Source organism: Thermocoleostomius sinensis A174, from assembly GCF_026802175.1.
Taxonomy (GTDB): Bacteria; Cyanobacteriota; Cyanobacteriia; order Elainellales; family Elainellaceae; genus Thermocoleostomius; species Thermocoleostomius sinensis.
On sequence record NZ_CP113797.1, the window covers coordinates 403,014 to 460,273 of the forward strand.

54 protein-coding genes, 2 pseudogenes and 2 riboswitches (1 of these 58 only partly in view) are annotated in these 57,260 nt (G+C 47.5%); of the genes and pseudogenes, 29 read left to right on the forward strand and 27 right to left on the reverse strand.

Features of this window, described 5'->3' with window-relative positions:
• Positions 1-1,216 carry the 5' portion of a lytic transglycosylase domain-containing protein gene (locus tag OXH18_RS01650; RefSeq protein WP_268610688.1) on the reverse strand. Its footprint begins 1,058 nt before the window's first position, so 1,216 of the gene's 2,274 nt are visible here — the first part of the coding sequence; the start codon lies at positions 1,214-1,216; its stop codon lies beyond the left edge, outside the window.
• Between the two features lie 251 nt (positions 1,217-1,467).
• Here OXH18_RS01650 and OXH18_RS01655 point away from each other — a divergent pair, with 251 nt between their 5' ends.
• Positions 1,468-2,940, forward strand: coding sequence for a leucyl aminopeptidase (locus tag OXH18_RS01655; RefSeq protein WP_268610689.1), 1,473 nt, complete (start codon positions 1,468-1,470; stop codon positions 2,938-2,940).
• Between the two features lie 96 nt (positions 2,941-3,036).
• On the opposite strand, the gene OXH18_RS01660 is transcribed toward OXH18_RS01655, so the two are convergent.
• On the reverse strand, positions 3,037-5,514 hold the full coding sequence (locus OXH18_RS01660; protein ID WP_268610690.1) for an ATP-dependent Clp protease ATP-binding subunit: 2,478 nt from the start codon (positions 5,512-5,514) through the stop codon (positions 3,037-3,039).
• A 329-nt stretch (positions 5,515-5,843) separates the two neighbouring features.
• The gene (gene rimI / locus OXH18_RS01665) at positions 5,844-6,440 is read right to left on the reverse strand and encodes a ribosomal protein S18-alanine N-acetyltransferase (RefSeq protein WP_268610691.1); all 597 of its coding nucleotides are present in this window, start codon (positions 6,438-6,440) and stop codon (positions 5,844-5,846) included.
• A gap of 214 nt (positions 6,441-6,654) precedes the next feature.
• On the opposite strand from rimI, the gene lysA reads away from it, so the two are divergent.
• From lysA to OXH18_RS01680, 3 genes are all read left to right on the forward strand, one after another.
• Positions 6,655-8,058 (forward strand): diaminopimelate decarboxylase, encoded by a 1,404-nt coding sequence (gene lysA / locus OXH18_RS01670; protein WP_268610692.1) that lies wholly within the window; start codon positions 6,655-6,657, stop codon positions 8,056-8,058.
• A 261-nt stretch (positions 8,059-8,319) separates the two neighbouring features.
• Positions 8,320-9,243 carry a diadenylate cyclase CdaA gene (cdaA, locus tag OXH18_RS01675; protein WP_268610693.1) on the forward strand — a complete coding sequence of 308 codons (924 nt, stop codon included), beginning with the start codon at positions 8,320-8,322 and terminating at the stop codon, positions 9,241-9,243.
• Entirely contained in the window at positions 9,240-9,995 is a 756-nt protein-coding gene (locus OXH18_RS01680) for an isoprenyl transferase (protein WP_268610694.1), read from the forward strand. The genes cdaA and OXH18_RS01680 overlap by 4 nt, the downstream gene beginning before the upstream one ends.
• An 88-nt stretch (positions 9,996-10,083) precedes the next feature.
• Here OXH18_RS01680 and nrtS read toward each other — a convergent pair whose 3' ends face one another.
• The 5 genes from nrtS to OXH18_RS01705 all read right to left on the reverse strand — a co-directional run bounded on the left by nrtS (position 10,084) and on the right by OXH18_RS01705 (position 14,271).
• The gene (gene nrtS / locus OXH18_RS01685) at positions 10,084-10,368 is read right to left on the reverse strand and encodes a nitrate/nitrite transporter NrtS (protein WP_268610695.1); all 285 of its coding nucleotides are present in this window, start codon (positions 10,366-10,368) and stop codon (positions 10,084-10,086) included.
• 8 nt (positions 10,369-10,376) lie between these two features.
• Positions 10,377-10,628: a hypothetical protein gene (locus OXH18_RS01690; protein WP_268610696.1), complete on the reverse strand. Its 252-nt coding sequence runs from the start codon at positions 10,626-10,628 to the stop codon at positions 10,377-10,379.
• Between the two features lie 76 nt (positions 10,629-10,704).
• A complete protein-coding gene (locus OXH18_RS01695) occupies positions 10,705-11,259 on the reverse strand; it encodes a hypothetical protein (RefSeq protein ID WP_268610697.1) in 555 nt (184 codons plus the stop codon).
• 43 nt (positions 11,260-11,302) lie between these two features.
• The gene (locus OXH18_RS01700; protein WP_268610698.1) at positions 11,303-12,385 is read right to left on the reverse strand and encodes a glycosyl transferase; all 1,083 of its coding nucleotides are present in this window, start codon (positions 12,383-12,385) and stop codon (positions 11,303-11,305) included.
• Between the two features lie 95 nt (positions 12,386-12,480).
• Entirely contained in the window at positions 12,481-14,271 is a 1,791-nt protein-coding gene (locus tag OXH18_RS01705; RefSeq protein ID WP_268610699.1) for a serine/threonine protein kinase, read from the reverse strand.
• Between the two features lie 453 nt (positions 14,272-14,724).
• Between OXH18_RS01705 and OXH18_RS01710 the strand changes: the two genes are divergently transcribed.
• Positions 14,725-15,969 (forward strand): hypothetical protein, encoded by a 1,245-nt coding sequence (locus OXH18_RS01710; protein ID WP_268610700.1) that lies wholly within the window; start codon positions 14,725-14,727, stop codon positions 15,967-15,969.
• Positions 15,970-16,088: 119 nt separating this feature from the next.
• On the opposite strand, the gene OXH18_RS01715 is transcribed toward OXH18_RS01710, so the two are convergent.
• From OXH18_RS01715 to OXH18_RS01725, 3 genes are all read right to left on the reverse strand, one after another.
• Positions 16,089-17,807, reverse strand: a complete 1,719-nt coding sequence (locus OXH18_RS01715; RefSeq protein WP_268610701.1) for a CocE/NonD family hydrolase — start codon at positions 17,805-17,807, stop codon at positions 16,089-16,091.
• 58 nt (positions 17,808-17,865) lie between these two features.
• Positions 17,866-18,090, reverse strand: coding sequence for a hypothetical protein (locus OXH18_RS01720; protein WP_268610702.1), 225 nt, complete (start codon positions 18,088-18,090; stop codon positions 17,866-17,868).
• A 127-nt stretch (positions 18,091-18,217) separates the two neighbouring features.
• Positions 18,218-19,012 (reverse strand): YdcF family protein, encoded by a 795-nt coding sequence (locus OXH18_RS01725; protein WP_268610703.1) that lies wholly within the window; start codon positions 19,010-19,012, stop codon positions 18,218-18,220.
• 186 nt (positions 19,013-19,198) lie between these two features.
• Between OXH18_RS01725 and OXH18_RS01730 the strand changes: the two genes are divergently transcribed.
• The gene (locus OXH18_RS01730; protein WP_268610704.1) at positions 19,199-19,603 is read left to right on the forward strand and encodes a hypothetical protein; all 405 of its coding nucleotides are present in this window, start codon (positions 19,199-19,201) and stop codon (positions 19,601-19,603) included.
• A 42-nt stretch (positions 19,604-19,645) separates the two neighbouring features.
• Here OXH18_RS01730 and OXH18_RS01735 read toward each other — a convergent pair whose 3' ends face one another.
• Positions 19,646-20,374 carry a carbonic anhydrase gene (locus OXH18_RS01735; protein WP_268610705.1) on the reverse strand — a complete coding sequence of 243 codons (729 nt, stop codon included), beginning with the start codon at positions 20,372-20,374 and terminating at the stop codon, positions 19,646-19,648.
• 328 nt (positions 20,375-20,702) lie between these two features.
• Between OXH18_RS01735 and OXH18_RS01740 the strand changes: the two genes are divergently transcribed.
• From OXH18_RS01740 to OXH18_RS01755, 4 genes are all read left to right on the forward strand, one after another.
• Complete coding sequence (locus OXH18_RS01740) at positions 20,703-21,155, forward strand: GNAT family N-acetyltransferase (RefSeq protein ID WP_268610706.1); 453 nt, start codon at positions 20,703-20,705, stop codon at positions 21,153-21,155.
• 102 nt (positions 21,156-21,257) lie between these two features.
• The gene (locus OXH18_RS01745) at positions 21,258-21,845 is read left to right on the forward strand and encodes a GNAT family N-acetyltransferase (protein ID WP_268610707.1); all 588 of its coding nucleotides are present in this window, start codon (positions 21,258-21,260) and stop codon (positions 21,843-21,845) included.
• Positions 21,846-21,964: 119 nt separating this feature from the next.
• The gene (locus OXH18_RS01750) at positions 21,965-22,885 is read left to right on the forward strand and encodes a carbohydrate ABC transporter permease (RefSeq protein WP_268610708.1); all 921 of its coding nucleotides are present in this window, start codon (positions 21,965-21,967) and stop codon (positions 22,883-22,885) included.
• Positions 22,886-22,965: 80 nt separating this feature from the next.
• Positions 22,966-23,814, forward strand: a complete 849-nt coding sequence (locus OXH18_RS01755; RefSeq protein WP_268610709.1) for a carbohydrate ABC transporter permease — start codon at positions 22,966-22,968, stop codon at positions 23,812-23,814.
• Positions 23,815-23,843: 29 nt separating this feature from the next.
• Here the strand turns inward: OXH18_RS01755 and OXH18_RS01760 are convergent, their stop codons facing one another.
• The 8 genes and pseudogenes from OXH18_RS01760 to OXH18_RS01795 all read right to left on the reverse strand — a co-directional run bounded on the left by OXH18_RS01760 (position 23,844) and on the right by OXH18_RS01795 (position 31,519).
• Positions 23,844-25,160, reverse strand: coding sequence for a TAXI family TRAP transporter solute-binding subunit (locus OXH18_RS01760; RefSeq protein ID WP_268610710.1), 1,317 nt, complete (start codon positions 25,158-25,160; stop codon positions 23,844-23,846).
• Positions 25,161-25,423: 263 nt separating this feature from the next.
• Positions 25,424-26,527 carry a saccharopine dehydrogenase family protein gene (locus OXH18_RS01765; RefSeq protein ID WP_268610711.1) on the reverse strand — a complete coding sequence of 368 codons (1,104 nt, stop codon included), beginning with the start codon at positions 26,525-26,527 and terminating at the stop codon, positions 25,424-25,426.
• Positions 26,528-26,585: 58 nt separating this feature from the next.
• Positions 26,586-28,286, reverse strand: a complete 1,701-nt coding sequence (gene crtO / locus OXH18_RS01770; RefSeq protein WP_268610712.1) for a beta-carotene ketolase CrtO — start codon at positions 28,284-28,286, stop codon at positions 26,586-26,588.
• Between the two features lie 222 nt (positions 28,287-28,508).
• A pseudogene (locus OXH18_RS01775) lies at positions 28,509-28,904 on the reverse strand (response regulator); the annotation flags it as partial.
• Positions 28,905-29,011: 107 nt separating this feature from the next.
• A complete protein-coding gene (locus OXH18_RS25240) occupies positions 29,012-29,401 on the reverse strand; it encodes a photosystem I reaction center subunit IV (RefSeq protein WP_315874624.1) in 390 nt (129 codons plus the stop codon).
• Between the two features lie 195 nt (positions 29,402-29,596).
• Positions 29,597-30,334, reverse strand: a complete 738-nt coding sequence (locus OXH18_RS01785; protein WP_268610714.1) for a DUF3891 family protein — start codon at positions 30,332-30,334, stop codon at positions 29,597-29,599.
• A 148-nt stretch (positions 30,335-30,482) separates the two neighbouring features.
• Complete coding sequence (locus OXH18_RS01790) at positions 30,483-31,064, reverse strand: thioredoxin family protein (protein WP_268610715.1); 582 nt, start codon at positions 31,062-31,064, stop codon at positions 30,483-30,485.
• A 29-nt stretch (positions 31,065-31,093) separates the two neighbouring features.
• The gene (locus OXH18_RS01795; protein WP_268610716.1) at positions 31,094-31,519 is read right to left on the reverse strand and encodes a hypothetical protein; all 426 of its coding nucleotides are present in this window, start codon (positions 31,517-31,519) and stop codon (positions 31,094-31,096) included.
• A 32-nt stretch (positions 31,520-31,551) separates the two neighbouring features.
• A riboswitch (Glutamine riboswitch) is annotated at positions 31,552-31,644 on the reverse strand.
• Between the two features lie 278 nt (positions 31,645-31,922).
• Positions 31,923-32,103, forward strand: a riboswitch (guanidine-I (ykkC/yxkD leader).
• 131 nt (positions 32,104-32,234) lie between these two features.
• Between OXH18_RS01795 and speB the strand changes: the two genes are divergently transcribed.
• From speB to OXH18_RS01815, 4 genes are all read left to right on the forward strand, one after another.
• Entirely contained in the window at positions 32,235-33,440 is a 1,206-nt protein-coding gene (gene speB / locus OXH18_RS01800; RefSeq protein WP_268610717.1) for an agmatinase, read from the forward strand.
• A 68-nt stretch (positions 33,441-33,508) separates the two neighbouring features.
• A complete protein-coding gene (gene hypA / locus OXH18_RS01805) occupies positions 33,509-33,880 on the forward strand; it encodes a hydrogenase maturation nickel metallochaperone HypA (protein WP_268610718.1) in 372 nt (123 codons plus the stop codon).
• A 40-nt stretch (positions 33,881-33,920) separates the two neighbouring features.
• The gene (hypB, locus tag OXH18_RS01810; RefSeq protein WP_268610719.1) at positions 33,921-34,640 is read left to right on the forward strand and encodes a hydrogenase nickel incorporation protein HypB; all 720 of its coding nucleotides are present in this window, start codon (positions 33,921-33,923) and stop codon (positions 34,638-34,640) included.
• Positions 34,641-34,937: 297 nt separating this feature from the next.
• Positions 34,938-36,428: a sodium:solute symporter family protein gene (locus tag OXH18_RS01815; protein ID WP_268610720.1), complete on the forward strand. Its 1,491-nt coding sequence runs from the start codon at positions 34,938-34,940 to the stop codon at positions 36,426-36,428.
• A gap of 145 nt (positions 36,429-36,573) precedes the next feature.
• Here the strand turns inward: OXH18_RS01815 and purM are convergent, their stop codons facing one another.
• Together purM and OXH18_RS01825 are read right to left on the reverse strand one after the other, a co-directional pair.
• The gene (gene purM, locus OXH18_RS01820) at positions 36,574-37,602 is read right to left on the reverse strand and encodes a phosphoribosylformylglycinamidine cyclo-ligase (protein ID WP_268610721.1); all 1,029 of its coding nucleotides are present in this window, start codon (positions 37,600-37,602) and stop codon (positions 36,574-36,576) included.
• Positions 37,603-37,812: 210 nt separating this feature from the next.
• Positions 37,813-38,496, reverse strand: coding sequence for a hypothetical protein (locus OXH18_RS01825; RefSeq protein WP_268610722.1), 684 nt, complete (start codon positions 38,494-38,496; stop codon positions 37,813-37,815).
• Between the two features lie 550 nt (positions 38,497-39,046).
• On the opposite strand from OXH18_RS01825, the gene OXH18_RS01830 reads away from it, so the two are divergent.
• Positions 39,047-41,863, forward strand: coding sequence for a M16 family metallopeptidase (locus OXH18_RS01830; protein WP_268610723.1), 2,817 nt, complete (start codon positions 39,047-39,049; stop codon positions 41,861-41,863).
• Between the two features lie 200 nt (positions 41,864-42,063).
• Here OXH18_RS01830 and OXH18_RS01835 read toward each other — a convergent pair whose 3' ends face one another.
• The 4 genes and pseudogenes from OXH18_RS01835 to OXH18_RS01850 all read right to left on the reverse strand — a co-directional run bounded on the left by OXH18_RS01835 (position 42,064) and on the right by OXH18_RS01850 (position 44,075).
• Positions 42,064-42,264, reverse strand: coding sequence for a hypothetical protein (locus OXH18_RS01835; RefSeq protein WP_268610724.1), 201 nt, complete (start codon positions 42,262-42,264; stop codon positions 42,064-42,066).
• A 183-nt stretch (positions 42,265-42,447) separates the two neighbouring features.
• Positions 42,448-42,654: a hypothetical protein gene (locus OXH18_RS01840; RefSeq protein WP_268613266.1), complete on the reverse strand. Its 207-nt coding sequence runs from the start codon at positions 42,652-42,654 to the stop codon at positions 42,448-42,450.
• Positions 42,605-43,570 (reverse strand): annotated as a pseudogene (locus tag OXH18_RS01845) (integron integrase). Before OXH18_RS01845 ends, OXH18_RS01840 begins: the two are co-directional and overlap by 50 nt.
• A gap of 316 nt (positions 43,571-43,886) precedes the next feature.
• Positions 43,887-44,075 carry a hypothetical protein gene (locus OXH18_RS01850; protein WP_268610725.1) on the reverse strand — a complete coding sequence of 63 codons (189 nt, stop codon included), beginning with the start codon at positions 44,073-44,075 and terminating at the stop codon, positions 43,887-43,889.
• A 170-nt stretch (positions 44,076-44,245) separates the two neighbouring features.
• On the opposite strand from OXH18_RS01850, the gene OXH18_RS01855 reads away from it, so the two are divergent.
• From OXH18_RS01855 to OXH18_RS25245, 14 genes are all read left to right on the forward strand, one after another.
• Entirely contained in the window at positions 44,246-45,712 is a 1,467-nt protein-coding gene (locus OXH18_RS01855; protein WP_268610726.1) for a pentapeptide repeat-containing protein, read from the forward strand.
• Between the two features lie 172 nt (positions 45,713-45,884).
• Entirely contained in the window at positions 45,885-46,721 is an 837-nt protein-coding gene (locus OXH18_RS01860; RefSeq protein ID WP_268610727.1) for an abortive infection family protein, read from the forward strand.
• 216 nt (positions 46,722-46,937) lie between these two features.
• The gene (locus OXH18_RS01865) at positions 46,938-47,318 is read left to right on the forward strand and encodes a hypothetical protein (RefSeq protein WP_268610728.1); all 381 of its coding nucleotides are present in this window, start codon (positions 46,938-46,940) and stop codon (positions 47,316-47,318) included.
• Between the two features lie 237 nt (positions 47,319-47,555).
• Entirely contained in the window at positions 47,556-50,276 is a 2,721-nt protein-coding gene (locus tag OXH18_RS01870) for a hypothetical protein (RefSeq protein WP_268610729.1), read from the forward strand.
• A gap of 215 nt (positions 50,277-50,491) precedes the next feature.
• A complete protein-coding gene (locus OXH18_RS01875; RefSeq protein ID WP_268610730.1) occupies positions 50,492-51,184 on the forward strand; it encodes a class I SAM-dependent methyltransferase in 693 nt (230 codons plus the stop codon).
• Between the two features lie 174 nt (positions 51,185-51,358).
• Complete coding sequence (locus OXH18_RS01880; RefSeq protein ID WP_268610731.1) at positions 51,359-52,150, forward strand: HNH endonuclease; 792 nt, start codon at positions 51,359-51,361, stop codon at positions 52,148-52,150.
• A gap of 155 nt (positions 52,151-52,305) precedes the next feature.
• A complete protein-coding gene (locus OXH18_RS01885; RefSeq protein ID WP_268610732.1) occupies positions 52,306-52,884 on the forward strand; it encodes a hypothetical protein in 579 nt (192 codons plus the stop codon).
• A 7-nt stretch (positions 52,885-52,891) separates the two neighbouring features.
• Complete coding sequence (locus tag OXH18_RS01890) at positions 52,892-53,170, forward strand: BrnT family toxin (RefSeq protein WP_223047990.1); 279 nt, start codon at positions 52,892-52,894, stop codon at positions 53,168-53,170.
• Positions 53,151-53,393 (forward strand): hypothetical protein, encoded by a 243-nt coding sequence (locus tag OXH18_RS01895; protein ID WP_223047989.1) that lies wholly within the window; start codon positions 53,151-53,153, stop codon positions 53,391-53,393. Before OXH18_RS01890 ends, OXH18_RS01895 begins: the two co-directional genes overlap by 20 nt.
• Before the next feature lie 135 nt (positions 53,394-53,528).
• A complete protein-coding gene (locus OXH18_RS01900) occupies positions 53,529-54,350 on the forward strand; it encodes a class I SAM-dependent methyltransferase (RefSeq protein WP_268610733.1) in 822 nt (273 codons plus the stop codon).
• 13 nt (positions 54,351-54,363) lie between these two features.
• Positions 54,364-54,753: a (2Fe-2S) ferredoxin domain-containing protein gene (locus OXH18_RS01905; protein WP_268610734.1), complete on the forward strand. Its 390-nt coding sequence runs from the start codon at positions 54,364-54,366 to the stop codon at positions 54,751-54,753.
• Positions 54,754-54,924: 171 nt separating this feature from the next.
• The gene (locus OXH18_RS01910; protein WP_268610735.1) at positions 54,925-55,239 is read left to right on the forward strand and encodes a nucleotidyltransferase family protein; all 315 of its coding nucleotides are present in this window, start codon (positions 54,925-54,927) and stop codon (positions 55,237-55,239) included.
• Positions 55,220-55,447, forward strand: a complete 228-nt coding sequence (locus OXH18_RS01915) for a HepT-like ribonuclease domain-containing protein (protein ID WP_268610736.1) — start codon at positions 55,220-55,222, stop codon at positions 55,445-55,447. Before OXH18_RS01910 ends, OXH18_RS01915 begins: the two co-directional genes overlap by 20 nt.
• Positions 55,440-55,565 (forward strand): HepT-like ribonuclease domain-containing protein, encoded by a 126-nt coding sequence (locus OXH18_RS25245; RefSeq protein ID WP_315874651.1) that lies wholly within the window; start codon positions 55,440-55,442, stop codon positions 55,563-55,565. Before OXH18_RS01915 ends, OXH18_RS25245 begins: the two co-directional genes overlap by 8 nt.
• A 253-nt stretch (positions 55,566-55,818) precedes the next feature.
• On the opposite strand, the gene OXH18_RS01920 is transcribed toward OXH18_RS25245, so the two are convergent.
• A complete protein-coding gene (locus tag OXH18_RS01920; protein ID WP_268608000.1) occupies positions 55,819-57,075 on the reverse strand; it encodes an IS110 family RNA-guided transposase in 1,257 nt (418 codons plus the stop codon).
• Positions 57,076-57,260 lie beyond the last annotated feature (185 nt).

The window sequence follows — 57,260 nt, forward strand, 5'->3', positions numbered from 1 at the left end:
CTCCTTTCTTAAAATTCGCTTCTGCTTGTTGCCAGCGCAAGTCAGCCGCAAATTCTGAGCCACTGTGCTCTTTGAGAACTTGTTGTTGAATCTGGAGGGCTGTTTGCGGACTGTTTGCGGCTTGGAGAATGTTAGCTTTTGCCATCAAGGCTTCAGCGGTTCGATCGGGAAAGGTATTAATCACTTGATCGAGATAGGCAATGGCTTTGTCTGGTTTCTCTTCCAATTCGGCGAGTTTCAGCAGCGCTAAGCCTGTTTCTTTTTCCGAGGGAAACGCCTGCACTAAGGCTTGATATCGGGTTGTGGCAACGGTTCCACGGGCATCGAGTTGGGCCCCTCTAGCGGCGCGATAGAGGTTAATGGCAGAGGGAGGCGCTTTGGCATAGGCTTCGGCAGCACTGCCATATCGCTGAATTTCCCAGTAGGCAAACCCAATCGCTTCCCAATCGTCAGGGGTAAGTTGTCCTCCGTAATCAGTTCGAAGCCGATCGAGCACCGAGCCAATATCTGGCAGATAAACCCCGTGACGGGCGAGGAGCCGCATCAGATCTAGTTGTTTAGGATTCTGCTGCAATCGATTCACTGCAATTTCAACCGAGCGCGGATGAGACGGATGATCCGCAATCATCCGATCCCAATAAGCAGAATTGGTTTTACCTAAATGAAATAATGCTTCAGCCGCTTTAGGATGATTCGGATACTGCTTTACCAAGGCTTGCCAAGTCGCCTGTGCTTTAGCCGCGTCCCCAGTGGCGGCTTGTGCTTGGGCCCGCTTTGCCAGAATATGCGGAGCTAACACGTCATACTCGTGCTCTAATCCATCCAACCACGGTAATGCTTGTCCCCCTCGATCTTGCTCAATTAAGTCAACAGCCCGTAAGTAGCGAGCACGGGCCCGATCGAGCGATGAAGTTCCCTGATTGGCTAGTTCTTCCAGTTGAATGGCGCGATCGGTCGGTGAAACAGATGCTAATGCCAGGGTGGAGGTGGAAGGACGAGAATCCTCCAGGTCTGCCCCTGAGTTGATTAACTGAGCGCCAAACCATTGGTCTAGAAATGGTAGTTTGGCCGGGCCAACTAAGAAAACAGCCGAGGTGATTCCTCCTAGGGCCAAGCCTCCTAATCCGGCCCCCCACAAAAACCACCGTTTTTTGGAAACAGTTTGTGGGTTTGAGGACGATAGTGGCTTTGGTTGAGTTTGTTCCTGCTCCAGCATTCGTTTGTCAAGCTCACTCAGGTTGGATCGTTAGGATATTTACGTCTTTAAGACTTTAGTAAATCTAGCAAAGGTTTTAAGTTTTGTTGGTCACTTTGAATGAAGGATTCATGATTAGTTGACCACACTAAATTTTGACCACGCTAAATTTACAATCAATTTCACCAATCGAATTCTCGCGGGTGACTATCACAACAATGAAAAATTTGAGCAATACTTAAAGACATAATGATTTCAACCTGTGTTACTTTATGGAGCTTCGTGGGATAGATACCTCCCCCCTTCAGTGGTCTGGGGATTGTCTGGTGGTCGGTTTGTTTGAAGAGGCGATTGAATTATCGGGAGCGCTAGCAGAATTAGATCAATTTGTCTCGGGTACGCTGTCAGAACTGATTGCAGAATTTGAATTTAAAGGCAAAGAGGGCAGCAGTGCTGTGACGCGGGTTGGGTCTAATCATCCCATTCGTAAAATTGCTGTAGTGGGGTTGGGCAAGTCTGCTGCTCCGAAACTCGAAAGTTGGCGTCGGGCTGCTGCTGCTGCCGCCCGGTTGGGGAAGAAGGAAAAGTGCAAAACGCTGGGAATTAGCTTGCCGATTTGGAATGAAGATGCGGGAGTAACGACCCAAGCGATCGTGGAAGGAGTGGAACTTGCCCTGTATCAAGATACTCGCTTTAAGTCGGATACTGAGGAAAAGGGGCTGAAGCTGGAGCGCATTGATCTACTGGGATTGAGTGAACAGGATGCTGCTATTACGCGGGCGCGGCAAGTTTGCCTAGGAGTGAGTTTGGCGCGGGAATTGGTCGCGGCTCCGGCTAATATTGTCACTCCGATCACGATGGCCGAAACCGCAGAAGCGATTGCGCGGGAATACGGTTTAGATATTAAGATTCTGGAGCGCGAAGACTGCGAAAAGCTGGGTATGGGTGCATTTTTGGGCGTGGCTCAAGCGTCGGATTTGCCGCCCAAGTTCATTCATCTGATTTATCGTCCAGAAGGAGTGCCGCGTAAGAAAGTGGCGATCGTCGGCAAGGGTCTCACATTTGATAGCGGTGGGCTGAATATCAAAGGGGCCGGCAGCGGCATCGAGATGATGAAGACGGATATGGGTGGTGCAGCCGCCACGTTAGGAGCAGCGAAAGCGATTGCCCAAATTAAGCCAGATGTGGAGGTACATTTCATCAGTGCCGTTACGGAAAATATGATCAGTGGTCATGCCATGCATCCTGGTGATATTCTCACTGCTTCCAATGGCAAAACGATTGAGGTTAACAACACCGATGCTGAGGGGCGTTTAACCTTGGCAGATGCACTGGTCTACACCGACAAGCTAGGAGTCGATGCGATCGTTGATCTGGCTACCTTAACCGGAGCTTGTGTGATCGCACTGGGGGATGATATTGCCGGATTTTGGACGGAGGATGATACGCTGGCTAGTCAACTGACTCAGGCGTCGGAGCGATCGGGTGAAAAGTTGTGGCAGATGCCGTTCGAAGAGAAATATTTCGATGGTTTGAAGTCGGTTGTGGCCGACATGAAGAACACAGGGCCCCGCCCTGGTGGAGCCATTACCGCTGCTCTGTTTTTAAAGCAATTTGTGAAAGACACACCTTGGGCCCATATTGACATTGCCGGTCCCGTATGGACAGACAAAGAGAACGGCTACAACAACCCTGGAGCCACAGGGTTTCCGGTGCGAATGTTGGTCGATTGGGTCTTAAGCTAGCAAATCTCACCAAAACAAAGAAGGGTGGGCAATGCCCACCCTTTTACATCAGTGCCAATTTGGATCAGTGTAACTGTCGGTAAATACCGGACTGAATTAAAACTGATCCGCCGTTTGTGGAATCAATTCCCGCTTTTGCTCAGAGCGAATTTGCACCTTGCCATCGTCATCCACATCAACGATCGCCACATCACCGTTCTTCACCCGACCTGAGAGAATTTCTTCTGCCAGCGAGTCTTCCAACAACCGCATAATGGCTCGACGTAGCGGGCGTGCCCCATAGGTTGGGTTGTAGCCCTCTTCCACCAATCGATCCTTGAACCGTTCGGTGACTTCCAGGGTGATGCCTTGCTCCTCTAGGCGAGCAAAGATTTCCCGCAACAGGATATCGGAAATTCGCTTAATTTCGTCTTTGACCAACTGACGGAAGACAATGATCTCGTCCACCCGGTTAAGGAACTCTGGACGGAAGTATTGCTTCAGTTCCTCATTCACCAGCGATCGAATTCGATTGTACTGCGCATCAGCTGCATTTTCAGTGGCAAACTCGAAGCCCAGACCGCCGCCGCCTTTCTCAATCACCTTAGAACCAATGTTCGAGGTCATGATCAGCAGCGTATTCTTGAAGTCTACGGTGCGCCCCTTGGCATCGGTCAAGCGACCATCCTCCAGGATTTGCAGCAGCATATTAAAGACATCGGGGTGAGCTTTCTCAATCTCGTCGAACAAGACCACCGTATAAGGACGACGACGCACCGCTTCGGTTAACTGACCGCCTTCGTTATAGCCGACATAGCCCGGAGGAGAACCAATCAACTTGGAAACCGTATGGCGCTCCATAAATTCCGACATATCCAGGCGAATCATGGCTTCTTCTGAGCCGAAGAAGTAGGCAGCCAGAGACTTGGCCAATTCGGTTTTACCAACCCCCGTTGGTCCGGAGAAGATGAAGCTAGCGATCGGTCGGTTCGGGTTCTTCAATCCAACCCGGGCACGACGGATAGCGCGAGAAATTGCCTTAACAGCTTCTTCTTGGCCCACCATGCGCTGATGCAGCGTGTCTTCCATGTGCAACAGTTTCTCCGATTCAGATTCGGTGAGCTTGTTAACTGGAATGCCTGTCCAAGAGGCCACAATTTGAGCAATGTCTTCCTCAGAAACCACAGGCTGATCATCAGTATCTGATGTTTCCGATTTGCGATTCTTAGTAATCGCTTGAATTTCCGCTTTGATTTCCATTTCTCGATCGCGTAGCTCTCCGGCTCGATCGAAGTCCTGATTGCGAACCGCATCATCCTTGTCCTTGCGAACCTGACGCAGTTCCTTATCCAACTCCTTAGCAGCAGGCGGCAATTGAGAGTTAATCAAGCGCACCCGCGATCCAGCCTCATCGATCAGGTCAATGGCCTTATCTGGCAAATAGCGATCGGAAATATAGCGATCCGACAGCTTAGCTGCCGCTTCTAGGGCTTCATCCGAAATCTTCAGGCGGTGGTGCTGCTCATATCGGTCGCGCAGGCCATGTAGAATTTCGATCGTTTCGGTTACTGTGGGTTCGCCCACCATCACTGGCTGGAAGCGGCGTTCTAGGGCTGCATCGCGCTCGATGTGCTTGCGGTACTCATCCAATGTGGTTGCCCCAATACACTGCAACTCACCCCGCGCTAAGGCTGGCTTAAGAATGTTGGCCGCATCGATCGCCCCTTCAGCGGCTCCAGCCCCAATCAGGGTATGCACCTCATCGATCACCAAAATCACGTTTCCAGCTTGCCGGATTTCATCCATGATTTTCTTGAGTCGTTCTTCAAACTCGCCGCGATATTTGGTTCCGGCAACCAACAGACCAATATCCAGCGTAACGACTCGTTTGTCTTCCAAAATATCGGGCACATCACCGTTCGAGATGCGCTGAGCCAAGCCCTCGGCGATCGCGGTTTTACCCACACCGGGTTCACCAATCAGGACAGGGTTATTCTTAGTACGACGACCAAGGATTTGAATGACTCGTTCGATTTCTTTTTGGCGACCAACGACAGGATCGAGCTTTCCTTCAGCCGCCATCTGAGTCAGATTAGAGCCGAATTCATCCAGCGTTGGGGTTTTGGTGCGGCCTTGGCTGCCGCCCGTTGACACCTCGGCTGTCTCTCCTAGCATCCGAATGACTTGAGTCCGAACTTTGGAAAGATCTACACCCAAATTTTCCAAAACTCGGGCAGCAACCCCTTCACCTTCACGGATGAGACCTAATAGCAGGTGCTCTGTACCGATATAGTTGTGACCAAGCTGACGAGCTTCTTCTAGAGAAAGCTCTAGAACTCGCTTGGCGCGAGGAGTAAAGGGAATTTCAACCGCTACAAAACCAGACCCTCGACCAATGATTTTTTCAACCTCAATCCGAGCATCTTTAAGATTGACGCCCATGGATTTGAGAACTTTAGCGGCGACACCGGTCCCTTCCCCAATCAGACCCAAGAGGATCTGCTCCGTGCCTACGAAATTATGTCCCAGGCGACGAGCTTCTTCCTGGGCTAGCATGATCACCTTTATGGCTTTTTCTGTGAAGCGTTCAAACATGGCGTTCCTTTATCACCTGGTGCGTGCCGGTACGCTGATTTTAGCATAGGAGAATCCTCAAGCTGTTATGGACGAACAGCAAGTCAAAGGTAGGGATCACCGAAGCTCTTCGCGCGATTTTCCCTAAATTGATTGAGCCGCGTGCGAGGAGAAAACCTGGTGGGAACAGGATTTGGCGTGCATTGATGCTTGCTCAGATGAGACCGGCTCAATAGACGCCAGACCGACACCGGCGAAGGGTGTTTCCGAGGAGGTAGAAAAATTGCTCCCGAAGGGAGATTTTCATAAAAAGACGGTTACAAGTCAAGAGATAGGTCAAAAAACCATGCTTAGGAGTTTGTCATATGGCGATCGCGCCCAACCTGCCAATTGCATTGCTGCAAGCGATCGATTGCTACTCGTCGCCATTGCTGTAGGGTTTTAGAAAAGTCTGGATGCTGCAACCCACCCCGCCACAAAATCAGGGCATCTTCCCCATTGTCTTGATAATAACGCTTGCGCCGTCCTGCTGTCTCAAAGCCAAATTGTTGATAGAGGGCGATGGCCGCTTGATTAGATACTCGCACCTCCAGCGTTGCCCATCTTAATTCTCGTCGCCACGCCGAAGACAGTAGTTCAGTTAAAAGCAACTGTCCTAGCCCTTGTCGCCGATAATCTGGATGGATCAACAGCAGCGTAATATGAGCTTCATCCGCGATCGCCCAGAGACAGCCAAGTCCAAGCAGGAAGTTGGGAATTAGCGCTCCCTCATCTATTTCCTGTTCCCTATTTCCCATTCCTTGAAGAATCAACAAATCGCTGTTGGGGCTTTCCAATTCTCGACGATAACCGTCCAACGTCCATAAACCACCCAAGCAACGGCGATCGAGTTCAACCGCAGCAGACAACCGCTCAGCCGTCAGGGGTTCAATTTCAAGCCTATTCACACCGTTCGCTCACACACTCAATGCACTCATCGAAGCTACACCATCGATGGACTCGATCGATTCATTCGAAAACGTTCAACCTGAGTACAGCCCTCAATTGTACACTGGTTAAATGAATCGTTTATTGAACAAACCTCTGAAGCAGTTTACGCTTACAGGCTAAGGAACGCTGAATTTTTCAGGATAGTTTGACTTTCAAGGATATAGTGTACGAATGATAGTAACCTCTGCGACAGAGGCGGTCACTTCTGGCCGCCAATATTTGCCGACATCTTCACTAGGCTCCGCTGGCTCACCGAATCAATCTCTCCTGCCACTCACGGCGACGGTTAATAAGAACGATCATCTGGAGGTAGGAGGATGTGACGTGCCCAGTTTGGTACGCCGATTTGGCTCACCTCTCTATATCCTAGACGAGGAAACCCTGCGTAGGGCCTGCCGACAGTATCATCAAGCTTTTCAGCGCTACTATCCGGGTGAGTCGCTGGTGATTTATGCCTCCAAAGCGTGGAACTGTTTGGCAGTGTGTGCGATCGTTGCCAGCGAAGGACTGGGAATTGACGTGGTTTCAGGGGGAGAACTCTACACTGCTTTGCGCGCAGGAATGAATCCTGAAGTCATCTATTTTCATGGCAACAACAAATCGATAGACGAGCTACAGTTTGCGGTGGAAGTCGGTTGCACGATCGTCGTAGACAATTGGCTAGAGCTAGAAACGTTGGCAAGGATGCAGGATGCTCTTCAACCCCCAACCCGGATTCTGCTGCGCCTTACCCCTGGCATTGAATGCCACACGCATGACTATATTCGCACTGGACACCTAGACAGCAAGTTTGGCTTTGATCCCGATCAGCTTGAAGATGTATTTGCTTTTGTCAGCCAGCAACCTGCTCTAGAGTGTGTAGGACTTCATGCCCACATTGGCTCGCAAATTTTTGAACTGCAACCCCATCAAGACTTAACAATGGTGATGATGCAGTGGATGAGCAAGGCGGCCACGTATAATCTACCCGTGCGCGAATTAGATATTGGTGGTGGTTTGGGCATTCGCTATACCGAGCAGGATGATCCACCCAGTATTGACGAGTGGGTCCGGGTGATTTGTGAAGGGGTGGTGGCTGCTTGCGAAACCCTTCAGATGCCATTACCAAAACTGATTGCTGAGCCGGGACGATCGCTGATTGGCTCTGCTTGTGTCACTGCATACACCGTTGGCAGTCAAAAAGTAATCCCAAATCTGCGAACCTACGTTACTGTAGATGGCGGCATGTCTGATAATCCTCGCCCTATTACCTATCAGTCAATCTACCGAGCGGTTATTGCCAATCGCATGTCGGCAGAAATGACAGAAATGGTGGCAGTAGCCGGAAAACACTGTGAGTCAGGTGATATTGTCATCAAAGAAGCGCGGCTGCCTCAAACAAAATCGGGTGACACGTTGGTTGTTATGGGCACTGGTGCCTATAACTACAGCATGGCGTCCAACTATAATCGCTTGCCTCGTCCGGCAGCCGTTCTAGTGAATGCGGGTGAAGCCGACGTGATCCTGAAGCGGGAAAGTTATCAAGACTTAATTCAACATGACTGCCTACCAGAAAAACTTGTAGAGAAAGGATGAAGAATTAAGCCAGAGGGATGAAGAAGACAGCTTGCAGTGGAAGATAGATGATGAAGGGGTTCTAGGCTAGAAGAGTTTTGAGTATTGAGTGTTGAAGTTTGAACTATCTTTTTTGACCAGCAAGCTTCACGATTAAAAATGCAAGACTTTATCGATCCTTTACCTCGAATTAGTTTGGTGTTCGATAACGCTCACATAAGTCATCGGACCTCCCGGTTAAGTTTTCATCCTTCTGATATCACTTAAGCCAGAGTCGAGCAGATGGGATCTCTGTTGGAGCAATTGCTGAAAGATCTGGGTTGGACTTGGTCCTTGCCATTGCTCCGTGCGATCGATGTGGGGTTAGTCCTGCTACTCACCTACATGCTATTGGTCATTATCGGTGAGCGGCACACTCTCTGGATGGTCAGAGGGTTAATTATCCTGATGTTGTCCTCGGTCTTAAGTAGTATTTTAGGGCTAACGTTGCTGACCTTTGTTTTAGAGAAACTTGTGATTGGTTCGGCTGTGGCGATGGCCTTTATTCTTCAAGCCGAATTTCGCCGTTTGCTAGAACAACTGGGACGCGGAGAAGTGCTTCAACTTTTTCAACCTAGCCGCCGAGCAACGCCCAAACCCGATAGTGTGATTGACGAGATTGTGGACGCAGTTAAAGAACTTTCTCAAAACCGAACGGGCGCATTATTAATCTTAGAAACCGATCGCCCGGTGGATGAGCGAGATTTTTCGGTTCCTGGCGTTCGGCTAAATGCCGAAGTTTCCAAAGAGCTACTGCAAACGATCTTTCAGACCTCTACCCTGCTTCACGACGGAGCCGTTTTTATCCGTGGCTCACGGGTGATATCAGCCGGAGTGATTTTGCCAATTTCCGATCGCACGGCTTCGCGACAGTTGGGAACGCGCCACCGAGCCGCGATGGGAATTACCGAGCGAGTCGAAAATTGCGTATGCGTAGTTGTATCTGAGGAAACCGGATCAATTTCGCTGGCAGAAGGGGGCAATCTAAATCGACCCCTAACAAGCAGTAAACTGAGGGAACTATTGCGGGAACGTTTTTCCCCTTCGGTTGATCCAGAACGGGTGGCTCCTTTGCGCAGTCTTGGTCGCAAGTTGAGTGCCCGCATGATCTTGCTGTTTCCACGTCTTGTTCGTTCTAAATCATCGGCTTCTCGGGAGAAAAAATGACTGTCAACCCAACCATCCAACGAGAGTTACCTGCTGACTTGGTCCGCGATCGCCTACCCCGGCATGTAGCGGTCATTATGGACGGTAATGGTCGCTGGGCCAAACGGCAGGGCTTACCTCGGATTATGGGGCATCGGCGCGGCGTGGATACGTTGAAAGATATGCTGCGCTGTTGCAAAGATTGGGGAATTTCAGCCCTAACTGCCTATGCCTTTTCTACGGAAAACTGGGGACGACCGTTAGAAGAAGTTGATTTTCTGATGACACTGTTTGAACGCGTCCTGCGTCAAGAACTGCGAGAAATGATGGCCGAGGAGGTACAGATTCACTTTGTGGGTAATTTAGATGCACTGCCCAAATCGCTGCGAGAAGAAATTCAGCGATCGATGGCAGAAACCCGCAACAATACGGGCATTCGGTTTACCGTAGCAACCAATTACGGCGGTCGCCAGGAAATTATTCAAGCTTGCCGAGAAATTGCCACCAAGGTGCAGCAAGGGCATTTGCAACCGGAACAAATTGATGAAGCTCTATTCGAGCGCCATCTGTATACGGCTGGGCATGCCGACCCGGATTTGCTTATCCGCACCAGTGGCGAAATGCGCATCAGTAACTTTCTGCTGTGGCAAGTGGCCTATGCAGAACTGTATGTCACTAATACCCTTTGGCCCGATTTCGATCGTAACGAGTTTCACCGAGCCTTGAGTGCCTATCAACAGCGCGATCGGCGGTTTGGCAAGGTTAAGGTCTGAGCAGGTTTTGGGTCATCCTATCGGCTCAACCCAATGAAAGGAATGACCGCATCGTAGCGGTTGAAATGAGGACATCTGTGCCAAGCACCTACTGCTGCGATCGAGCAGTGAATTGGCCGTGAATGCTGACGGCATATGGCACCAAGTAGGTTAAGCACGCAGAAATCCAACGCTCTTTGGTCATTTTCCCTTTAACCAATGCCATTCCATGATTGATGGTGAATAACAAAGACCCGATAACCAAGGACACCCGAACGGCAGTCTTTGCCAACTTCGGATCGCTCAGGCTTGCCAGATAGCCCCTCATCTGCTTCATTCCCTTGTCCCAACCGCATACATCTTGAAAGTTATACAGTCCAGAGGTAGATGTCATAAAACCTGCTACAGCCTCTCAAGGTCATGCTTAGCCACTCGGTCTCGTGCTTCAACTTGATCTGTAGCTTGGTTTGTCTCCTCAGGTTCTTGAGTATCTACCTCACCCTCTGCTTCTAACCAAGGAGAATCGTAATGATTCCAAGGCAGAATTGGGTTATTCGGCAAGTTGCGAGTCAGAACTGTAATGTTCTTCATGTCGGGCTTAGGCAGCTTCACACGCTCGGCAGAACTTGCAAAATATGCGCTTCTAGGACTCATAGGTTAGACCTAATCGACAATTGGGACTGGTTCGAGGTTGGGTTTGAGATGTTTAAGACTCAAGCTAGCCCCATGACTAAAGTATACTCTTCTGTCCCAAAACCGCAAACAGCATCACTGAAAGGACATGGCTCAAGGTAATAATGACCAATCCCCAAACGACGTAGGTGGCGATCGATAAGGCTTGCGTAATGTCGTCGAGGCGCTGTTTGTTGGCTTTATACACCTCGACAAAGTTAGTCAGCATCTGAAGGCGATACTCATCCGGTGACATGGATAAATAGTGCTCCAACGATTCTGGGTCTTCTAAATTGGGTGTTACAAGAGGCTGGCGCGGCAAGACGGCATAGATCAATACGCTGAAGCTAAGAAAAAAGCCCACAATTTCTAAGACGCTGAATGGGCTAATGGTAAACAGCAGCCGCGAGATGGACAGTACCGTGAGCAGAGCCGTGTTGGTTACAAACAGAATATTTAATTGTGTTAACGACAGTTGTCGAAACTGCTGCTGTTGATCGAGCACGGATTTAGCATCTTGCAGAGCTAGGTTGACAGTGACGATAAAATTATCCTGTTTTGGTTCAGGCGCAGTGGTGGCAGAGAGGTTAGGCTGGTCGGCGTGGGCAACCATTGATGCATGAGATTTAGAGTTTTACAGGAATTTTGAGGCTGAGCTAATCGGTGTGCAAGTAGTCAACGATCGCCTTGGCAATAACATCGTTTCCATCTGTTTTAAGTTTCTCAGACCGGCGCGGCGGCCGGGGAGGTTCCTGAAGAAATTGCCAATCCCCTTGGAAGAATTCTGTGGGCGACAGAATGCGGTGATGATGATAGTCCTGAATGCCCGCAATTAAAACGGGAGCTTCGGCAAAGTCATCGCGGGTGATGGAGACAATCGGCACACCCAACCGGCAGGCTTCGGCAAAGGTGCTATACCCCGGCTTAGACACGACCTGACTACACAGAGGCATAAAATCTACGGGGCGAAAGTCAGGCTGATGAATTTTGAGCAGATTCGGTAGATCAGGTGCTTGGCGGTCAAACGTGATGAACTGCCAGTCAGGATAGCGTTGCAGATTGTGGTACGGGATCTGCTCAAGCCCTAATCCACCGAAGGTTAACAAGACGGTGCGCTCGATCGGCGTGGTGATGTGGAACTGAGTCCGGAGGTCTGCCTCAGCATAGTGAGGCGAGCCGCCGGTAAAGCCCACATCGGTCACTGTTGGGAAAGCACTCATCGGTTCATGCAACGGTAAGCGAAACAGGTGGCTACATTGGCTGAAGCGATCGGCAATCCAATCGGCCATCTCCACAAATTCGCCGCCCCAGGGTCGGTAGACAAAATCCCAGCCAAAATTGCTGACCATCCAACAGGGAATCCCGGCCGCTTGGGCAATGGCAGCGGCGATCGGCGGAATATCAGCCATCACCAGCCGGACACGATTTTGGCGGATAAAGTTCACTTCTGCGGCTATAGTACGTCCCTCTTGGGCCCGAATCTGCTTCAGTTTCTCTAAGGTGGCCACCTTATCCATCGTAATGCTGTCTCGCTGCACCACCCCAATATCTAACGGTTGCGGTCGGTGGATAAAATCTTCGCGCAGGTAAGACTCTAGTAGCCAGCGCGGAGCCGTTGTTGTCAGAATCAACAGCACCTCTGGACACAGCCGTTTCACGGCTGCCAAAAGCGCAGCCGTGCGAGTAGCGTGACCGAATCCGTGGTTTGTGACAGCCGCATAGAGAATGGGTTGAGGCATGGTTTTGGGAAGTTGGGGGTCGGGAGTCGGGAGTCAGGGGTCGGGATAGAAGTTGGCTCATCCACTGATTCGTTCTCTCATCCTTGCTCCGTTTCTCATCGGCGCTCCCAAATTCCTACATAAATTCGATCGCCTGCTTGTTCGATGACGCCTTGAAAATTGGAGGTTTCGATCGGATGAGAGGGGGCTTGACCTCGACGCACCGCTTCTAATCCTTGTTCAATGTCGCGAGTGAGGCCTGCTTGCAACATGCCGTTGAGGGCAGTACGCATCACGTTGAAATCCATGTAGGGCACAAAGTAGGCTTCGGTTTGGCGCAGTCGATCGGTCTGCTGATCGTAGATATAGACCAAATCGACTTGATCGGGAAAGATGTAGATAGAAGTACGTAAGCCGCTGCCGTCCTCTCGCACTTCTGCGGGATCGCCCAATCGGTTTACTACAGTTTGTTCGCTGACCCCCGGTGGAAATCCGGGCACGCTGCGAATGGTGGCGCTGGTAGACGAAGGACGGTTGGGTCTGGTAGGTGGCTCCACTCGTTCTGGTGCTGCGGGTTCCTCGGTGGGTACTTCCTCGGGTTCCTGGGTGCGATCGGCATTGTCAACATCAGGTGGCAAGGCAGATGCTTCCGGTTGGGCAGGAGTAGGGACGGTTGGTTCCTCGGAGGGAAGAATTTCTGGCTCGATCGAAATGGTTGGCGCGTCGGTCACGTCTACGGGGGCCGTAGCGTTAGGCGGAGTTGCCGTTTGGGTAGAGTGATAAAGTACGGTTCCCACAGCCGCAATCGCCATACTCGCCAAGGAAGCCAACCCCAGCAGAAGCCATCCGTTACCTCGCGAGCGTGGAGTTGGAGAAGCAACCATCGGCGCAGGTGTGGCGATCGTTCTAGGTGAAGCGTTTGGGAGAGGTGGGCTGACGGCTAAGGTGGCAGCGGTAGACGGCGCAGGTGCGCGTGTCGCTGGGGTTGCTTTGGTTGCTGGCGGCGTTCGACGCGGAGACTGAGGACTGATGGCAACGGTCGCAGCAGAGGACAAACCAGAACCAGTCACACTGTTGGTTGCTTGGGTCGATATGCTAGGCGACGGTAGCAGTGCCATCCATTCTCGAACGCTTGCAGGGCGCTGCTCTATTTCCATTGCCATACCGCGTAAGATCGCTTGGTTTAAGGCGGGACTAATGTGGGGATTGACCATCCGTGGTTCTGGCATGGTTTGCCGATCGCGCAGGATTGAAGCTACCGGAACCCGTGCGGTTACCAAGGCATACAGAGTCGCAGCCAAGGCATAAACATCGGTGGCGGGCGATCGTTTAGCCTTCAACATGTACTGCTCAACAGGGGCATACCCCACTGTTACTAAATTAGTGTGCGCCTCGGTTTTACCAGGTACAAATTTGCGGGCGATGCCAAAGTCAATCAACACCACCTGATCGGTTTGGTCGCGCAGAATAATATTCTCTGGCTTGATATCTCGATGCAGTAAGCCCTTTTGGTGAACAAGATCCAGCGCCGAGCCAATTTGCCGGATGTAGTGAACGGCCAACGCTTCGGACAAAGGATGATCGGGAAAAACCACTTGCTCTAGCGATTGACCGGGAATGTAGTCCATTACCAGATAGGGAACTCCATCTTTCACAAAGAAATCGCGCATTCGCACAATATGAGGATGCTCACAGAGTTTTAGCCGCTTGGCTTCATCCCGAAATTTCTCAACCAGTTCAGGGAACTGCGGATCGTTTTGAAAATCTGGGTTGAGTGTTTTAACGACGTAGGTTTCTTGCAAGAAGTGATGCGTGGCTTTAAAGGTGACGCCAAATCCACCCCGACCAAGCATTTCAGTTAAGGTGTACTGTCCGCCCTGCAATGACTTGCCAATCAGCGTGTCCATGTTTCCCTCGATAGTACCCTCGATGTAACGTTCGATGCCGACGAGTTCCGTTCACTCACTTTAGCTCAAGCCCTAGATTGGCAGGGGGCGGCAGTGGACAGATGTTTTTAAGGCCAACGCTGCCCTCAATTTAGAGCAATCGAGTTTACGTTAAATTACGTTACAAAGATTATGTCGCTATAAGGCGGTTTCATCACCTTGAAGCGGTAGTTAGAGCGCTATTTCACGAAAGTTCTTCTATTTTCGTAGGTGTTTGTTTATACTGAACCCAAGGTGACAGTCAGCTCGCGTAACATTCCTTAGAGGACGCGATCGGCAATGAGCATTATCCGCTACATTGCTTAAACGACGAAACGGTTTATGTTGGATTACAACAGTTAAGTACTTCAGAATTGCCGTCCTATGGCTGATTCCCCCTTGCCACCTGAATCTGAACCAGCTGAACTCCTTGCAATGAGGGCTTCGCGTACTGGTACAAATTCTCAGTCTTATGCCGTTGCTTGGTGGGGATTGTGGATTGTACCAACCTTGATCTTCTCGGCAGGTGCTGGGCTTTGGGCTGTGAAAGATTTGTTAGAATTACCCAGCTTTCCCCAATGTCGATCGATTTCACAGGTTGATAGTACGGCGTCGGCGCGATTATATTGCGCTGAACAGTTTGCTAACCAACAAAAAGTGCCAGATCTACGGCGGGCAATTCTGTTAGCAAACAGCATTGCCGAACAAGATCCGCTCTGGGTGGAAAGCCGTCGTGCGATCGAGCGTTGGTCGCGATCAATTTTGGAAACCGGCGAGGCAGAGTTTCAGGCAGGTCAACTAGAAACCGCGCTGAAAACGGCCCAATCCATTCCAATGAGCGTGCATACCTATGCAATCGCCGAGGAACGGATGGAACGCTGGCGATCGGTGTGGGAGCGAGCCAAAGCAATTTATGATCAAGCCGAGGACGAAATTGATCAGCGCCAATGGTCAGCAGCAATGAACACCGCCAGGGGCTTGTTGACGATTGGCAATCGGCACTGGAGCACAACGAAATATCAAACCTTGTTGCGATCGCTACAGGCATCCAAAGAATCACAATCCTTTCAAGCAGCCGCTCAAGCTCGATCGTCTCAACGCCAGAGTAGTGCTCGTAACTCTGAATCCTTTGAAGATTATTTTGCACGACGCGATCGAGAACGCAGCGCCGAAGATGCCGCCTACTTGGATGAGGCATATCAGCTTGCCGGTGCCGGAAGCCTGTCAGGACTGAGAAGCGCAATCGATGAAGCATCTCGCATTTTGTATGGCAGTTCTCAGTATGCGGAGGCGCAGCAAGCCATTGAAGGGTGGAGGAATCAAATTGAAATCATTGAAGATGCCCCCTATCTTGACCGTGCCAGAGCGCTAGCCAACCAAGGCGATTTGACCTCGCTAGAGGCGGCGATCGATGAGGTTAGAAATATTGGCTGGGGGCGGGCCCTGTATGATGAAGCCTATGCCGAAATGCAGCAGTGGCGGGAAACGGCACATCAGCTTCGGGTACAAGCCCAAGCAGAGCAACTCGAAACCCTAACGGCTCCTACGACTGAAACCAATTCGTCACAGCCAAATTTATTACAGCCAACTTCGCTTCAGCCTCATCCAGTCCCTGTTGTGCAAACAATAGAGACGGTTGGAACAACAGAAACCAGCCAACCAGGGAATCTGCTTAATTGACCATCATTTGACCATCATTTGATTCATCAATTTTTCAACCTGCAATACTACGTCAACCAATCAATCGTTCAATGTTGAATCAGTTCAATGTTAACTGTCCTCGATTTGAGGAGCGTTACCTAGGGGATCACAGGCAATTGCAGCTGTGACGCTCGATCGCCATCGCTGTAGATTGTCACCGTGATGACCCTCGCATCCATTAAACGTCCCTGGCCCGATCGATCGCCTGTTCCTGCATTGACAGCATAGGCGGGGAAACAAGCACCACTGAGACTGAGGCGGATCGCGCTGCCCTGAGGAATACAGATGCAGGTGGGTTGTAGCGTGAGAAGGTGAGGAGTGAGGGGTTGAGGGGCGGGCATCGGAGATTGGGAAGGGGATTGGGAAGCAGCGGCAGGCATCTCAACTTTGCCCACTGGTTGGTGAATGTACAGATAGCCTTGACTGAAGTTGAACACGCTACCATCAGGTTTTACTTCTGATAGAATCGCACAGACATCAAACGACGCTGTATCTGCTGTGCAGTATAGTTCGATCGTCGTCGCACCCGCCAAGTGCAAATCTGTTTCCAAAGGAGCGGAAGTGTAAGTCACCACATCACTGCGGCAATCTATGTTCGATCGATCGAATGACCCGGCTGGAAAAGCTGCATGACCACCGAGAGCCGGAACTGGACGCCACGGATCATGGACGAAGGTGTCAGGGGTTGAAGGCTGCGGGTGAGGGGGTGGGGATTGAGTTAATGTGCCAGCGCGATCATCTAAGGAAGCGAGTCCAGTGGTTTGCAAAAAATAGAATGTTTCAGGATGGTCCGGTGGGAAGCGATCGAACTGCCGCCACTGGTTAGTGCCCATTTCGAATAAGCAAACCGGGGCTTCGTTCAGCAGGCCTGTATCTATCCCTTTAAGGACCTGATCGAACCAGCGCAGTTGCAGCCGATCGATTGGGCTATTGGCCTCCGGGCCATAGTCGATCGCGCCTACTCTGCGTCCCCAAGGCAAATGCGCCCACGGACCTACAACGAGATGCTGTGGGAACTGACTCCGGGATGCCATATGGTTGTATAGCTTTAACGTACCGCGCAGATAGGTATCAAACCAGCCACCAATGTGTAGCATTGGCAGATCGGTGTTGTGAAGAAGCAAGCTAGGAGAAAGGTGACGCCAATACGGATCGGAGGCATCTGCGCGATCGAGCCAAGTGTGATAGTGCGAATCGGGAGCCAATCGTCGCAAAATTCCCGATCGAGCACAAACCGGATCTGACAGCGATGGATTGCGCGACGCCGCATACAAAGTGTGATACGTTTCAACGTTGTTTTGTCGGCGGGCTGTTTCTGCGGCAAGTTGAATCGCCCAACTGAGGTTCATCTGATAGCAAAACGCTCCTCCTTCATAGGCCCAGTCTTGATAAAGGTCATAGGCCGTCATAGCAGGACAGATCGTTTTTAGGGCAGGGGGTTGCGCTGCGGCTGCATAAAGTTGCGTCATGCCCTGATAGGAGAACCCATACATGCCAACTTGCCCGTTGCTTTGCGGCAAATTAGCAGCCCAGGCAATTGTATCTTCGCCATCTTCTCTTTCATGGGCAAACAAATCGAATATTCCTTCTGATGTGCCTCGTCCTCGGACATCTTGAATCACCACAATATATCCATGGGCTGCATACCAGCTTGGGTGAGCATACACCACCGTCGAGGCAATCGATCGTCCATAGGGTTGCCGCATCAGCAGTACCGGAAACTCAGCATCACTGTCGGGATAATAAACATCGGCATCAAGACGCACTCGATCGCGGGTATACAGGCAGCTTGTTTGTTTGGAGCGGACAGAAAACATAGGAGGTGAAGCTATCTATAGCGGGTGATTTGTCTAAATTCTCCTCCATCGCGTTGCCTTAGTGAGAGCGACAGAACCAACCCAACACATTGATATCTCCCCGCATAGCTTCTAATTCCTGTTGGTGCTGTTCTGCCATCTGGTAATACCACTGACAGTATGCTTCCAGAGCTTCTCGTTGTTCTACCTCGCGGTGAAAATCATGAGTCGCTTGATACACCTGAAAAATTTCCTCAACGTCTGGTTGGGGAATCGGAATAATCTGTTGTAAAAAATCAGCCATTGCTGTCAATAAAGGGGCGGGTCTAAAATAACCCGTTCTTAAGAACGGTTTTCGCCGTCTGCTGTTATCGTGATCATAGCAATCGTAGCTCCTGCGATCGCACCCTCTTTTGCTATCTTCAAATAAATCACAGCCAACCGCGTAAACGATAAACACCGATACCAATATACTCTTTCAGCGCTCGTGTAAAATGATACAAATTTCCAGCCTCTGGAAGCAAGTTTAACAGCTTGCCTTCGAGGGTCTTGAGCGAATCCTGCAATTCACTCTCCCCTACCAAGAAGTCAGTAGGAGCGGGAATCGCATCGATGCCCTGCTTTTGAAAAATAGCAAGCGATCGGGGCATATGCATAGCAGAGGTTACGAGCAGCACCCGGTTGAAGTTGCGTTGCTGCAAGATCTGTTTAACATTCACTGCATTTTCGTAAGTATTCAGTGACGTTGGATCTTGCAAAATGGCTGAACTGGGAACTCCCAAAGCTTGGGCAATCGCCGCCATGTCGGCCGACTCGGAGGCGCTGTTGTGTCCCTCCCAATCAATTCGACCACCGCTAAGGATCAAAAATGGAGCCTTTCCCTGCTGATACAATCGGGCACCGTGGACAATTCGATCGCTCTCTTCCATTAAGTCAATCCAAGGGCGTGGTTCCTTTTGGGGGCGGGTGGCTCCACCTAGCACAACAATGGCATCAACCGTCGGCAGATCTGCCGTGGGTATATGCTGAGATTCTAACGAGTACAACAGTCGTCCTGCGACTTGTCCGTTACTGGGAATCAAGATCACGAGCAGCGCCAACAGAATGAATATCGCTGAGAGGCGGGGGCGCTTCCAAAGTGTAAATAGTGCTCCAATTAGCAACAAACACGCTAAGCCAATTGGATAAACGAATAGGGGAAGAAGTTTTGAGAGAAAAAGAAACATTGTGAGAGGAGGAAATGGAAAATTAGAAATTGACAAGCCTAAGAAGTAAACACTATTTTTAGTAATTAATTAAACTTGACAACCATAAGACCAAAGCTTAGAAGACTATGAAAAATCTTGTAGACTAAGAATCTGTAGGTTAACGTTAATTTTTTATAGAACCAACCAAGGAACAAACCAGAAACAATGCCTTCCATTTCAGAGAAACATTCCAACTCACTATTGCTATGTTTATTTAACCTCTTGGCAGACTTTGATGGTCAAATTTCTCCAGCAGCCATTCCAATTTTAGCCGAGCTAAGAACTCGTTCCGATGCATTGCCTCCTCTCTATGCCGATGTGTTGGGTTTACCCTTCAGTGCAACCTGTGCTGAGTTGGTCGATCGCATTGAATCGCTAACGCAAGAACAGATTGCGATCGCGAGTTATGCCTTTCAAATTTTCCGTTCCTATGAGCAACTGTTGAAGGTCAAGAGCGGAACAATGGCATCCGAACAAAAAGCAGCGTATGAATCGCAGCTAGAACGGGTACGGTTGGTGATTGTCCGTACCCGCGCTGCTTTGGTTGAAGCCCTGCACCAAAATTCGTGATCACCATTCATGCTTCGATCGCCCTTATATCCAGATAAAGCATCACTTGGTATTCATTCCACCTAACAGTGCTTGTAACCATAGCCATCGTCCCCGGCTATCTTTTTCTAGCAATGGATCGGGAACGGGAAATGAGCGCTGTTCTAAAGGAATAAACAACCCAACGCTGGCATTATAGGCAAACACCACCCCCGATGCCAGTTCATAAACCCATGCATGGAGATTTAGTGTACCAGCGTGAAGTTTCGATCGAATAACGGGATAGGTCTTTAAATTCTCTACTTGGGTTAACACATTTTGCTTAACGGCAATCTTTAAAAGTTCTTCAGGTGCATACTCTTGATCGCTGTAATTATCTACAATTAACCGCCGAGTCGCTTCAGCATGGTGCTTGAGCCAGTCATAGACCAACGGCATCTCTTCGGCTAGGTTGCCAATTTGCAACAGCCCTTTCATTGCGCCGCAATGAGAGTGACCACAAATAATAATGTCTTTAATACCCAAAGCTTGAACCGCATATTCAATCGCCGCCCCCTCGGCGTTGTTCGTTGAATTATAAGTTGGAATAATATTTCCTACATTACGCACTACAAATAAGTCTCCCGGTTGAGCTTGGGTGATCAAAAACGGATCAATGCGAGAGTCAGAACAAGTAATGAACAAAACTTCTGGAGATTGTCCATGGGAAAGCTGTTGAAATAGTTCGCGGTACGTTTTGAAGTGGTGGTTATGAAATTCATTGAGTCCATTGATAATTCCTGCCATTGACATATTTTCAGTCCTCTCTGCATCTGAAATAGGGATTGGAGCCACAACGGAAACAATCGTGAACGATCGTGACTTGAAGCGATAGCGGGTTTAAGTGGCAGTCTGCACCCTTGAGTAATCTTGAGCGAATCAACAAACCAAACCGTCTAGCAACAGCTTAGTGTAGCCAATTTCAACCAACCTGTAAGGACTCAAATCACTCTGGTCCTTTAATTTAAAGCCTAGACTCAAATTCAATTCATTGGCAGCAGGTAGATGGTATTGAAGGTCACGTGCCTCGCCGTTGGCTGTCTCTTGGTACAGTTAGAAAGTTTGATGCAGGGCAGCAAGGATGATCACGATTCAAGTAGAACCACAGGCAACCAAGGATGACGCGGTGACAGTGATGGAGATTGTTCGATCGTTTAATCAGCAATTTTTTGCACCGACTCAGTGGCGATCGGTGACAGTGCTGGCTAGAGACGAAACAGGTGCGATCGTCGGGGGCGCATTGGGTGACATTGGCTGTGGTTGGCTTTACCTTAGCGTATTAGGGGTTCGCGAAGATTGGCGGCGGCAGGGAATAGGTACAGCGTTACTGCAAGCAGTCGAACAAGAAGCACAAACCCAAGGCAGCATTGGAGTATATCTGGAAACGATCGAGTTTCAAGCACCCGAATTCTATCAACGCAATGGCTATAGCATCTATGCCGTGCAGGAAAATTATCCTGCTGGGTTTAAGCGATACTACTTGCAAAAGCTGTTTACACCGTTGTCACGAACATTGCACCCAATCAGCACCTGAGCCAGCCAAGAATCCTCGGACAAAAACTGTGTGATTCGGTACAGGTTGAGATTCGCATCCTGCTTATGGTGGGAAGAAAGTAACGAATTTAACGACACGATAATGAATCACCTTGTATCAACAAATCGATCGATGCCATCCATTCCCGATTTAACCACCGCTGCCCCTCTAAAAAATGGTGCAATTAACGTAATTGTTCGTCCAGCCACTCATGACGACCTTTCCGCCATTCTAGAAATCTATAATGAAGCTGTGCTGAATACAACGGCGTCTTACGAGTATCGCCCCAGCACCTTGGAATCGCGAGCCGCCTGGTTTGATGCCCATTTACAGAATCGATTGCCTGTGTTCGTGGCTCAACTGGAGAATGGTCAGATTGTAGGATGGAGTGCCTTAAATTCCTTTCGTTCGGCTGAAGGCTATCACTGTACGGCCGAAAACTCGATCTATGTGGCAGCCGATAAACGAGGGCAAGGAATCGGGAAACTGTTGTTAGCTCCGTTGATTACAGCAGGCCAACAGTTGGGCTTGCATAGCCTAATTGCGGGCATTGATGCCGCCAATGTTGCCAGCATTCGCCTCCATGCCGCGTTTGGGTTTGAGCAAGTTGGATACTTGAAGCAGGTGGCCCGTAAGTTCGATCGTTGGCTGGATTTGGTGTTGATGCAGCGGTTACTCTCGCAAGATTGATGGTTAAAGGAGGGGATCTCTATCTTTGTGGAGGTGACAACTTGAAAGTCGGCAGGCTTCAACAGTATAAATAAAGCGCTTCCACTAAAGTGCTGGTTCAATTTGACCACGCATCCCCTATGCTGTCTCGAAAGGCATTGCCTCGAACAACCCAACAGCATCCGCGATCGACCCTCAACGAAACAGCGACAGGGTATCTGTTCATTGCTCCAACGTTGCTAGTGCTGGGGATCTTTACCGTGCTGCCAATTTTTCTAGCCATTTTTCTGTCGCTGCATCGAGTGCAGTTACTCGGTGAGATTAACTACGAATTTGTTGGACTGCGCAACTTTGCTCGATTAGCTGAAGATGGGCGGGTGTGGATTGCTTTGAAAAATACAGCCGAATATGTGGCGATCGTGGTTCCTACCCAAACCATTTTGGCACTGCTGTTAGCTGTCACGTTAAATGCAGGTATTAAGGGGCAGCGCTGGTGGCGAATTATCTATTTCTTGCCGACCGTCACGTCTTCGGCTGTGTTGACGCTAATTTTCATGTGGATCTATAACACGAATGGATTGCTGAATTATGGGCTGAACTGGATTGGGTTGCCGACCTATAACTGGTTGGGTGATCCAGCCGTGGCTTTGAAGGGCATCATGCTGATGAATATTTGGTCAACAGCCCCGTTTTATATGGTGATTTATTTAGCGGCGCTGCAAGATTTGCCTCTGTCTCTCTATGAAGCGGCGGCCATTGATGGAGCTAACGCTTGGCAACGGTTTTTCTCAATCACATTACCGCTGCTGAAACCCGTCACGTTTTTTGTCGTCGCAATGGGAATTATTGGCACGTTTCAACTTTTCGATCAGGCTTATATTTTCTCGAATGGATCGGGCGGCCCCAACAACGCCACACTGACAGTCGTGCTATTGATTTATCAATATGTGTTCCGCGATTTGCAGATGGGATATGCGGCGGCGATCGCCTTTCTGTTAGCGATGGTAATTATTGTGCTCACGTTGATTCAACGCCAAATGTTCGGCAAAGAGGAACGGTAAAACCGATAAAAAAGAAGAATGCCGTAGGAGTAGACTGGCGTGTTTGCTCCAAAAGGATGAAAGTTGAAGGGTAAAGGAATATGCGTCAGCGCCTCGACATGGAAAAACGATCGGTTTGGCTACAAGGGCTGCTTTATACGGTGCTAGTACTGTATGCAGTGATTACGCTGATTCCGTTTTTGTGGGCGCTGTCGGCCTCGTTTAAGCCGCTGGCAGAGATCATCAGCGGTAGCATGAATTTGATTCCGCGCCAGTTTACCTTCGAGAACTATCGCCAAATTTTTACACAAGAGCCGCTATTTCTGCGTTGGTTATTCAACAGCGTTGTAATTGCGCTGAGTGTAACGCTGCTGAATTTAATCTTTAACTCGATGGCGGGGTATGCATTGGCGCGGTTGCGGTTTCGCGGCAGACAGTTCTGGTTTTTCCTGATTTTGGCGGTTCTGGCAGTACCGTCGCAAGTCACGCTAATTCCTACCTTTTTAATTCTCAAATCCTTGGGTTGGCTCAATTCTTATCAAGGCATGATTGTGCCCGCGATGATCAACGCTACGTTTATTTTCATGATGCGGCAATTTTTCCTGAACTTTCCCCGCGAGTTGGAAGAAGCCGCTGCTCTAGACGGTCTCGATCGCTTCAAAACCTTTTTGTATATTGTTTTGCCCTTAGCCAAACCCGCCTTGGCGGCTCAAGCAATTTTTGTGTTTATGGGAAGCTGGAATAATTTTCTACTACCTGTGGTAATTTTATTTGATCCAGAAATGTTTACGTTACCTTTGGGGTTAAATACATTCAAAGGTCAATACATTAGTTACTGGAATTACATCATGGCAGCATCAATGGTGTTCACGTTACCAGTACTACTACTATACGCATTCTTTAACCGCTATTTTATCCAAGGCGTAACCTTTACAGGCGGCAAAGGATGAGAAACGAGAATAGTTAAGAGGGAGAAGAATTAGTTAGACGACAAATCTGGAGACACGGGTGGTTGCGATCGAGCATTCATTAAGAGCATTTCGCGATGGCGCAGGGTGGTAATAGCCGTTTCCCAGGGGAAAGTAAATGATTGAAAGGATTCTGGTGAAATCCGATCTTTGTCTAAATCCACGACCACTTGCCGCAAGATTTCAAACAACTGATACCGAATAGTTTCTAATTCGGTTAAATCATTCGCTGTTTGAATTTGCTCCATAAGCGCCACAATTTCTAAGTTGTAGCGATCGGCTCGATTCTTTTGTCTGCCATCTAACCACAGTCGTAATTGCCATAATCCAGAAGCAGCTAAGACCCCTACTGAAAACAGTAGACCGATCGGTTCGGCATACTCTACCCAAAAGACCGGGCGATCTTGCTCGTAATAAGCCTTGGCTCCTGGATGTAGCGGCAAGCCCAAATTTTCTCCAGCCTCTGGCAAACGAATGGTGGCTGTGCGGGGATGTAATACCACTAATTCATTGCGAAACTCGAACAGCGTTTGCGTAATTGCGCGAGTGAGTTTTGGGTCTAGCTCGGCATGACTGATTAGCACTGCCCGCACGCTGACAACTGGCAAATCCTCGGCTGGAATGGGAACGGCTCCATCATAGGTGCCTTTAGGAATTTGCGTAGCTTCCAAATAGGGCAACGACAGCCGCAGTGCTTCGACCTGATCGATCGGCACAAGCTGCGATTGACTGGTGCGCAATAATTCTGCCAAGGCTGGATTACCCAAAGCCATCACCCGCGAGAGGGCATCTACTTCACCTTGACGCAGGGCTGCGTATGCCGCATCGGGCGACATTGGCAGGGCGGTAAAATCGGCAGCAGTAAGGTAGTAGTGTTGGCTGAGGGCCCAAAACAGTTTGTAAGAACCGCTCCCTTCGGGCATTAGGGCGACTCGTTTACCGCGCAAATCGCCAAAGGATCGAATATTAGCGTCCGATCGGGCAATTAAATGAAACACTTCTGGAAACAGAAAAGCCAACGCTCTAGCAGAAGGTTGGGGCGGCGTATCACTTTGAATGATAGCCAGTTGGGCTTGTCCCTGTTGCAATAACTCGATATTTTGCTGAGAGCCTTCTGTTTCTAACACATTAATGGCAATGTCGGGGTGGTGTTGTGCTACAACGGTTGCCAGCGCTTGCCCGAACGCATAGTACTCACCTTGTGCTCCTCCGGTTGCAATCACAAGTCGGTACACTTGATGTTGCTCGCGCCACCATTGCACAGCTAGTCCGGTTGCTGCCACAATGCTAAGCAATACAACTGGAAACACAAAGCGAGCGCGTACCATAATGTGTTCGTTCCCCAGAGATGTTAGAGAAGCGGTCAGAGAGGAGAATTTCAGAGAGAAAGGTATCAGAGAATATGCTCAGAATCTCTCATGTAGTTAAGTCGTTAAGTCAAGGAACCCTCTAGTCATTTTACGCGCCATAGCAAGGGCAATCTAGACCACATCTAGACTGCCCGAACCAGAGACCAGATAGATGACGCGGCTACGATTGGCTGCCATTTGTTGCAATCGCAATCGGCTTGCATATGTATTAGCTGGTTTGGCTAGAGCCAGTGCTGCTGAATCGTCACTCCTCGACTTTGCATCGCCTGCTCGAACAAATGAGTTGGCAAGGCTTCTTCAACAGCCCAAACGCCGGGTTTTTGCACCTGCCCAGACAATACCAGTTCTGCCAAGCTACCGGTTCCACATCCTGCTGCGACAGCCGTACTATCGTGCACCAAGATAGATTGATAGCGGGCAGATTGTCCGTCTTTTTCACCGCTTACCTCGGCTTGCATGGCCACTCCAATACCACTGAAACGATCGGTAATAGCTGTCATCGAATGTCCCACCCTTGACAAGGCTTCCACAAACCCAGGATGGCGAACTAAGGGAGCAGGAAACCAGTTAGCCACTAATGCCGTCAAGTGATTATAAAAATCTGGTGCAGAGCCAAACTTGACAATCACGTTTTGAGCAGAAAAAGCTTCGGTAAGGGTAAAGGCTTCTGGCATATCGAACCAGTACACTCCGGTGCGACCGAAGGGAGGCGGAAAGTCAATCAGTTCTCGACCAGTGTAGGGTTTTACTTGTTTCCACTGATCATCCAACCACACCTCAAATGGATGCTGAAGCCCTAAAAACGTTGTGCGCATCACTGTCACCCCAGCTCCACCTGAACCCGCAACCACATAGCTGAGGTGAATGGTTTCCACCGAGTCAAGTTGCTCCACGGCTTGCCGCACCATGCTGTTGGAAATACCTGGAAAAACTCCAGAATTAACGATCGCCGTTACATTGGCGGCTTGGGCTGCTTCTCGCAACTTCAACACCGTGCGAGTAAACGAGCGATCGTCACTGACATCAATGTAGTTCACCCCTTGGTCAATACAACACCGTAACACCTGATCGTCGCGGTAGCGAAAGGGCCCAGCACAGTGAATCACCAGATTGGCGTTGGCAACAGCTTGGTTTAGGCTTGCCTGATCGCTCAAATTTAACGCTAAAAACTCGACTTGGTCTCCCAATTGTTCTTGCCAAGGGGTTTTTGCCGAGGCAGCGCGTCCTGTAATCGTGATGTTTGCCGATGTGTGAGCCAGCAGATCGGCAGCAACACTCCTACCAATTCGGCCTCGCCCTCCCAAAATCAAAACGCGATCGATCATGATGTTTCATTTCCCACCACAGGGCCGTTTCTACACAAGAATACTAGCTACTCCACAACTAAGATTTGCCCAACTTAAGCGCCGATTCCAATGTAGATTTGAGGGAATCGCCTGCATCCTTCAGGGTTTGTGCCAGCGGTTGCTGCGATCGTAAAAATACTCGGGCACAGTTCCGTCCTGGCATTCCTGAAATAGAGCCGCCTGGATGAGTACCGGCCCCAGTGAGATAGAGTCCTTCGATCGGCGTTTCATAGTTGGCTAGTTCAGGCAACGGCCGGAAAAAGAGCATCTGCTCTAGGCTCATGTCGATGTGGTAGTAGTTACCATTGTAGGCTCCAAGCCGTTCACCAAGCTCGGCTGGGCTTTCAACTCGTCGAGCAATGATAGAGTTTTTCACATTAGGGGCATACTCTGCCAACTTATCAATGAGGCGATCGGCTACTTTATTTTTCAATTCATCTGTCCAACCTGTGCCGTTCTGCCCGGTTCCCTCTAGCCCATCAATTCGATAGGGTGCAAAGAACTCAATCCATAGTGTGTGTTTACCTTCAGGAGCCATTGACGGATCTAACATTGTGGGAACCACCACGTACATCGATGGATCAGCATCGGGAATTCGACCGACCGATGGGTCGTGATGAGACATTTCCACCTGCTTCACTGAATCTGCAATTAAGACAGACCCGATCAAATACTCATCTTGATGATTATATCGTTCAAATCGTGGTGCTTCCGACAATGCACAATCCACTTTCAAAATGGTTTCGTTGTTGTTGATGATGCGGCGATCGAGCCGTTCGCGTAATGCCGGATCAGCACTGTCTGCATCAGCAGGCTCTACCATTTGCAAAAATAACCGGCGTGCATCAATGTTGGAGATAACACCACGCTTGGCCCGGTATTCAGTGCCACCTTTGACGCGCACACCCACCGCTTTGCCATTGTCAATCAGCACTTTCTCGACCGCCTGATCGCAAAGCACCGTTCCACCTAAACGCGCGACGAGTTTCAGCAAGGCTTGGGTCAGTGCCCCGGTTCCACCGCGCGGGCGCGCCATACCAGGATTGTGACGCATGGCCATCATAATTGCCCCGATCGCCAAATTCTTCTGGCTTGGCGGCTCACCTAGCTCTGACGCCAAACGAGCCAAGGGAGCTTTCAAGAATTCGGAGTCAAACTGCTCATTTAAGGTGTCTTCGGCACTGCTGAACATCGTGCGAATCAAGTCCAGCGTTTTGTTAGATAGTCCTACCACAGAGAACAAATCTCTGACTTTGGGCAGGTCGTAGTTGCCAATAATATCAACGATGGATTTAGGCGGCGCATTGAAAATGGGAATAATTCCCCGCAACAATCGTTGCCAAAAATCAGCAAATTCTGCGTATTTCTCAGCGTCGCGTTGATTGAATTGAGCAATCGATGCACAGGTTTTTTCAATGGATTGATGCGCTAAAAAATACTCACCGTTAGGATTGGGGCAGAACACAACCGGATCGCAATAGAGATATTCCAGCCCATATTTCTCTAACTCCAGTTCTTCCACCACTGGACCTAAATGAATGAACTCATGATCGATCGCGCAAAGGTTAAATTTGAACCCAGGTGCTTCGTCAGGCAGGCTTTCTTCAGTCGTAGCTCCGCCTCCAGGAACCGATCGTTTCTCCAGTAATACAACGCTGTACCCAGCTTTTAACAGATATGCAGCACAAACTAGTCCATTGTGACCAGCCCCAATAATTACCACATCGTATGTTTGCATTGCAACTATTACCTAGATATAGAAAAAGCCTATCTAGAAGGTAGGAAATCAGCATGCTCTAAACCTCTCTCGAAAGGGAGGAATCTGAGGATAGTTAAACATTTGTTAAGTGTGTTGGGGTTAAGCACAACACAGCATGGTGAGGGCTTAGCTGATCCGGCTTGTTGCTAGATCAAAACATGAGATCAAGACATGACCTAAGATTGAAATCCTGCATTAACCAACGGTGTGCTTAAGCCTCAGCAACGATCGTACCCGTGCCGACAATTCTTCAACATCGACAGGTTTACGAATGAAATCATTTGCACCTGCGTCAAGTCCTTCTACTGCACTAGAGTTACGATACGCAGTGATTAGCAGAATGGGAATAAAGGGAAGATTAGAATTCTGGCGGATGCGACGGGTGACTTCATAGCCATCAATACCGGGCATCATTACATCGAGCAAAATTAAGTCGGGTGGAGATTGTTCAATCTGAGCCAAAGCCGTTTCGCCATTTTCGGCAAAGCTAACTTCGTATCCGTCGTCTTCTAGGATGGCTTGAATTAAAAACAAATTGTCTGGTGTATCATCAACAGCCAGAATCCGAGCAGGCTCGGAAACATTCTGAAGCGGCATAGAAGTATACCTTTCGTTCAAACAATATTGAGGGCGAAGTCGGTATACAAGCTACTTCACAAGCTAAAGCGGCCTGCTCAACAACCTCGCCCTATGGAGTGCTGACGTTAGCGCGATTCTGTGCCCTGGTTTGGATCACCTTCAATCCGAGGATTGTCAGTACCCGGAGCATCAGCAGCGGCTCCAGGTCTTACTTCCTCACCAGCACCTTGTCCCGTTCGGCGAGTTGCAGCATCGATCGGGGTTTGCTTACCACCGGAGGCAGCATCGCCTTTTGTTGTAGAAGTGACCTTCTTAGCTTCCTTAACGGAAATTTCTTCTAGTTCGGTTTGGGCAAAATTATTCGTGTTAACTCCTGCATAGTTCACTTTATTAAAACGCACGATGACCGGATAGCGAATACCACTTTGGTCAACAGAAGCAACTGTTCCTACATCTTGATACCAGTAGGATTCTTTACGAAGAATCCGTACCTGTGAACCACGTTGAATCGCCATGTTATCTCCTTAACACAAGGTTACAAAGATGGCACCCTTCTAGTCACCTAACTAGGGGATACCACGAATATTTTGTCCAAAGGATCTTCCAACAGGACGAACTACTTTGTCAAAACATTCGTTTGTATCACCACAGTATCTCTTAATGAAAGGCGCTCTGCGTCGGTTTTACATTTTGTTTCACATTGTTCTATTTCACGAAGGAGCTTGTTTTACAAACGTCCACTCTAGAACCTTGATTGGCGCTTGTTGCAAGGCCGTCACTAATTCATCGGTGCTGTTGTACTTCAGTTCAGAGAGGTAAGCGGCTTCCACATTGACAGTAAACCGATCGTCTTGGAAGGGCCAAGGTTCTACCGTAAGACAACCATCTTCCAGTTCCCGCAAATCATAGCGCTGTCCATCGATGCCGCTCGTAATTTCGATCGATCGCCCCGCATCAGGAATTTTGCGTTGGGACAGAATCAGCGACAGTCGATCGCACCATCGCATAAACTGATAGGCGCGCTCGGCTTCTTCAGGATCAATATCAAGTTCTTTGGGCCAGCGTTTCTGGAGTTTAAGTTGTTCGTCGAGAAATTTGTCCCATTCAGCAGACGTGCCGCGTTTGGACTCATTTAAGAATGAGACATGCTTAGATGTCAGAAACGTCACCCATCGTCCTCGATACCGGGCACTGTCAATGAGCGCTTGCAGGCGATCGATCGATGATTCTGGATCAAGGGTGAAATCCAGGGGAGCGCCCGCAGGCGTCAGCTGATGACCTTGCCACTCTTTCTCTAAATCATCGTGGTGAGAAATGGCTGCCACAGTTTCATAGAGCCGGAGAGGGGCATCACTTCTACGCCATTGTCCGGCAATTTGGGCCGCCAACAGTGCATGGGCCCGGTGATAAATAACTTCCCAACCATTCTCCAACAAGTTAACAATCATACGGAGTACGACATTAAGTAATAGAAATTAACAGAAATTGCCCATTGCAACTATAGTGACTCTAGCTGCCGGGTGGTTCTGTCTGAGGAGAGAGGCAGGGAAGATTAGAACTGTGAGTGTACAAAACTAGTTATCGAGTCAAAACAGGTCAACCATAGTAGGGCGGTTCGTTTCCAGCTTTCCATTTAATGTTGCAACCGATGCTAGGCTTTTGCTCGCTGCTGATAGGTTGATGATTAAGGACGGCTTCGATCGCAGCGCGTAGGTCTCGTCCGGTGACAGGTTGGTCATTGCCGGGGCGACTGTCGTCTAACTGTCCCCGATAGACCAGTTTGCGATCGGCGTCAAACAAGAAGAAATCGGGGGTGCAAGCAGCGGTGTAAGCTTTGGCCGTTTCTTGGCTTTCGTCATAGCACAGCGGAAAAGTAAACCCCAATTCTTTAGCCATGGTCTTTAACCCCTCTGGGCCATCATCCGGGTAATTGACAGCGTCATTGGCGCTGATAGCTACAATTCCGAGGCTGCGATCGGCATAATCTTGACCAAGTTTGGCTAGTTCATGCTGCACATGCTTGACGAATGGACAGTGCCGACAAATGAACATCGCCAAAAACGCTTGCTTTCCAGCAAACGTTGCTAACGAAATGGGGGTTCCTGAAACCACATCCGGCAGTTGAAAATCAGGGGCTTGGGTTCCCAATTCCAACATGGTTGAGGCAGTTCTCGCCATATGCAGCTACTCCTTCGTTTCCAGACTTGTCACTGGTAATTGTAATAGAGTCGTTCTTCTAGCCAAACCTGGACTTCTTCTTCAGATTCTAGATAGGTAGCCTGTCCGGTCAGTGGATCATAGGCATACCACCAAACACGCCCCCCTTGATCAGTGATTTGATGAACTTCAGGCTCACTCGAAGACAAGGACCTCCAACTAGAGAGTAGTTGGTTGACACATTCGTCTAGCAATTGCCAGACCTGGGGATGGGATGGGCCAAGCTCAAGCTGCCAGCAGTTGTTTAAATGCTCAATTTGTTGAACCCGGTAGAGCAGAGGCTGATCTCGGTTGATTAAAGTGTGCCAGAAGTATTTAATCTGGTCTATTAGATTGGCTGAAGGAATTGGAACTGAATCTGGGATTAGCTCTAATTGTTTGTAGCGCTGCCACTGCATGTCTACAGAAGATTTCATAAGAATGCTCCGTTGTAGGGTTGAAAAAACGAGGCGCGTTCCTTCGGGGTAGCTCCCTACTTCCGTCCCCTCCGCCATAGATGCAGTTGAGCTTCAGTCACTTGACCTAGCGGGGGATGAACGAATTAAATAAATCGATATCTGTATTACATGATACAAAATGCTTGGACACTTGGGGGCAATGTCATCAAATGTACATATCATTTCTAAACATCATTTCTGACGTAAGCAGACTGTTTGCAGCACTGATGCGCGCCATTCACAACGCTGATACAAAGAAGATGTCTATACGTGTAACTAATTGTAAAGTCATAAGGTCTTGATTTATAGATAAACAAATCTGTTTTAGTGTCTGTCGCTACATTTTTTAATTCGCTTCATTGGTATTTCTAGTGACAGTTCAATGAATTGCTTCTAGGGTTCCGTTTCAACTGGTTAAGGATCTTGTTGCGATCTTTCGTTGCTGTTAACTTTGGTAACTGCTAAGTTGAAGGTCTGGTCCGAGAGAAGCAAGCTAGCTTAGAAAGCCACACTGCTTTATTCAAGGTTTGCTAGCCACACGGCGGGAAAAAAACCCGGGAGGAACTTCAGTTCACGATCGAATGGATCTGGCTGACGGTTTCTTTCGGGTTTTTTTCATTCGTTTGTTGCAACTCGCTCTTGTTCACAAGCTGGTACACTCATGTGCAACGTTTCAATCTTAGAGGGGGTTTAAATGTCTGCTAACCCTGACGATACGCCAACCTTTCAAAGCCCTGAAGTCAATGGACAGGTGCCGACTGAGGCACAGCGGGCCTTAGATCTGGAAACCCGATTGCCTTTGACGGGATGGCAACAAGAGGTGTCTGAAGGACTGGAATACGGACTAGAGGCGGCTGATAGTATCCGCGATCGCACAATTCCCACCTTCTCTCGTGGGGAATTGCCCCATTATGCCGGCATCAACACTTTTCTTAAGGCACCGTACTTGGTCGATGTCCGTGAGGTGGGCAAATATGATGTAGCGATCGTGGGGGTTCCCCATGATTCAGGCACTACCTATCGTCCGGGAACGCGCTTTGGACCCCAGGGGATTCGGCGAATTTCGGCCTTGTATACGCCGTACAATTTTGAATTGGGTGTGGATTTGCGGGAGCAGATTACACTGTGTGATGTGGGCGATATTTTCACCATTCCGGGCAACAACGAAAAGTCGTTTGATCAAATCTCGAAGGGAATTGCGCACATTTTCAGTTCCGGAGCCTTTCCCATCATTTTGGGTGGGGATCATTCAATCGGTTTTCCCACCGTGCGCGGCGTTTGTCGGCATTTGGGGGATAAGAAAGTAGGAATTATTCACTTCGATCGTCATGTAGATACTCAAGAAACAGACTTAGACGAACGAATGCACACTTGTCCTTGGTTTCATGCTACCAACATGGCCAATGCACCCGCTAAAAACTTAGTGCAGTTGGGGATTGGGGGCTGGCAAGTGCCGCGCCAAGGAGTGAAAGTCTGTCGAGAACGCGCCACCAACATCCTAACCGTTACCGATATTACCGAAATCGGTTTGGATGCTGCCGTAGAGTTTGCCCTAGAACGAGCATTAGACGGAACAGATTGCGTTTATATCAGCTTCGACATTGACTGCATTGATGCTGGCTTTGTACCAGGGACAGGCTGGCCAGAACCTGGTGGATTGTTGCCCCGTGAAGCGCTGTATCTTTTAGGAAAAATTGTGCAGCGTGCTCCAGTTTGCGGACTAGAAGTAGTGGAAGTGTCTCCGCCATATGATGTCAGCGATATGACAGCGCTAATGGCGACGCGGGTGATTTGCGATACGATGGCGCATTTGGTGCTGTCTGGTCAATTGCCACGTCAGGAGAAACCCGCTTACATCAATACCGAAGCGAATATGCATGTGGACATGGCATGGGTGTGAAGAAAAAAGACAAAAAGTGAAGGAATGAAGAATAGAAATCAAGGTGAAAGAGTGAAGGAATTTTGATCATGCATGAAACAGACATGACCAAAGCATTGATTCTGACAGTAAAAGATTGGTGGGAGTCACAACCCGATCGCCCTACCATCTCGCACGTCTATCTGACAGTGGGCCAATTCACCTGTGTTGAACCTGCGAGTCTACAGTTTAGCTTTGAGGTACAAACACGTCAGACGTTTTTGGACGGAGCAAAACTCGTCATTCAAGAAACCCCCTTAATTGCTTTTTGCCATCATTGTCAGCAAGAGTATCACCCCGAAATTGGCATTCACTATGCTTGTCCCACTTGTCAATCGCCGATGGATGATATTCGGTCTGGTCGAGAACTGAAAATCGATCGACTCGAATATACTTCCCAACCCCCAATTCCTCTTCCCTAACTCCAACTCCCGATTCCCGACTCCTATTTCCCAACCTACCATGCATCAAACCTTTGACGCCGCTCTAGAAATCAACCTACTCCACGCCAATCAACAAGGTGCAGACCACAATCGATCGCATTTTGATGAATGGGGAATTACCTGTTTGAATGTCATGAGTAGTCCTGGTGCTGGAAAAACAGCCCTGTTAGAGAGAACATTAGCTGAACTGAATCATGAATTAAGAATGGCGGTAATTGAAGGCGATATGACAACTGAATTAGACGCCGATCGCCTACGTCAATACAATGTTCCAGTGATTGCCATTAACACCGGACGTTCCTGTCATTTGGATGCCAGAATGGTGGCAGGTGGAATTCATCAATTTGCCCATCAATACAATCCGTCGGACTTTGATTTGGTGTTTGTAGAAAATGTCGGCAATTTGGTTTGTCCGGCTAAGTTTGAGGTAGGTGAACACGCTAAAGTTGCACTACTCAGTGTTACGGAAGGGGAAGACAAGCCGCTGAAATATCCGGTGATGTTTCAAGAAGCAGATTGCCTGTTAATTACCAAATTGGATTTAGCCCCCTATTTGGATGTAAAGCTCGATCGCATTGTCGAAAATGTGCGTCAGATGAATTCCCACGTGACCATTATTCCCGTTTCTGCCAAAACTGGTGAAGGGTTAAGTCAGTGGTTCGATTGGATTCGATCGAGCTTGTCTCACTACACAATGCAAAATTTGCCAATTTCAGCCAGTATGTCATTAGGTGGTTAGTCAACTTTAGACTAGTTTGTGTATTGCTCAAAATCGCAATGCATGTGCGCTAATGCCTCCTATCACTATTACCCCCATTTCCTTGTAGCCGGTAGAAGTTATTGCTTGTCGTATATCTCAAACAACGACGAAGTTTGCGCTATTTTCATGCTTTTGGCTAGTATCAAATAGTGCACAAATTAAATATTCGTGCTTGTCGATACAGATTCTTAGGTCAAGAGGTATTTACGATAAACGCAACATCGAGACTTATTGTATCGTTCATCAATCAAGAAGTAGCTTCAACGGATCTTGTTTATGTCTAATACAATTCTTTTCTGGGGAATCATTGCATTCCTTTTGGCAACGCTTGGTGTTGGCGTTTATGCTTCAAAGCAAATCAAAGGAGATAGCGTTAATTATTTAGTGGCAGGACGAGGCTTAGTGCTACCGTTGGCGGCAGCAACTCTAATGGCGCAATCGGTCGATTCTAACGCTACGTTGGGAAATACGGATTTAGTCGCTGAATTCGGGTTTTGGGCTGGAGCCTCATTGCCGCTGGGGTTGGCGCTTTGCTTATTTTTAACTGCCATATTCTATGCAAAGCCGTTGAACCGCATGAACTTGATCACGCTACCTGATTTTTATCGGGTAAAGTATGGTCGCATGACAGAGTTTGTTGCTTCAATCATTATGGTATTAAGCTTCTCGTTCTTACTGGCGGGAAACTTAGTAGCAGGTGGATATTTGTTTCAAACCTTTTTGGGAACTAGCTACACAGCGGGCGTAGTGTTTATTGCGCTGATTGTGTTCATCTACACGGCTAGCGGCGGCTTGTTTGCTGTGGCTTATACAGATGCAATTCAGGTGGCGATCGCATTTTTGGGTTCTATCCTGCTAATTGGGTTTGTTGCCCTAGCATTTGGACTCAATATTCCGGCGGATACCGGGCCATTGGCGTTCGGACAACTGACCAACCCTGAGCAAGGTGCGTTGATTAATTGGGCCACCCTATTAGCCTTAGGGCTGGGTGATATTGTGGCAATCGATTTTATGGCGCGAGTTTTTGCAGCAGAAAGCCCCGAAACAGCACAGCGGGCTTGTTTTATCGGTTCGCTTGGAACGGTAATCATTGGCGTTCCCTTTTCCATCATTGCTCTGTCTGCATCTCAAATTTTGGATCAGGCCGGAGTCGTAGCAGATGGGCCATTACTTTTCGCCATGATTCGAGATATTGTTCCTCCCGTGATTGGGCTAATTGTGATTGCTGCTATCCTCTCTGCGTCATTATCAACGGCTGATGGTGCAATTCTAGGTACTTCCTCGGTCATTGCTCACAATATCATCGGCATTCGCCATACTGATCATGGCGCAGGAGGCGATCGCTTGCTAGCTCTAACTCGCACGATGGCCGTTGTCATTACCTTACTTGGTATTTTCTTCGCGCTGCGGGTTCCTCAAACTGGTGTCTTATTGTTGTTAGCGTTTGATTTAGGCTTTGCGGGTTTATTAGTTCCACTGACAGGAGGGTTATTCTGGCCCAAAGCCACTCGAGAAGGAGCATTGGCTTGTATTATTGTTGGCTCTGTTACACGGTTAATATTGTTCATGCTGATGCCAACCACCTTTGGAATCGATAACACGTTGCTATACATTCCAAACACCCTCTTTACGCCTGACTTTGATGGCATTCCGACGCTAGTTAGTCCACTAATTGGGCTAGCTGTATTTCTAATTGTTTCAAACAAAACTTACCGAGGCTTACGTGCCGAAGATCCAGAAACGGCGCGGGAGTTGCAGCGGCTTTAGCGAAGGCTACGGTGATATAGATAGACTAAATAAGCTCCCCCGCTTCTCGCACCTTTCTACGTTCTTATGCATTTCTACGTTCTTATGCATTTGCGATGCGCTAGAGGATGTTTCCTACAAATTGACTCCTACAAATTGACGTTTGCTACAAATTCACCAACGCCAATTCACCCGTTCCGGCAATCACTTGTCCAATCGTCCAAGCGGCCAGATTTTGTGCGGCAAACCACTGAATCGTGCGATCGACTTGATTGGGTGGAACCAGCAACACAAAGCCAATGCCCATATTGAATGTATGGAACATGTCGATCGGGCTGACGGAACCACGCGCTGCAAGCCAGGAAAAAATCGGTGGTATTGGCCAAGAAGAAGCATCCACCGCGATCGATTGGCCACTCGCTAAACATCTCGGTAGATTTTCCGGTAGCCCACCTCCGGTGATATGGGCCATGCCATGAATTTCCAGTCCTGCTTGCCGCGCTGCCAAAACAGGTTTGACATAAATCTGGGTAGGGGTGAGCAGTTCATCAGCTAACGATTTGCCCCCCAGTTCAGAAGGTATAGCATCCAGTGAATACCCATTGGCTTCAATGATTTTCCGCACCAAGCTATACCCGTTGCTATGAATGCCTTGACTTGCCAGCCCGATCGCCACATCACCTACTTGCACTTGCGAGCCATCTAGGATCTCGCTCTTTTCCACAATTCCAACACAAAATCCTGCTAAATCATACTCGCCCGCTTGATAAAACCCTGGCATTTCTGCCGTTTCTCCGCCCAGCAGTGCACATCCCGCCATGCGGCATCCTTCAGCAATACCAGAGACGACTTCTGCTAACTGCTCAGGGTTCAGTCTGCCTGTTGCTAAATAATCCAAAAAAAACAGCGGTTCGGCTCCGGATGTTAATACATCGTTAACACACATCGCTACCAGGTCAATGCCAACTGTTGTGTGGTAATCACACTGGTGTGCTAATTTCAGTTTTGTGCCCACGCCATCGGTTCCTGACACCAACACAGGCTCCCGATAGCCACTAGGTAACTGAAAAAATCCACTAAAGCCACCCAACCCACCCAACACCTCCGGACGATGAGTACTTTCCACCAGGCTGCGAATTCGCTGCACAAACGCCCGTCCTGCCTCTACATCCACACCTGCTTGCCGATAGTCCATGTGCCTGTCTCCGATCGTCTCCCTTGCAGGAGGTATTGTATCGAATCAGCGAGTGATCGGTAATAGGGGGGAGTGGACTAGACGTGCGGATGGGCTTCAAGCATTCAAGTCAAACTTGTAACGATTGATGAACAGATCGATGACGACATCGTACAACGAAGACGACATCGTGCAACGAAGCGGCGTTTACTAGATGTGCCAGTTTGAATCTTAGCTATTAGAGATTAGAGAATACCCACAACAGCAAACTTGGTTACAGGAATGAACTGGATAAATTCTAACGTTACAGTAATTTTTGCGGCTTTGGACAAATGCCTGCTGAACACTCGCCGGTAATTCTCTCCAAGTAAATTGATCGACAACCGATCGCCTTTCAATGATGGCTGCCTCCGTTTCCTGTGATGTTAATTGATTCACTGGTCTATTCTCTTTATGAGCCGTCATAGTAAGTTGGCGTCGATAAATCTTTTGTTCTTGAAAGCGTTCATATTTTGCTTCAACTTTTAGACAATGTCTCCTTACTATATCTTCAAGCTGGTAAGCCTGTTTACTATATACTTGACTATATACAATGCGTGCGTCTTGTTCTTGGCAAAGCAAGTAAACAGTATTGAGATATGTGCTGAAGTGAATTTTGTTTGATGATTGGTGAAAATGGTCTTGCAGAAATTCTGCAATATGATAATAAATTCGTTTTTTACTTTCCACTTCTTGATCGATTTTTGCTAGCTCGGACAGCGATCGCTTGCTGTCATTCAATCCTTCGATCAATCCTTGTAGCCACACTATCATTTGGTTGGGCGTTAGCTGTTTGCACTTTGCATTTTTTTGCAGAGACTCGATTTGAATCTGGAGCAATTGCAGCGTCTCACCAAATATTTCTTGACTGCTCATAGACTACTCTCAAACGAATGGTTTTTAACAGGGAATTAGTGGGTTTTTAACGGCTTTAGTTGCTGAATTCTGCCTCAAATGATGTAGAAAACTGATAAAGCAATCGATCGAATTTGTTTACGATCGATGTAATCATTGATGCAATGATCAATGTCATGATTGCGGAATCTTCGACCTAATCTAACTGCAATATCTAACGGCGATGAAGAGGATACTATCTGGTTAGTTTGAACGGATGCTGGTTTTCCTGATTTCTAATCCGTAGGCGACGAATGCGCCGCTCAAATCACGATACTGAAACGCTGTGGCTACACCCGTGTGTGGTCACACTACACCTTTCATTGAAAGGCGATGATTTCAAGAAAATCGTTACAATTCTAAATATGCGATGAATAGATGATTCGGCCAACCCTCGTATATGTAGTCCGGCCAACCCGCGAAAATGCTTAAATTTGCAACGCTGATGCCAGAATCCTCCAGATTTTGTTTAAATCAGATTGGACTCGATGTCGGTCTCTGTTTATAACGCTGCCCCCTTGATCCAGTTGCTATGAAAATTCGTCCCTCCCTATTACTGGGCTTGTTTCTCACCTGCTTGATGGGTGCGATCGCCCTGTCTGACCTGCCTTCCAGTGCCTCTATCCCAACACTGTTCAACACATCGGCTAATCCACCGTTAACCGTATCGTCAGATACCGCTGTCGCTTCATCGATTTCAATTACCGACGGCGCTCGCAAAACGGTTCTTGATAACGGCTTAACCATATTGACCAAGGAAGTGCATACAGCCCCCGTGGTGAGTGTCCAGGTGTGGTATCGCGTCGGATCGCGCAACGAACCGCCTGGAGAAAACGGCATTTCCCATCAGTTGGAACACATGATGTTTAAAGGCACAGCCGATCGCCCGATTCAATTTGGGCGATTTTTTAGTGCTTTGGGCAGCCAGTCTAACGCTTTTACCAGTTATGACATGACGGCTTATTACGGCACGGTGGAACGTGACAAACTGGAAGCGATGCTGGTGTTGGAAGCCGATCGCATGGTGAATTCCCTGATTGATGAATCGGGGCTGGAAAGCGAGAAACGAGTGGTAATCTCAGAGCTACAGGGCTACGAAAACAGTCCTGACTATCGCTTGAGTCGCGCTGTCACGCGGGCTGCTTTTCCAGAACATCCCTATGGTTTACCCGTAGGTGGAACCAAGGCAGATGTGCAGAGCTTTACAGTCGATGCCGTTCAGCGCTACTACGAGACTTACTACACACCTGATAATGCAGTGCTGATTATCACGGGAGATTTTGATACAGAGACTGTATTAGCGCAGATTGAAGACTTGTTTGGAGAAATTCCTAAGCGCACTGGTGATGCTCCGTCCGCAGGTGTGATTCCGGCTCCACCCGAAGCCCGACAAGCTCCGATCGTGTTGCGCGAACCGGGTAGTGCGGCGTTGCTGAATGCGGTGTATCCATTAGTGGATATCCAGCATCCTGATGTACCCGCGATTGATCTGATGGATACAGTGTTGTCGGTGGGGCGCAGTTCCCGACTGTATCAAGCCTTAGTGGAAACCGGGTTAGCCAGCAATGCTGGAACCTATGCCTCGGCAATGATTGAACCAGGTTGGTATGATCTATTTGTAACAGCAGCTCCGGGACAATCTCTGGAGGCGATCGATGAAGTGGTGCTGCAAACCATTGAGGTGTTGCGGCAGCAGGGCATTACCCCCGAGGAACTGGAGCGGGCCAAAACGCAATTGAAAACTTTCTTTGTGTTATCGAGCCAAGATATTACCAGTCAGGCAAATCAGTTAGGATACTTTGAAATCGTAGCTGGCGATTATCAATACGGCGATCGCTATTTAGCAGCCATTGAGCAAGTCACCGCTGAGGATGTGCAACGGGTGGCGCAAACCTATCTCGATCCGGCAAAGCGCACACTGGGCTTCTTTGAACCGACACAATTAGACGGTGCTCCAGAGGTACAGGGCGATGGACGGACGACGCAAACAATGGAAAAGTTTGATCCGGGAGAACCCGTTGACCCAGCGGAAGTGGCTCGCTATTTGCCACCCATTCCAGATACAACTGACAGCAGCACTCAAGTATTGCCCGAAAAATTTACATTAAACAATGGTCTGGAAGTGGTGCTATTGCCAGATTCTAGCAATCCTATCGTCAATCTCAGCGGTTGGGTAGAGGCAGGAAGTGGATTTGATGCAATCGACCAAGCCGGATTAGCTAGCTTAACAGCCGATAATTTGCTCAACGGCACTGAAACTAACGATGCACTGACGATCGCCAAAACCTTAGAAGATCAGGGAGCCGAACTGCTCTTTAGTAGCCGTCGTGAAGGGGTTAGCATCAATGGCTATGCTTTGAATGAAAATTTGCCGTTGCTGGTGCAAACCTTGGCGGATGTGCTGCAAAACGCTACGTTTCCTGCCGATCAACTAGAACTCAGCCGTCAACGAGCGCTTTCTCAGCTACAAGTAGAACTCGATGATCCTGAACAATTGAGTTGGCGCGTTTTTCGACAAACCGTATACCCAGAAGGACATCCCTTCTACTCTGTGCCCACTGAAGCAAGTTTGATGCAGATCACGCAAGCAGATGTGATGAACTTCTACCAAACTTATTACCGCCCTGATACTACGGTACTGTCACTGGTGGGTGATTTTGAGTCGAACCAAGTTAAAGCTTTATTAAGTGAAGCATTTGGGGAATGGAAAGCAGAAGGCGATCGTCCTGAATTAGTGTATTCGGAGGTGTCTTTACCACCATCGACAAGACGATTAAACCAGGTGATTCCAGGCAAAGCTGAAGCGGTGACATTCATGGGGTATGGTAGCGCTTTGAGTCGTCAAGATCCGCGCTTCTATGCTGCTTTGGTGCTGAATCAAATTGTTGGAGGGGATGTGTTGTCTAGCCGTTTGGGTAGCGAAATTCGCGATCGATTGGGGCTGACCTATGGTATCTACAGTTTCTTCCAAGCAGGGCAACATCCTGGACCCTTTGCCATTGTCATGCAAACCTCTCCCAATGATGTGGATCGAGCCATTGACAGCACCCTAGCGGTTTTACGACAATTGCGCGAACAGGGCGTAACAACGACAGAAATTGACACGGCTAAGCGATCGCTGATCAGCAGCTACTCGGTAGATTTATCTGCGCCGCCCGTGCTAGTTTCGGAAATTCTTTTTAACGATGTCTACGGACTGGGATTAGAAGAAATTCGTGAGTTTCCTACCAAAATTGAAGCTGTTACCCCCGATCAAATTCAGCAAGTGCTAGACGACCTGATTCGCCCCGATAACTTTGTGATTGTCACCTCTGGTCCGGCCAGAGGTGCGATCGATGTAGGCACCTAAAATCATCGGCGTGGCTGAATTCACGTCAGAGTTGCCCTCATCTCCTACCCTTCTCCCGGAGGGAGCAGAGCGAAAGCTCCTCGCCCGATCTGAGAGAGGGGTTGGGGTGAGGACAATTCGAGGTTTGTCAGTCAATCAGGCTTAGTGCTCAAAGCAAGGATGATGGAATGATTCTGTCATCCTTTCATCTCACCTGTGCTCTACCGCACCAGCACCGTCATGTACTTGCCTGTGGCAAACGGAGCCGGAACGATCGGCGTAAACTGCACTCGGTCGGTGGCAATCTTGCGCACATAGAACTCATTGATCTGATGTATCACTTGGTCGCGTGTTCCGATAATCCAAATCTGTGCTCGCTCAGTCTCCTGAACGGGCAACTCACTATTCCATTCTCCAGTCATGGTTGTATTCCTTGCTGATGTTTTCTATTGGGTTAGGAACGGCCCAAGGCATGGGTGTCACCCAACCATGCATCAGCAAGGTGTGCCGATCGCAGACACCTGGTCTACAATCAACACAGCCTAGCCTCCTGTTGTCGTCAGGAAGTTAGGTTAGCTGGTTAGGGTTGTTGGACGCTTCCCTAATCAGCGCCAGTACCTTGAGCCGTTCAGCCGTTCCTCTCGTCCTGCGAAAGAACCAGCATCGCCATAGCATAAACCAACTCGATCGGGTTGCACAAGCGTATCGAGCCTTTTTTTGTCAGCAATTTTTGATGATGAGGCAGGAGAGGGCGATCGAGTTTCACGCATCGAGGGGACTGCGAACACCCCTGCCACCGCGATTGAGCACATGGGTATAAATCATCGTCGTCTTCACATCTTTGTGCCCAGCAACTCTTGCCCCGTGCGGATGTCGTAGCCGTCTTCCAGTAAGTGGGTGGCAAAACTATGGCGAAAAGGTATGGCACCCCACTCGCTTCGCAATGTCAGCTACACGAACCGCTTGCTTTAGCGTTTTCTGTACCCCACTTTCATGCAGATGGTGACGGCGCACTACCCCACTGCGTGGGTCTGGCGATCGCCCCGGCGAAGGGAACACAAACTGCCAAATCCAGGCGCGATCGGCATGGGGATACTTCCGCTCCAGGGCAAAGGGCAAGTAGACCGAGCCATAACCGCGCTCCAGGTCGTGATGGTGCAACTGTCGCACCGTTTGCAGATGCGTTTGCAGGGGAGCAACCACACAAGCAGGCAACATCGTGACTCGGCTCTCTTTGCCTTTGGTATCTCGAATCACCAACTGCTGTTGAGCAAAATCCACATCTTTCACCCGCAATGCCAATCCCTCACTCAAGCGAAGTCCACTGCCATATAGCAATTGAATCACCAACTTGTACACGCCATACAGGTGGGAGATGACTTGCTGCACTTCCTCTGGCGTTAAGACGGTGGGGAGGTAGCGCGATGTCTTTGCCCGTACGGCGTTAATGCCAACTAGCTCTTGTTGCAAGACGATACGATAAAGGAAAATAATGGCATTGAGTGCCTGATTCTGAGTGGCGGCTGCGACCTGTTCGGTTACAGCTAAATGGGTGAGAAACTGCGTGACCTCTGGTGCGCCCATCTCGTTAGGATGGCGTTTGTGATGAAACAGAATGAAGCGACGAATCCAGTAAACGTAAGTTTTCTCCGTGCTATATGAGTAATGCTTGACTCGTATGGCATCGCGCACTTGGTCAAGTAGCTTTCGAGGACGAGGTTCCAGCATTGGATAGCGTAATACTTTTGTATAAAATATGTCTTTATAGTATAGGCATTCTACTGAGATTACCTGGTCGGATCTACGGAATTTTGCTGTAGATCCACCTTGGTTCAGGTAAATATACAGTAGGATTGCTGTATATCCAGCTATTTGGGGCAGATATGCAGCAGGGAGTGTGTTCATTCACCTCAGATGGAAGGATATGTAGAGTTACTCTGTACAATAAATTGTTAGCTGGCTTCGCACAGAGATGTTGCACTCGCTTTTCGAGGTGATCTGCAAAGGCGCAAACGCCCAGAAGGGGGTCTGTTGAGACAGTAGTTTAAGGCAAACTATGGTGTGTGAAAGCACCCAGAAAGTGATCGGTAGGGGCGATTGTGGAAGGCGATCGGTGGGTGGTGAGAGGATGAGTGGATGAGGGCGATCGGTGGCGGCATCCAGCTAACACGTCATGGCAGCGGATTGATGACCCCCCTTGTGCTGAGTGCAAGGTGATCTGCAACCGCTGCATTGTGCCGTTAGGTCGCTTCAGTTCACTGCATCGTTTGTACCGTAATACAATTTTGAGAGGGAAGTCCTGATATAGGAAAGAGGCATTGGTAAAGATTCTAGATAGCAAACCGTTGCTGCGAAACTAAAGAATTAAGATAGAATTCTTTAAAGAGAGGATGAAAAGCTGGTGTGGCTAAAAAAAGACATCTTACTCAATTGAAAAAAGGGGTTGTTAGCTGGAATCAGTGGAGAAAAAATAGCAACTCGGTTCCTGATCTCAGTCATGCTGATCTTCAAGGACTGAAGCTACGCGAGATTGATTTCGCTGGTGTGAATCTTCAAGGTGCTAATTTACGTGAAGCTGACTTGAGCTATTCAGATCTGAGTTATGCTGACCTTACTGAAGCTGACCTTACTAAAGCTGATTTAGCTCACTCTGTTTGTATTTTGGCTAATTTCAGTCATGCTAATCTCCACGAAGCAAACTTCATCTTAGCTGACCTTAGTGAAGCAAATTTTTTTGAGGCTGATCTTAGCAGGGCAAGCCTACAAAGTTCTCAACTTTTTATGGCCAATCTAGCATCAGCTCAACTCGACCAAGCTCATCTTAGTGAAGCTAATCTTTTTATGTCAATCTTGGCTAAGGCTGATCTGAGCGGAGCGAGTCTGAGTTACTCAAATCTAAGCCGTTCCGATCTTACAGGAGCTATATTAATAGCAACTGAAGCACTCGCAACTGACTTTACTGAATCAATATTTACTGAAGCATGTTTACAGGATTGGAACATTAATAGTGAAACAAAGCTAGAAAAGGTTGAATGCGATTATGTTTACTTGAGAGTTGAATGGTACGAGGAAGATGAGGAAATAAAAGGCAACTTTTTTGAGCGTCGTCCTAGCAACCCTAGTCAAAAATTTGCTCCAGGGGAGTTTACAAAGCTTTTTCATAAAGTACTGAATACTGTTGATCTTATCTTTCGTAATGGTATTGACTGGCAAGCTCTTGTTGTATCTCTAGAAAAACTAAGGATTGAAGCGGAAGGTGTCGAGCTAACAATTCAAGCCATTGAAAATAAAGATGATGGAGCTTTTGTTGTTCGAGTACGAGTGCCTCCAGAAGCAAATAAAGCAGAAGTTGAAAAGTTTTTCAGACAAAAGTATGAGCAATTATTAAAAGCAAAAGAAGATCGTTTAAACATACAAGGAGAGCAATTAGATTTTTTCCGTCAGCAAATTAAGATTGAACGCCAAAATAATACAAATTTATTGGGAGTTATTCAAGTCATGGCTGAAAATCAAACGCCTAAATATGACATGCGTGGTTCTAATTTTGGTAATTTTGCAGATGCGGTTCAATCGGGCGGTAAACAGCAAAATGTTCAACATATTTATGCTTCGGAGTCTAGGCAATCCATTGCAGAAGCTGCCCAAGAAATTCAGGCTCTTCTTAAACAGCTAGAAGCAACTAATCCTCACGCAACTGAAGATCAACAGATGGCTTATGTTAACTCTGCTATTCCACCTACCTTCAAGCAAAGAGTCGTTACTGCTCTAAAAGAGGGTGGTGAAGCTGCTATTGATGAATTTTTGCTGGAGAATAAGTATTTGAAGATAGGGAAAGCAGTTGTTAAAGGGTGGTTGCAAGCAAATAGCTAGTAATTCAGTTTTTGCCAGCTACCTAACACGTCACGGCAGCGGACGGTCGAAAGCCGCTGGTGCTGAGTTCAAGCTTATCTGCCGCCGCTGCGTTTTGCCGTTAGACGGCTCAAATCTTGGTTGGGGCAGTGCTCTAGAATAATTGAGTGGGGTAGTAAAGGTTGGTTGAAGTGTGAAACTATCAGAACAAACAATATCCGCTCTTGGCTCGATTATCACTGGGGATGGAGGGCGATCGCCATATCGAACCGGTCCACAATTAGTTTCGTTCTTCAATCAATTTGGTTCAAACGACACTTATGAAAGTGGATTCCCTTCTCGTTGGTATTACGCAGAAGAGAAGTTGCGTGAATTTAATGACACACCAACTATAAAAGATATTCTTGTTGCAGCTCTTGATCCCCGCCACTTCCTCCCTAAAGAACTCGATATTAATGTTGCAGTCGAACATCTCAACCAGTTTCTTGAGTTTGATAATTATGAATTGCGACCTTCAGGGAAGAGATGGGATGTTTACAAATTAAACGGTTCTTTAATCGAGTTATCGCACCCTTATGAGAATTCAGTTGAACTGACCCATATCTTTATTGACGAACAAATAAAGAAGTGTGATAAGAAACTGGGTGAAGGAGACTTCGATGGTGCAATTACCAATGCACGCTCTCTTGTTGAAGCTGTTTTGTCAGCGATTGAGAAAGAATTTGATCCCAATCCGCCTGAATATGATGGCAATCTTCCGAAGTTGTATAAGAGGGTTCAAAAGCACTTGAATCTCTCGCCAGGGCAAGAGAGCCTTGCAGAATGCTTAAGGCAAATTCTGTCGGGTTTGACGAGCATAGTTTCTGGTTTGGCTACTTTACGCAATACAATGAGTGACTCTCATGTTATTTCATATAAGCCATTAGAACATCATGCAAAGTTAGCGGTTAATTCTGCTAAGACTCTCTGTGATTTTTTGTTTGAAACTAAGGAGTATCAAGTTCAGAAAAAGAAGGATAACGCCCCCTAACAATCGCGCTGCACCGGAACGTATCAATATGATCGGTTAGGTTGCAAAAGTTATCTGCGTCCGGTGAGCGCGACCGTTATACCGCCTCAAGGGATCTGCCAGAAATTGCTTAGGCTTTCTTAGTGATCACAAAAATTATTAGATATAATAGTATCTCTGTACTCTCCCTAAAGAATATTGATTGAATTGTCCTTGAGTTAAGGCTTAACCAAGTTTATGGATGAAAAGCACCAGCAACCTGAATCAGAAGCCTTTCGTCCTTCGGATTTCATGAGGGCGCGACGACCCTATCTATTTTCTGATACACAAGTAATTGGAGAGCCGCTTTTAGATCGGAGTTTCCTTGAGTATTACTTAGAAACTTTGACTAATCGTAGCCAAGAAAAAGATTTTGAGCATTTCTGCCGACGATTAGCTGAAAAAGAAATTTGTCCTAATCTCTTGCCCCAAACAGGACCGACTGGAGGAGGAGATAGCAAGGTAGACTCTGAAACCTACCCTGTTTCCGATGCTGTTTCAATTCGCTGGTACGAGGGAATTGGACGCGAAGCTGCTTCGGAACGGTGGGCATTTGCCATTAGTGCAAAACAACAATAGCGCTCAAAAGTTTGTTCTGATGTACAAGGCATTATAGAAACGCAGCGTGGTTACACCTTAATCTATTTCATTAGTAGTCGATATATCAAGGACAAAGATAGAGCCAATATTGAAGATGAATTGCTTAAAAAATACAACGTTAGTGTACGAGTTCTAGACAGAACTTGGATACTAGATAAGGTGTTTCAGAATAAGCGCGAATATTTAGCTATAGAAACTCTAAAAATTAGTTCGCCATTGACTCAATCTATTAAAAAAGGTTCCTTAGATACAGCTCGTGAATCTGAGTTAAATGAGTTAGAGACACAGATACAAGATCCTACTCGATATCAAGGTATTGAGTATCAGCTTGTAGAGGATTGCATTGAAGTAGCTAAACTGGCGCGTGAGCTTGAATTGCCACGTATAGAAGTCGATGGGCGTTTCGCAAGAGCTGAGCGTATAGCCGAACAATATGGAACGCATCGGCAAAAACTTCAATGTGCTTATGATAAAGCGTGGACTTCTTTTTGGTGGCATGATGACTTTAATACGCTCAATCAAATTTATGATAATGTTGAATGTTTAACAGTTGGCAGTGATCAAGTCACAGATATTGAATTATTAGCTAACTTATGGCAGCTATTATGGACTACTGTTCAACGCTCACAACTTAATGCTTCTGATGCAAAAATAGATGCACGGACTGAAGCCTTACGCATTGAGTTACAAAGACTTCAAGCTGATAAAGATCGACCAAGCACTGTTTTACAGTCGCGGTCGATTGAGTTACTGATGGATCTTAGTCAGTCTCACGATAAACCTCTTGAATTGAAAAGGATACTTAGTGATTTTCGTAAAGTATTTGAGGAAGGCAAAGGTTTAGTTAATTTTCCTGTAACGCCCCTCATTAAAATCCTTATGAAATTAGGTGAATATTTGCCTAATGATCCTGACTTTGATGAGCTTTTTGAATCCGTGCTTCTACTTTCCCAAGAGCGAGAAAGCAGAGCAACTTCTGGACGTATGCTTCTGACGAGAGGCAACCAAAAGCTTATTAGTGGAAATCATTATGAGGCAATTCGTCTTCTTGGTCGGGCGCAACATGACTTAGCTATGCGTGAGTGCCGTGGCGAGTTAATCGCTGCACTCGCCTTATGTGCGAGTGCTTATGAATCAGCAGGTTTACTATGGGCTGCACGTTCTAATATGCTTCTAGCAGCATCTCAGGCTTTTAATCAGTATTGGGAAGATGGCGCGATTACTATTCAAACTTTCGCTTGTTTACAGCGTTTGATTTGGATTGAACTACAGTTAGGACGAATTCCAAGTACTCTCACATGGATTGAAAATGCCACAGTTATTGCACAAGTACTTGAATTTGATGAGGAAGCTCAGGAAAGATTCCTGAAAGAGAGAGAAACTCAAGATCAAGTTCTTGGAATCCTTCTTCTTAAGACTGCCTTCAAAGATTTGCATTGCTTGGAATCTATTCCAGAAATTCTCGAAAATCTTGGTTTAAATCATTCATTCATAGCATCACTATATGCCCTAGGTCATGAAGATGCTCTTCGTTCTGAAGGTTGGATTCCACAAGAAGAGAATGAATCAAGTGTTCGTGAACTTTTTGATGCTTGGATAGCACAACCAGCGAGTAATGATCTGCCAGAGGTTCCTGAGTTTTTGGCAGAAGATAAAGTAGACCTTATCTCTCAAGTACTAGGCTGTAATATAGTTGCTGAAACGCCAAGCAGTAATAGATCTCTATTTATTTCAGAGTCGATTCTTGCTGCTTTTGAAGCTTTTCTTGCAACGAGTCTCGACTCTAAGTTATTTCCACATCAGTCAAATATAAGGTTTCAAATTATCCCTTCAAATTCAGTTCCTGATGTTATTGATTTTCAAATTGAAGAGGAGAATTCCACGCATCTTGGAACTCTCGTAAAAGTGCAGCATTCTGTCAATGAATCTTATATTGCAGATATTAATTCTGAAACACTAAATAAAAAATTAGCTGAGTTAATTATTCAATTAGTTTTTCACATAGCTTTTGTACCAGATTCAGAACAATACTTTGATAGGCTTTTGCGAGAAGAGTCTGCTTTCTCACGTGCATTTGACTTTACGAATGTAGCTACTGCTATTTGGAATATTTTAGGCAAAACTCCAAAAATTAGACTTGCAGACTGGCAGTTAAATAACACAGAAAATAAATTTCCACTTCGTCGAGTAGTTGTTTGGAATAATGGATCAACTCAGACTGCCTCTGTTGAACAGACAACTCAGACAAAACCTAGCCTAGGACAGGGTGAAGTTCCTCCAGAACTTAGGAACGTTGATCGTCTTAAGCATCGTGATCGTAAAGTTTATTCTCTACTTGATGTTGCCCTTTGGGATAAAGCTAGTTGGAAGGGAACGGGTTTTGGCTTGATTCCAAATAAGCAAAATCTTCCACTTTTAGAGCTTGCACTTTTGTTTCGTAATGAAGCTGCAAGCAAACAGATTTTTTCTCAGTGGAAGCAAGAATTTGGCGATGAAGATATAGAAGAAAAAATAAGAGTATCTATCATTACTGGAATTGATGCCAATAACCCAGCGGCTTATCGTGTTGTCATTGGAGTAAATCCTGAATGGATAAAAGCCTCTAGTGACTCGCAATTCATCTTGACATATCGAATTAATACTATGGAGCCAAAGAATTCAAGAAATCTTGATCAATTTTCAACATTTTTTGAAAAGACAGGCTTTTATATTCTTGTTCCAGGATATATATCTCAAGATTTCTCTAGAACAGAATTCTTTTGGGAATTAGGGATTTTAAAACGACAAATATTTATTCGTCCTGCCTGGCAAATAGCCGAGCATGATCCTGATTTGTGTGGTATTCAGCCTGATGACAAGATAATTCTCCCCAAAGATGTCAAAGATCCTCCTGTCATACGTGCTCTGGCGCAAATCAGAAAAATGAGATCTAGATAGGCTATGAGAGCTTGTTGATCACCAAATCTTCCGGCGGTATAACAACGCCCATGCACACCGACCGCCGAAAGTAGATCGGTATGATGCATAGGTTGTCTGCGGCGGGTGAACGGGGTCGTTAGCTGGCTTCGGTTTCGGGTGGTGGCAGTAGTTTGAAGGCTGTCGGTAGGCAGCGAAAATTGATTGGATCTTATTGTTCTGAAATTTGATTCGCCATGCGGTGTCCTCAGTGTTTGCAACAAGTCATGGAGTCGATGAAGCAGTGCCAATGTGGTTTTGTGTTTGATGACGTAGCGTTGGCGGACTTACAAGATTGGTTTGCAGAAGTTAAACAGACTTTGGAAACAGCCTATGTAGCCTCACCTACCGCTTGGCAGCAATCCGGTAAGAGTGGAACGTTTGAGGATTGGACACGACTGCGGATCGCAAACCTCGCACCAGTCCAGAGATCAGGCACATATCTTGATATCGGTTGTGCGAATGGATATTTGTTGGAATGTTTGGTAGCGTGGGCAAAGTTAAAGGGAATTGAGCTTACACCTCACGGTCTAGACTATTCAGACAAACTTGTTGATTTAGCTCGACAACGCCTTCAATCGTCCAGCAATATTTATTGGGGGAACGCTTGGGACTGGACTCCCCCTCAGTACTTTGATTATGTGCGAACTGAACTCGATTATGTGCCGCGCAATTATCGAAAACCTTTTGTCGAAAGGCTATTGGCTGAGTTTGTCGCTCAAGAGGGGCGATTACTCATTTCTCAATATCGCAGTCGTCGTGATGATTTAACTCAAGGCTGGGTCAACCAAGAATTAGAAAGGCATGGGTTTCGAGTCGTTGAAACACATTCGGGGTATAACGGAGACGGCTTAGAATTATGTCGTGTGGCGGTTTTGCAATCGAAATAGCGATCACCCAGCTAACAATCCCAATGCACACCGACCGTTGAGAAGTTATCGGTTGGAGTTCAAGATTATCTGCGGCGGGTGATTGGGGCCGTTAGGCGGCTCAAGGTTATCTGTGGGGGCGCAGCCGAAAGACCATGAGTGTGACACTTAAATCACAATCAGCAAGTGCCTGGTATGGGTCATGTTTTCAAACCAAGTACAATACCAACTGTTGACGAGTATGTGTCCGGTTTATCTGCGCTCGGTTCTCGTATCAATGAATTACAGCTTCGTTTACTACAAGAGCAGTATTACGCCCCAAATCGCACTGTTACAGCGACCCAACTTGCAGAGCTAATAGGCATTGAGAGCGGACGTGGCATGGTCAATCTGCTATACGGTCGGCTAGGACGGTTATTCTGCGAAGCAACAGGATTTGAGCCAAGTCAGCGAGAAATTGGTACACATCGATGGTGGTCTGTCTGGTCGAGCGGATACGAAGAGCGTAATCCCTATCGATTTTTCTGGGAAATGCATCCAGAAGTTGCAGAAGCTCTCGAAGCTTTGGGTTGGGTTACGCCTGAACGTTCTTCATCGGTCACGTTTCCTGATGAAGTTGATGAGACTACAGTTTTCCGCGAAGGCGCAGTCTGCAAAGTTTCAGTTAATGCTTATGAACGCAGCCCTCAAGCTCGTCAAAGATGCATAGCTTACTATGGAACAAGTTGTTTCGCTTGTGGCTTCAATTTCGGTCAGGTTTTTGGAGAATTAGGCGAAGGTTTTATTCACGTACACCATCTCTGTCCCATTTCTGAGATTGCCGAAGAGTACGAGGTTGATCCTGTCAAAGATTTACGTCCCGTGTGTCCTAACTGTCATGCCATGATTCATCGCCGCTCTCCTCCGTTGAGCATTGAGGAGCTTCAAATTTTGTTGAGCAGTTCTAAAGTTCAACCGCCTCCTAACAATTCGGGTGCAGCGGATTGACCGAAGCCGCTTGGGTAAGATGCAAAGGTTGTCTGCGTTCGGTGAGCGGGAACGTTAGCCTGCTCTAAGTTATCTGTGAGGACGTTGCTTACAGCCCCCGGTATGGTATTAAGGGTTAAGCAAGTAGACTGAGGAAAGTTTCAACTTCAACGACCATGAAATGCTCTCCTGTCAATGAATTAGAATTATTCATTACTGAAGTTAACAAGCTCACATCCAAATCGTTTTATCAACATTTCAGTTCTAGTGAAGAAATTGAATTTTCACATGGATCTTTGCCTGAAAACACACCAGCAGTGGAACAGCTTGAGTCTTATCTTCTTCACTTTCGCAAGTTTATTCAAAAAAATGACCGTGTTTGTGTCTGTCTTGTGAACCAGCATGTTAACGAGCTAGCAAAAAATCAGTCTAATTTCCTTAACAAATGGAACATAGTGTATAAAACCTTTGAGGAATTGATAGAGGCTAAAGCGTTAACTGGCAGGGTTATAACTCATGTGCCAGATATTCCTGATTTGTCATTACTTGACCTCTTTAAAGCTAGAACTTTTGGCGATTTGTCACATCTTGATCCGAAAAAACAACTACTCCATCAAAAACTTTCTTCTACAAGCCAGTTAGATGCATTGTATCGATTTGAGTACTATACCTTCTTGTCTGAGGCTGGGGAGCTTATTGCTGAGATGGCAGACCTCTGTGCAAGGCTACTACACTCCTTGAACAATCAGGTATGATCTAAGCATGAAGTTTGAGTGGGATCAGTCGAAAGCCGCTAGTAATTTGAAGAAACACGGTGTCAGCTTTGAAGAAGCCAAAACCGTATTCGACAACCCTCTGGCGGTCATTTTTGATGATGAGGCTCATTCTGTAGATGAACAGAGAGAAATCATTATTGGTCATTCTCGGCAAAATCGGTTGCTGTTAATTGCTTTTACTGAGCGATCTGGTAATGTCCGTATCATCAGTGCCCGTCTAGCTACTCGCAATGAGCGTGAGGATTATGAGCAAAACGCCCTCTGATCAAACACAAAATTTTGAAGACGAGATTTCACCTGAGTATCGGTTTGATTACGAGAAGGCGAAACCCAATCGATTTGCTGCTGGTCAAAAGCCACAGAAATTAACGGTTGTGGTTTTAGATGAGGATGTGGCTCAGGTTTTTACAACGCCTGAATCAGTCAACAAAGTGCTAAGAGCCTTGATCGAGTCGATGCCACAATCAGCAGGTAGCGAGACAGCCTAACACTACGTTGGTGCGGACGGCACAAAGGTTATTGATGCGAGTTCGAGGTTGTCTGCCGCCGCACAACTTCACCGTTGGGCTGCAATCTTGGGTTCTGAGTTAATCTAAAAATAAAACCTGCAGCGAGGTTAGAAATTGAGTTTTGATTTCTCAACTGCTTCCGATTCAATCACAAATCCATTGGGCTATTTTTCTGGTCAAGGCAAAGATTACGAAAAGTATCGCCTGATTTATCCTGCTTCTGCGATCGATAAAATTTTGTCAGATTTGGGATCTCTCACTCAGATTACTGCTGCTGATATTGGTGCAGGAACGGGGATTGGTGCAAGATTGTTAGCAGATCGAGGCATTCGGGTTGTGGCGATTGAACCCAACAAAGACATGAGAACAGCAGCGACCTTGCACAAAAACGTAGAGTTTCTGATTGGCACTGCTGAACAAATTCCTCTGGAGAATGCATCAGTCGATTTAGTAACCTCGTTTCAAGCATTCCATTGGTTTGATTTTGATAAAAGCCTCAAAGAGTTTCGCCGTATCCTCAAGCCCAGTGGACACTTAGCATTAATATGGAGCTTCTGGGATCAAAGCGACCTTATTTCCAAAGAATACACTCGCCTAGTTTTTGAAGCATCCAAGGATCAAGAGCCTCAATCCCAATCTGGAATGCAACTGAAAGCATGGTTCAAAAGCATACGTTATCAACTATTTTGGCAAGGGTTATGGTTGCCCTACTTTACAAACTTAGAGCGATACGAGTTTGTCTCTAATCAATCCTTAGATTTCCCAGGATTAATCGGTTTAGCCCGCAGTCAAGGATTTACACCGTCTGAAGGGGAAGGTTTAGAAAAACTGATATCAGATTTAGCTGTATTTCATCAACGCTTTTGCGATCGCCAAGGTTCGGTAAGGTTGACGTATCGCACACGCCTGTACACCGCAATTTCCAACCATCCTTAAAGGACTCCTCACTATGGATATAAAACCCTTGCAACAGAAGGCTAAATCACGAGGTATTGCTGTTAATGGGCAAGGTGGTTATCAACGACATATTCTATTGTGTACTGGGTTGCGCCAAAGTGGAGATACTTGTTGCCCGGCTGAAGAAGGTGCTAAAACTTGGAAATATCTGGGTAAACGACTGAAGCAACTTAGCCAAGAAGGACACAATATTTATCGCACAGAAGTGGAATGTTTAATGTTTTGTCGAGGGGGTCCGCTCGCAGTTGTCTACCCTGAAGGGACTTGGTATTGTCATGTTACGCCAGAGGTCTGTGAACGCATTATTCAAGAGCATTTGTTGGAAGGCAAACCCGTTGAAGAATTTAGGTTTGCTTGTAACCCATTATTAAAAGACCTGTAAGCACACTTCCCATACAGGCTAACAACCGCACTGAGCCGGAACTTGCCAACATAGTCTGGTGAGCGTGAACGTTGGGTTACTTCATATTTAGTGGAAACAGCACTTTGATGCTACCTGTGAGCCTCGTGGGCTGTGATAAGCTCAATATCAAATGAGTAGGCTATACAAGCGATGCCTGTTCAAACAAAAGCCCAAGTGCTAGCTCTGCTCCAGGAGTATCACCAAGAGTTACACCGCTTTGGAGTGAAACGTTGCGGCGTTTTCGGCTCGTTTGCCCGTGACACTGCAATTCACCCTCAAAGTGATGTTGATATCTTGGTTGTCTTTGATCCAGACCAGAAAACGTTTGATAACTTTATACATCTATCCTTTTTTCTAGAAGATCTCTTTGGCAGAGCAGTTGACCTTATCACTGTAGAGTCATTAAGCCCTTATATTGGTCCGCATATTTTAGATGAGGTCGAGTATGTCTCCGTCGGCTCGTGAATATTTACAGCATATTCTTGATGAAACGACCTACATCATGACGAGTTCTACGAGTTTAGACAAGACAAAATTTGTGCAAGATGAAACGCTGAAGCGCGCTTACGTTCGTAGTATTGAAGTAATTGGCGAAGCTGTCAAACAGTTGCCAGATGGGTTGCGTCAAAAATACGATGTGATTGAGTGGCCGGTCTATGGCTGGGATGCGTGATCGATTAATTCATAACTACTTTGGTGTTGACTACGACATTGTTTGGGATGTTGTAGCCAATAAAATCCCTACACTTGATGCTGAAATTAGGCTAATTCTTAAACAAGAATATCCATAGGTCGAGTATTGGCAAAAACAGTAGGATTTGCAGCAGCCCAACATAGCCTCTGAGGAGGATGGGGTCAAGTAAGTTTTTGAGTCTTTTTCAGTTGGCTTCTCGGCTTTTGAAACTTAGACAAACGATTGTAGGTTGGCTCTGAAAATGTGCATAATAGTATGCTTCAGAATCAACCATTCGTTCCTATTTTTGTTGCATTTTCTACCTCTTTAATCTTTCCTACTTTATCTCCAATAAAAACTGAATTTCCTTCTCAAATTGCCCCCAGCAACTTTACAATTGGCGAACCCTTACGCTGTAATGCTGCAACATACTTCGCCTCATCATATGGCTCTCGATTCTTCCAACAACCAAACAGAATCCGTATCCACTTGAACGCTAACGACCGCATCGCTGCTGGATGAGAATTGCCCTTGGCTCGCTGCATTCGATAATAGGCTTGTGCCCAAGCACAATGATGTCGGCTTTGATTGACCCACTCTACAAACGTCTGTCGCAAGAAGATCGGACAACTCCATCGCCAATGCACCCAATTCTTCTTGCCACTACTCTCTCTAACAGGGGCAATGCCAAAGTAACACATCATCTGCTGGGCACTGTCAAAACGCGATCGCTCTTCCCCAAAGGCTGCAAGTAATCGGGGAGCCAGATGTTCTCCAGCACCAGGAAGGGCTGCAAACCAACCTGCATCGGGAAGTGCCGTGAAACAACGATCGATCTTGAGCGTCAGTTCCGTTAAGCGTAGGAGTAACGGCTTTAACTGACCGATCAAGGTTTGCACGAGCCATTGCATCGGTTCGACAATGCCTGGGTCTTCGGTTAAGGAAATGCCAGAGGCGGCAATTTGTGCAATCCGACGAGTGATGGCACTACGACGAATCACTTGATGAGAGCGGAAAAACTGAGTTAATTCCTCTGGGGGCGCCGCTTGAGCGTCCTTGAGCGTGGGGTAACGTTCAACAAAAGCGCAAAATACCTGAGTATCCTTGTCCTCAAACCAATCCAACACTTGAGGATAGTAATTCTTCAGCGCAGCAATCCTGCGATTGCTCAGACGGACCTTCTCACCGACCAACATCCGTCTGGATTCAACCCACTGCCTTAATGCTCGCATCTGAGCACTTTCCGGCTGCCAGGCTGGAAGTTTGTCCTGGTGCTTTTGCAGCAGTTCGACCAGGATGCGGGCATCAATTGGGTCTGACTTGGCACGAGACGGCTGAAAGGCTTTGCGGTAGTTGGAAACGGTGCGTGGGTTGATCGGATAAAGCACCAAGTTTTCGTACTGGCAGAGCGCATAAATCAGTGGACCGCGCTTCTGCTCTAAGCACACTGCCAACAAAGCATTGCCGTATCGCTTTCGTAATCCCTTGACCCAAGCAGCAATGGCATCCGGTTGTGCGCCAATGACAGACTCTTCTATTTCACCTGTGGTGCAATCGTAAAGATAAATGTCGTGTTTGCGGTCAGACCAATCAATCCCGATGTAGGCAGCGTACACGTTCTGATTCATGATGTTATTCTCGAACTACAGTTGGTGATGCAACTGGGACTGCTTCTGCTCAGGCGAAAAGATTATGGCAGGTGTAGTCGCACCGTCCTCTGAGGATTCGTTATCGAGAGAAGCACAGGGTGGGGCGAGTCGATATGTTAGTAGACATCAAGTGTCACGCGATGCATGGTCGTCTCCCACCCTGT

What these genes read in the sequence shown, in the direction of transcription:
- OXH18_RS01655 (WP_268610689.1), top strand. Translation starts at nt 1,468, where the DNA reads ATGGAGCTTCGTGGGATAGATACCTCCCCCCTTCAGTGGTCTGGGGAT.
- OXH18_RS01660 (WP_268610690.1), bottom strand. Translation starts at nt 5,514, where the DNA reads ATGTTTGAACGCTTCACAGAAAAAGCCATAAAGGTGATCATGCTAGCC.
- lysA (WP_268610692.1), top strand. Translation starts at nt 6,655, where the DNA reads ATGATAGTAACCTCTGCGACAGAGGCGGTCACTTCTGGCCGCCAATAT.
- cdaA (WP_268610693.1), top strand. Translation starts at nt 8,320, where the DNA reads ATGGGATCTCTGTTGGAGCAATTGCTGAAAGATCTGGGTTGGACTTGG.
- OXH18_RS01680 (WP_268610694.1), top strand. Translation starts at nt 9,240, where the DNA reads ATGACTGTCAACCCAACCATCCAACGAGAGTTACCTGCTGACTTGGTC.
- nrtS (WP_268610695.1), bottom strand. Translation starts at nt 10,368, where the DNA reads ATGACATCTACCTCTGGACTGTATAACTTTCAAGATGTATGCGGTTGG.
- OXH18_RS01690 (WP_268610696.1), bottom strand. Translation starts at nt 10,628, where the DNA reads ATGAGTCCTAGAAGCGCATATTTTGCAAGTTCTGCCGAGCGTGTGAAG.
- OXH18_RS01695 (WP_268610697.1), bottom strand. Translation starts at nt 11,259, where the DNA reads ATGGTTGCCCACGCCGACCAGCCTAACCTCTCTGCCACCACTGCGCCT.
- OXH18_RS01700 (WP_268610698.1), bottom strand. Translation starts at nt 12,385, where the DNA reads ATGCCTCAACCCATTCTCTATGCGGCTGTCACAAACCACGGATTCGGT.
- OXH18_RS01705 (WP_268610699.1), bottom strand. Translation starts at nt 14,271, where the DNA reads ATGGACACGCTGATTGGCAAGTCATTGCAGGGCGGACAGTACACCTTA.
- OXH18_RS01710 (WP_268610700.1), top strand. Translation starts at nt 14,725, where the DNA reads ATGAGGGCTTCGCGTACTGGTACAAATTCTCAGTCTTATGCCGTTGCT.
- OXH18_RS01715 (WP_268610701.1), bottom strand. Translation starts at nt 17,807, where the DNA reads ATGTTTTCTGTCCGCTCCAAACAAACAAGCTGCCTGTATACCCGCGAT.
- OXH18_RS01720 (WP_268610702.1), bottom strand. Translation starts at nt 18,090, where the DNA reads ATGGCTGATTTTTTACAACAGATTATTCCGATTCCCCAACCAGACGTT.
- OXH18_RS01725 (WP_268610703.1), bottom strand. Translation starts at nt 19,012, where the DNA reads ATGTTTCTTTTTCTCTCAAAACTTCTTCCCCTATTCGTTTATCCAATT.
- OXH18_RS01730 (WP_268610704.1), top strand. Translation starts at nt 19,199, where the DNA reads ATGCCTTCCATTTCAGAGAAACATTCCAACTCACTATTGCTATGTTTA.
- OXH18_RS01735 (WP_268610705.1), bottom strand. Translation starts at nt 20,374, where the DNA reads ATGTCAATGGCAGGAATTATCAATGGACTCAATGAATTTCATAACCAC.
- OXH18_RS01740 (WP_268610706.1), top strand. Translation starts at nt 20,703, where the DNA reads ATGATCACGATTCAAGTAGAACCACAGGCAACCAAGGATGACGCGGTG.
- OXH18_RS01745 (WP_268610707.1), top strand. Translation starts at nt 21,258, where the DNA reads ATGAATCACCTTGTATCAACAAATCGATCGATGCCATCCATTCCCGAT.
- OXH18_RS01750 (WP_268610708.1), top strand. Translation starts at nt 21,965, where the DNA reads ATGCTGTCTCGAAAGGCATTGCCTCGAACAACCCAACAGCATCCGCGA.
- OXH18_RS01755 (WP_268610709.1), top strand. Translation starts at nt 22,966, where the DNA reads ATGCGTCAGCGCCTCGACATGGAAAAACGATCGGTTTGGCTACAAGGG.
- OXH18_RS01760 (WP_268610710.1), bottom strand. Translation starts at nt 25,160, where the DNA reads ATGGTACGCGCTCGCTTTGTGTTTCCAGTTGTATTGCTTAGCATTGTG.
- OXH18_RS01765 (WP_268610711.1), bottom strand. Translation starts at nt 26,527, where the DNA reads ATGATCGATCGCGTTTTGATTTTGGGAGGGCGAGGCCGAATTGGTAGG.
- crtO (WP_268610712.1), bottom strand. Translation starts at nt 28,286, where the DNA reads ATGCAAACATACGATGTGGTAATTATTGGGGCTGGTCACAATGGACTA.
- OXH18_RS25240 (WP_315874624.1), bottom strand. Translation starts at nt 29,401, where the DNA reads ATGGCGATTCAACGTGGTTCACAGGTACGGATTCTTCGTAAAGAATCC.
- OXH18_RS01785 (WP_268610714.1), bottom strand. Translation starts at nt 30,334, where the DNA reads ATGATTGTTAACTTGTTGGAGAATGGTTGGGAAGTTATTTATCACCGG.
- OXH18_RS01790 (WP_268610715.1), bottom strand. Translation starts at nt 31,064, where the DNA reads ATGGCGAGAACTGCCTCAACCATGTTGGAATTGGGAACCCAAGCCCCT.
- OXH18_RS01795 (WP_268610716.1), bottom strand. Translation starts at nt 31,519, where the DNA reads ATGAAATCTTCTGTAGACATGCAGTGGCAGCGCTACAAACAATTAGAG.
- speB (WP_268610717.1), top strand. Translation starts at nt 32,235, where the DNA reads ATGTCTGCTAACCCTGACGATACGCCAACCTTTCAAAGCCCTGAAGTC.
- hypA (WP_268610718.1), top strand. Translation starts at nt 33,509, where the DNA reads ATGCATGAAACAGACATGACCAAAGCATTGATTCTGACAGTAAAAGAT.
- hypB (WP_268610719.1), top strand. Translation starts at nt 33,921, where the DNA reads ATGCATCAAACCTTTGACGCCGCTCTAGAAATCAACCTACTCCACGCC.
- OXH18_RS01815 (WP_268610720.1), top strand. Translation starts at nt 34,938, where the DNA reads ATGTCTAATACAATTCTTTTCTGGGGAATCATTGCATTCCTTTTGGCA.
- purM (WP_268610721.1), bottom strand. Translation starts at nt 37,602, where the DNA reads ATGGACTATCGGCAAGCAGGTGTGGATGTAGAGGCAGGACGGGCGTTT.
- OXH18_RS01825 (WP_268610722.1), bottom strand. Translation starts at nt 38,496, where the DNA reads ATGAGCAGTCAAGAAATATTTGGTGAGACGCTGCAATTGCTCCAGATT.
- OXH18_RS01830 (WP_268610723.1), top strand. Translation starts at nt 39,047, where the DNA reads ATGAAAATTCGTCCCTCCCTATTACTGGGCTTGTTTCTCACCTGCTTG.
- OXH18_RS01835 (WP_268610724.1), bottom strand. Translation starts at nt 42,264, where the DNA reads ATGACTGGAGAATGGAATAGTGAGTTGCCCGTTCAGGAGACTGAGCGA.
- OXH18_RS01840 (WP_268613266.1), bottom strand. Translation starts at nt 42,654, where the DNA reads ATGTGCTCAATCGCGGTGGCAGGGGTGTTCGCAGTCCCCTCGATGCGT.
- OXH18_RS01850 (WP_268610725.1), bottom strand. Translation starts at nt 44,075, where the DNA reads ATGCAGCGGTTGCAGATCACCTTGCACTCAGCACAAGGGGGGTCATCA.
- OXH18_RS01865 (WP_268610728.1), top strand. Translation starts at nt 46,938, where the DNA reads ATGGATGAAAAGCACCAGCAACCTGAATCAGAAGCCTTTCGTCCTTCG.
- OXH18_RS01875 (WP_268610730.1), top strand. Translation starts at nt 50,492, where the DNA reads ATGCGGTGTCCTCAGTGTTTGCAACAAGTCATGGAGTCGATGAAGCAG.
- OXH18_RS01880 (WP_268610731.1), top strand. Translation starts at nt 51,359, where the DNA reads ATGGGTCATGTTTTCAAACCAAGTACAATACCAACTGTTGACGAGTAT.
- OXH18_RS01885 (WP_268610732.1), top strand. Translation starts at nt 52,306, where the DNA reads ATGAAATGCTCTCCTGTCAATGAATTAGAATTATTCATTACTGAAGTT.
- OXH18_RS01890 (WP_223047990.1), top strand. Translation starts at nt 52,892, where the DNA reads ATGAAGTTTGAGTGGGATCAGTCGAAAGCCGCTAGTAATTTGAAGAAA.
- OXH18_RS01895 (WP_223047989.1), top strand. Translation starts at nt 53,151, where the DNA reads ATGAGCAAAACGCCCTCTGATCAAACACAAAATTTTGAAGACGAGATT.
- OXH18_RS01905 (WP_268610734.1), top strand. Translation starts at nt 54,364, where the DNA reads ATGGATATAAAACCCTTGCAACAGAAGGCTAAATCACGAGGTATTGCT.
- OXH18_RS01910 (WP_268610735.1), top strand. Translation starts at nt 54,925, where the DNA reads ATGCCTGTTCAAACAAAAGCCCAAGTGCTAGCTCTGCTCCAGGAGTAT.
- OXH18_RS01915 (WP_268610736.1), top strand. Translation starts at nt 55,220, where the DNA reads ATGTCTCCGTCGGCTCGTGAATATTTACAGCATATTCTTGATGAAACG.
- OXH18_RS25245 (WP_315874651.1), top strand. Translation starts at nt 55,440, where the DNA reads ATGCGTGATCGATTAATTCATAACTACTTTGGTGTTGACTACGACATT.
- OXH18_RS01920 (WP_268608000.1), bottom strand. Translation starts at nt 57,075, where the DNA reads ATGAATCAGAACGTGTACGCTGCCTACATCGGGATTGATTGGTCTGAC.